The following is a 57,671-nucleotide window of genomic DNA, read 5'->3' on the forward strand; positions in this document are numbered from 1 at the left end:
CGTCCGCGTGCAGCCCGCCGTGATCGCACCCACGTGAATCGCTTCCTCGTCCCCTTCGGCCGCCGGATCGGACCCGACCCGGCGTCGATCGACAGCTGCAGGATGGGAGGCCGCCAGGGTCCTCGAGCGCGAGCCCCCGCACGTGGCCGACGGCCTGCGTCGCCTGCGTGCCGAGGTCCTGGCCGTGATGAAGCGGCTGAAGGAGATCTTCGATCCCGACGGTGTGCTCAACCCCGGCATCGTGCTGAACGACGATCCGAACTGCCACCTCCACCACCTCAAGCACCCGCCGTCGGCCGTCCCCGACGTCGATGCCTGCGTCGAAGCGGCGAGCCACGACGTGGTCGTGCCCGAGAACCTCGCCTGTTGTGGCACGGCCGGCGATCGGGGTCTGATCTTCCCCGAGCTCTCGGCCAGCGCGTTGCGCAAGGAGAAGGCCGACCTCGAGGCCGCCGACGCCGGACGGTTCGTGAGTTCGAACCTCACGTGCGAGACCGGTCCGGGCGCGCAGACGGGGCGTTCGTTCGAGTCGTTCCTGTATCTGCTGGAGGAGGCGTCGCGGGGTTGAGGATGACACGATCGGCCGCCCCGTCCGACGGCCCGCGTCCGTGTCCCCTCAACGACCCTCTTCGGGCCCCGACGGCTCCTCGATCACGAACTCCAGCGACCGCTCGAGGGTGACGTCGCGTACCTGGTCGACGACGGTCACCACGAGCTCGTGCGCACCCGGCTCGAGCTCCCGCAGGTCGAGCCCCGTGCCCTTGACCACCACACCGTCCGGCGAGATGCCCGTCCGCTCCTCGACGAACTCGTCGATGCTGGGCGTGCCCTTCGTGCTGCCGATCGGGGTCGTACGGTAGGAGATCGAGAACCGGGTCCGATCGTCGGCCGCGAGACCCAGATCGTACACCTCGAAGTACACGAACAGCCGGTCCTGCGCGCGCGGGATCACGCGCTCGGGCAGGGGAAGGACGACGTTCGCGTAGCGCACGAACTCCGTGGGCACGTCGGTGTCGACGGCGTAGTCGTCGAAGCTGACACCGAGCATCAGAGCGCTCATGGTCGGTGACGCGTCGTCGGGACGACCACTGACGACGAAGCGCAGGTCGATCCAGCGACGGGCACCGGTGAGCCTGTCCTCGCCCTCGAGTGCGAGACGGTAGCGCCCGGGTTCCACGTCGAGACCGACGCGTGCGGTGCGTGCCGGTCGGAGCCCGTGGGCGCGGCGTTCGGGATCGAACGCCGCGAGGAGGGACTCCCGATCCCGCGACGTGTCGGCGAGAATCGTCCCCTGGTCGAGCCGGTTCTCCGCGGTGTCGAACAGCGCCCACTGCAATTCGACGTCGCCGAGATCCTCGACGCTCCTGTCCGTGGATTCGTCGGACGCGACGACCGCCATCGAAAGGATCGCCGAGGCCCGCTCGCGCGTGCTCGCGAGCACCGCCATCTCGAGCGCGAGGTCGAAGGGCGAGGACCGGCCTCCGCGAGAGAACTGGAGCGGTTTGTCGCTGCGCAGGGCTTCGAACCGCGGCCTGGACTCCGGCGCGACGGCCCAGTCCCGCAGGTAGTTCTGGTCCACGAAGTTCAGACTGAACGTCGACGGACCGCGGACCCAGGTCCAGACCCAGGTCCGGTAGTTCCCTCGCGTCCACCGGCGGTTCAGCGAGGGCGGCCTGAAATCGTCGCGGACGGCGACGATGGGCCGGATGTCGGGCGTGAACTCCGACGTCACGGTCGGCCGTCCCCAACGGACCCAGGCGTCACCGGTCTCGGTGTCCCAGCCCGGGGTCCCGGACTCGGCGTCACCCCACAGGGCGTCGGCCTGCAGGAGCCGGCGCCAGAACTCGAGACGATGCCCGTTGCTGCGACGCACGGGATCCGGATCGATCCGATCCCAGTAGCGCGCCACCGTGGCCACGTCGCCCTCGCGGACACCGGGCAGCCAGCCACCTCCGTGCTCGAAGACACTCGCGAGTTCGTCGGGCACCGCCGCGAGTGCCTGACCGAACAGGTTCTCCGACAATTCCTGCGTCGAAGCTTCGTAGGACAACAGCCCCGCCCTGAGCAGGAGGAGCGGAAGAGCGACCGCGCGACCCTCCTCGAGCGGAGGCAGATGGTCGAGGGCTGTGTCGGGCCGATCCGCAACGAGGCACACCGACGCCAATGCCGCCGAGTGATCCGCCGAGCCGGGGGCGAGTTCGGTGGCACGTTTCAGATGATGGATCGCCGCGCCCACGGGCTCGGGCTTCAGGTGGCGGCGGGCATCGAACCAGTACGCGAAGCCCAGCGCGTAGTGGTACGCCGCCTGCTCCTCGAAGTGCTCGCGCGCTGCTTCCAGCGCGGCGATCGCCCCCGCCCCGTCGCGTGCCCGATGGTGGGCACGCATCGTCCACAACAGCACGTCGAGTCGATCCGGAGCGCGCTGCGCCAGGCCCTCCAGGATGTCAACCGCGATCGACCGATCCTCGGAACGTCCCGTACAGAGGTTCAGAACGGCGAACTCGAAGTCCTCGTGGACGGTCCGGAAACCCTGTGAATGAAGTCGAGCGGAAAGCGCGTCGATGCGTGCCAAGACGTCGTCGCGCGGAAGGTCTTCGGCCGGGTGCCAGATCCGGGGCGGACGCGGGCTGATTCCCAGGACCGATGCGCCCGCGGAAACCGCGGACAAAAGGACCAGGACCGCCACGACGATCCGTACCGTGCACTGCATGTCTCGTCCCTTTGGAGCGAGGAGGCCAGGCATCGAGGGGCCTCGCGCGCAAGCTACCGATCGCGGCCCCCTGCGCGCAAGCGGCGGTCGCGGGGGGACAGCATCGCCACGACGATCTATATTCGGGGCATCGTCGTCGAGTCCGGCGTGTGCACCATGCCCCGTTCCCCGAGGCCTCCCGTGTCCGAGATCCCTCCCGCCCGCCAGTTGCTGCCCAGCACGGCCATGCTGCTCGCCTTCGACGCGGCCGTGCGCACGGGCAGCTTCACGGGTGCCGCGCGCGAGCTGAATCTGACCCAGGGCGCGGTGAGCAAGCAGATCATCGCGCTCGAGGAGCAGCTCGGTGTCGACCTCTTCGACCGCTCCGGACATCGCGTGGAGCTCACCCAGGCCGGACGGGTGTACGCCCGCGACGTGCGCGCCGCCCTCGACCTGATCCTCACCGCGTCGATGCGCGTGATGAGCGATCCGCAGGGTGGCGCGCTCAACCTGGCCGTGTTGCCCACCTTCGGCACGCGGTGGCTCATGCCGCGCCTGCCCGGCTTCCTGGCCGAACACCCCGGCGTGACCGTGCACTTCCACACCAAGCTGTCGCCCTTCGACTTCCGGCTCGAGCACCTCGACGCCGCCATCCACTTCGGCACGTCGACCTGGCCCGACGCCGAGAGCACCTACCTCATGGGCGAGGTGATCCTCCCCTTCGCCTCGCCGCAGTTCGTCGCCCAGCATCGGATCGAGTCACCGGAGGACCTGACGCGGGTGCGCCTGCTGCACATCTCGACGCGGCGGAGCGCGTGGGAGGACTGGTTCCGCGCGCAGGACGTCGCCGCGCCGAGCACCGAGGGACTGTACTTCGAGCAGTTCCTCACCGCGGCGCAGGCCGCGGCCGCGGGGCTGGGTGCCGTGCTGCTGCCACGCTTCCTGGTGGGCGGCGAGGTGGAGCGCGGCGAGCTCGTGCCGATCCTCGATCGGCCGTTGCGCAGCGAGAAGGGATACTACCTGGTGGTCCCCCACGACCGCGCGGGGTGGGCACCGGTGGTCGCGTTCAAGGAATGGCTGCTGCGGACGGTGGACGAGGACCGGCGCTCGCGGGGAGGCGCTCCTCGAGCCACCACCGAGGACTGAGCCGCGCCCCTCACCGCGGAGCGTCGATCACCATCATCGTCGCCGACGCGCGGGCCACGACGCGATCGTCGTCCTCCGCACGCACCCATCCCTCGACGTAGGCCGTGCGGCGTGTGCGATGCACGACCGTGCCACGAGCGACCAGCCGTTCGCCGCGGGCCTTGCCGAGGAAGTTGACCTTCATCTCGAGCGTGGCGGCCGACAGGCTCTCGCCGCCGTCGGCCATGAAGAAGGAACGGGCCATGGCCGTGTCCAGCAGACTGCACAGCACGCCGCCGTGCACGATGCCGCCGATGTTCAGGTGCCGCGGCTGCACGTCGAGCTCGACCACGTAGTCGTCGCCGTCGAAGCCCCGTGGGTCGAGGCCGAGATCGACGATGTGGTGGACTTCGCTCACCGCGCCTCCACCGTCTCGATCACCATCGAAATACCCTGGCCCACGCCGATGCACATGGTGCACAGCGCGCGCCGTCCCCCACCGCGGCGGAGCTGGTGCAGGGCGGTGGTGACCAGCCGCGCTCCGCTCATGCCCAGCGGATGGCCCAGCGCGATGGCCCCGCCGAGGGGATTGATGCGCGGATCGTCGTCGGCCAGGCCGAGTTCCCGCGTGCAGGTCAGCGCCTGTGCGGCGAAGGCCTCGTTGAACTCGAGCACGTCCATGGCGTCGAGGTCGAGTTGCAGACGCGCGAGCAGCTTGCGCGTGGCGGGCACCGGGCCCAGGCCCATGATCCGCGGCGGGACACCGGCCGCCGCCGCCCCGACCACCCGGGCCCGCGGGGTCAGTCCGTACTTCTCGACCGCCTCGGCCGACGCCACCACCAGCGCCGCGGCACCGTCGTTCACGCCCGAGGCGTTGCCCGCGGTCACGGTGCCCGGATCACGGAAGAGTGGACGCAACGACGCGAGCTTCTCGAGCGAGCTCTGCCGCGGATGCTCGTCGCGATCGACGACCAGAGGATCGGCCTTGCGCCGGGGCACCGTGACCGGCGTGATCTCTTCGGCCAGACTGCCGTCGGCCTGGGCCGCGGCTGCCTTCTCCTGACTCCACAGGGCAAAGCGGTCCTGGTCCTCGCGCGCGACCCCGAACTCCGCGGCCAGGTTCTCGGCGGTGTCCGGCATCGACGCGGTGCCGTACTGCTCGTCCAGACGCGGGTTGACGAAGCGCCAGCCGATGGTGGTGTCGTACATCTGCGCGTCGCGGGCGAAGGCCGCCGTCGACTTGCCCACCACGAAGGGCGCGCGCGACATGCTCTCGACCCCGCCGGCCAGGACGAGGTCGGCCTCGCCGGTGGCGATCGTGCGCGCGGCCTGCGCCACGGCCTCCATGCCCGACCCGCACAGACGGTTCACGGTGCAGCCGGACACCGAGTCGGGCAGACCCGCCAGCAGCAGCGACATGCGCGCGACGTTGCGGTTGTCCTCGCCGGCCTGGTTCGCGCAGCCCAGCAGGACGTCGTCGACGCCCGCCGGATCGATCCCGGGATTGCGCTCGAGCAGCACCCGCAGCGGGATCGCCGCCAGGTCGTCGGGACGCACCGACGCCAACGCGCCCCCGTACCGGCCCACGGGGGTACGGATCGCATCGCAGAGGTAGGCTGGCCTCGTCGTCATCGTCGTCCTCCCGTACGGCCGAAGGCGTCAACCCACCTTGGTCAGGGGCTGGTACGCCGAACGGGCCAGCTCGCTCGTCCGGGCGTCCCGGACCTTGCACAGTCCACCCAACAGGGTGTCGGCGAACTCGTCGATCTCGGCCCTGGTCATCGCCGTCGACAGCATGCCCGAGGCGGTGTTGATCATCATGATGCCGTTGTGGAACAGGTGGTCCAGCAGGATCTCCAGTCGCTCCGATCCCATGGGCCCCACGTAGTTGGTCCGGTAGTCCTCAGGCGGCTTCGGCTTGAGGTGGATCCGGAACATCGATCCGGTCCCGGTGACGCAGGCCGGAATGTCGGCGATCTCCATGACCTCGCGGATCGTTCGCCGCGTGTACTCGCCCAGGACGTTCAGCCGCTCCACCGCGTAGCAGTCCAGTAGCTTCATGGTGGTCAGCCCGGCCGTCATCGAGATCGGGTTGGCCGAGAAGGTTCCCGAGTGCGGGAACAGCAGCTCGGGCGCACTCGGATCCATGACGTCCATGATCTCCTTCTTGCCGGCCAACGCACCGATCGGGAATCCGCCACCGATCATCTTGCCGAGCGCCGTGAGGTCCACGTCGACCGGATAGCGGTCTTGGGCTCCCCCGACGGCGACACGGAAGGTGATCACCTCGTCGAAGACGAGCAACGCTCCGTTCTCGCGCGTCCAGTCCCGCAGGGTGTTCACGAAGTCCGTCGTGGCCGGGATCATACCGATGCGGTGCGGGACGGGGTCGATGAGCACGCAGGCGATCTCGCCAGCGTGCTGATCCAGGATCGCCTTCGCGCGCAGCGGATCGTTGAAGGGGATGATGATCACGTCCCCGAGAGCGCTCGCGGGGGTGCCGCGCGCGACCGGCGTGCTCACCGGGTGGTCCAGGGTCCCCCAGTTGGAAGGGTTCGAAGTCTGGCTCACCTCGGCGTAGTCGTAGAGGCCGTGGTAGGCGCCCTCGCACTTGGCGATCTTCGGGCGGCCGGTGTAGGCACGGGCGGCCTTCAGGCAGCTCATGACGGCCTCGGTGCCCGAGTTGACGAAGCGGATCTTCTCGAAGCCAGCCGCACGATCGACCATGAACTCCGCGAACAACAGCTCCTGCTCGGTCGCCATCGTGAACGCGGTGCCCCGCCGGAGTTGCTCGGACACCGCGTCGACCACTGCCGGATGGGCGTGGCCGTGCACCAGACTGGCCATGTTGTTCGCGAAGTCGATCCGGCAGTTGCCGTCGGCGTCCCACACCCGGCAACCCTCGCCGCGGACGGCGTACTGCGGGTGTGGCTTACGGAGCACGGTGTTGCGGCTGACGCCGCCGGGGAGGACTCTCTTGGCGCGTTCGAAGAGCTGCGCGCTACGCGGGTTGTCGTCGCCTTTGTCCTTGTCCATCACGTCACCAGCCGGTAGGGCCGGTCCAGGATCGGACGTCGACCGCGACACCGTGCCGCGGCCGTGCCCGGTCACGTCCGGGACAGCTCGTCTCCCTCGATCAGTGGAGCTCCGGTGCGTTCCCGGACCTCCTCCATGGTCACCCCCGGAGCCAGCTCTGTGACGACGAGCCCGTCCCTGGTCACGTCGATCACGGCGAGGTCGGTGGTGATCCGGTCCACCACGCGCTTGCCGGTCAGGGGATAGGTGCACTCGGTGACGATCTTCGGCTCGCCGGTCTTCGTCGTGTGCCTGGTGATCACGTGGATGGTCTTCACGCCGGCGACGAGGTCCATCGCTCCGCCGACGGCAGGGATGGCGTCGGCCGCTCCGGTCGACCAGTTCGCCAGGTCACCGTTCTGTGCGACCTGCATCGCGCCGAGCACGCAGACGTCGATGTGGCCACCGCGGATCATGGTGAAGCTGTCGGCGTGGTGGAAGTAGGCCGCCCCCCGGATCGCGGTGACCGGCTTCTTGCCGGCGTTGATCAGTTCCGGGTCCTCCTCGCCGGGCTCCGGGTCGCGGCCCATGCCCAGCAGGCCGTTCTCGACGTGGTAGACCACCTCGCGGCCCTCGGGGATGAAGGCCGCCACCAGCTCGGGCATTCCGATGCCCAGGTTCACGTAGCTGCCGTCGGGAATGTCCTGCGCCACGCGTCGGGCCATCTCCTCGCGGGTCCAGCCGACGACTCCCTGTTCCTCGGTCGCGCTCATGGGTAGCGCACCCCCTCCCGCACCAGTGCAGACTCCTGCAAGGGCTCGGCCACCCGGACGACGCGGTCGACGAAGATCCCGGGCGTGACCACGCACTCCGGATCGATCTCGCCGGCCTCGACGATCTGTTCGGTCTGGACGATCGTCGTCCCGGCCGCGGTGCACATGATCGGCGCGAAGTTCCGCGCCGTTTTGTTGTACAGCAGATTGCCGTAGCGGTCGGCCACGCGTGCCTTGACCAGGGCGAAGTCGGCCCGCAGACCCCGCTCCATGAGGTAGGTCCGGCCGTCGAACTCGCGGGTCTCCTTGCCCTCCTCGAGCACCGTCCCCACGCCGGTGGCCGTGTAGAAGGCGGGGATCCCCGCGCCGCCGGCACGGATGCGCTCGGCGAGCGTGCCCTGGGGCACCAGCTCGAGTTCGACCTTGCCGGCCCGGTACTGCTCGGGGAAGACCTTCGAGTTCGCCGTGCGCGGATACGAGCAGATCATCTTCGCCACGCGCTCGTTGTCGATCAGCGCGGCCAGACCGACGTGGCCACTGCCCGTGTTGTTGTTGACCACGGTGAGGCCGCGCGCTCCCTGGTCGATCAGGGCGTGGATCAGCTCGATCGGACTTCCGGCCTCGCCGAATCCACCGATCATCACCGTCGCCCCGTCCGGAATGTCGGCCACGGCCTCGGCCACCGAGTTCCATCGCTTGTCGATCATCTCGCCTTTCCGATCCTCGGGACGGCCGGGGCCGCTCCCCCGGCCGGAGTGCCGTCAGACGTCGAGCGATTCGCGCGCCGACGCCAGCGCGCGCGCCAGCTCCGCCTCGATCTCGCGCAGTTCCTCACGGAAGAAGAACTCGTCGCCCTCGAAGGGCGGCAGCAGGTCCACCGTATTCTGCTCCTCGTCGTACTGCGCGAGGAAGACCCTGTCCATCCATTCCATGTTCCGGCCCTCGGTGAACTTCAGCGCGAAGGCCTGCTTGCCGTTCACCTCGCAGGTGCCGAGGATCGAGATCTTGCCCGCCGACGAGGTCATCGAGATGTAGCGCGTGGGTCGGTAGATCGACGCCAGGTTGCGATGGATCCGGCTGGCGACCTCGTTCACCTCGGCCAGCGGCGTGGTGAAGTAGTGGTGCTCACCGGTCGGACGCGCGCAGTACATCGAGTGGAAGCCGATGTGCATGGTCCCGAGCAGGTTGGCCAGGTCGATCCAGTTCTGTGCGCTGCGCTCGACGTCGGTGCGGCCGTCCGGGCCTTCGAACAGGCTCACGTGCCGCATGATCGGGCTCTGGCTGCGCAGCACCACGCCGTGGCGCTGCAGGCGGCGGATCGCCGCGATGGTGCTGGGATTGAGGATCTCGCGCGGCGTGCTGAAGTGCGCCATCCAGGCCAGCTGGATGCCGGCGGCGTGCAGCTCGTCGAACAGGGCGAGCATCTCGTCGTACTCCGGCGAGAGCACACGCTCGGGGCTGTAGCTGAGCAGGCGCGTGCCCAGGCGGATCGCACGCACGTGCAGGAAGTCGGGGTCACCCTCGAGCAGCGGCCGGGCGTACTCGCGCAGACGGCTCGCCGGCATGTAGCCCGCGTCGCCGCCGGTGATCAACATGTCGGTGATCTCGGGGTGCGTGCGCACGTAGCGGTGGACCTGCTCGATCTCCTTCTGCAGGAACATGTCCTCGTCGCCGCGCACCTGCGCGTGGCGGAAGCAATAGGTGCAGAAGGCGAAGCAGTTCTGCGTCGAGGTGTCGAAGATCAGCGCGCACTGCGGGTACTTGTGCTGGCTGCCCTCGAGGAATTCCATCTCGCCTTCGGCGTTCGTGAACAGCGGCTTGTTGAGCTGCTGGTTGCCGTCGTGCGGGTTGGTCGACTCCATGTAGTCGTCGAGGACCTGCTGGCGTTCCTCTTCGGTCGCCGCCGCCCGGGAGCGCTCGACCAGCTCCCGGCGCAGCATCCCCGGTTGCGGGAAGGTGAGCTGGAACAGCGAATCCGTGGCGAAGTGGTCCCAGTCGATGCTGTTGAGCACGTGGCGCGTGACCATGAAGCGGTAGACGCGCACGAAGAGTTCGCGCTCCTCGACGTGACCGATGTGGATGCCGGCGTCCTCGAGGACGGTCACCACCTCGCGCAGGCCCTCGAGGCCGCGGTACTGTTCCTTGTCGCGGAACAGGAAGGGACGCGTCTCGAGCAGGCCCGACGACTCCGGGTACTGGGCGTGCACCCGGCTCAGCAGACCCTGCGGCAGCAGGTCCTCGCGCTCGATGATCGCCCGGACCTCGTCGGAGTACCGGTAGCGATCGAGCATCCGGTCGATGTCCTCACGGGTGACGGCGGCCGTGGTCGGGGCCATGGTCTCGGGTGCACTCACGGTGGTTCCCCCAGGGTCGGGTTCTCGATGGGCGCACGCCGCGCTGCCCCTCCGACCCGGGAACGGTGTGGGGCACGTCGAGCCGCGGCGCCCGATACGGGTTCCATCCAGATCTTCGACACCGCGCCCGCCCGGTGCCACCGAAGATCGGTCATCGAAGCATCACCGGGAGGAATGAACAGGATCTCGTCCGGCCGCTCGACCCCGAAACGGCCTCCAGGGCGCTCCATACGACTCTCGGCCCGCGGACGGCAGATCCCGGAGGACCGCCTGGAGGTCGGAGAGATCACAACTTCGATTCCGTCAGCGCATCGAGAGGCCCCGTTCGACAGGACGCCGCGTCCGCCGAGCGCCGGTCACCCACGTTCGCCCAGTCGGCGGGCGATCCACACGGTGCGAAACACTGCCGTACCCGTCGTGCCCACGGCGAGGACGGCCAGAACGCCGACGGTGAGCGCTCCCGTGTCCCGACCGAGGAGGAGGTGCGACAGCGTGGGATCGAGCACGGGACCGAGCCCGAGCAGCAACATGCGCTCGGCTCGCTGCAGGACGCCGAGCTTGCACAGCACCCCCAGGCTCTCTCCGCGCGCGCGGGCGTAGCTGACCATGAGCGAACCACCCAACGCGATCACCGCGAGGACCACACCGGGACCCGACCCGTAGAAGACCACCAGGCCGACGAACACGGCCAACTCCGCGAACCGATCGAGGGTGGAGTCGATGAAGGCGCCCGCGTCCGACACCAATCCACGGCGGCGGGCCACGTCCCCGTCGAGGACGTCGGCGATCCCACTCAGCAGGATCAGCGCCCCTCCGACCGGCAGATGGCCGAGGCCGAATGCCACGCCCGACGCGATACCACCCGCAAGACCGAGAAGGTTGAAGACGAATGGGCTCGCCCCGGAAGCGAATGCCGCCCATCGCACCGGGCGCAGCGCCCAGTAGAACCAGTCGCGCACGAAGAAGCCGAGTACGAACGACCCGCCACGTCCCGTGGCGTCCCTCCCCCGGGCTCGGCCCGCAGCGCTGAAACGGTACGCCGCCATGCTCAACAGCGAGAGTCCGACCAGGCTCGTCACGACCACGATCTCGGGTCTCATCTCTCGTCTCCGGGCGACATGGACTCGCGGCGCGCGCGGCGCAACGCGCGGAGCACGCGAAAGAGCTTCGGCCACAACAACACCAGCGGCCAGCGGCGTTCGGCCGGTCGGATCTCGAGTTCGAGACCGGTCCGTCGCCGCAGCTTCCGCACGATGTAGTCGAGCCAGTCGTCGTAGGTGAAGAGATATTTCGACCACCGCAACGTGGCACGGATTCGCGAGCGCCGGAAATACCACGCCCAGCGCAGGCGTGCCACCCGTGATACGGCGCGGGTCCGCACGAAGTGATCACCGGCGACGACCACCCCGTGTTCGGGTCCATGACGGCTGATCAGATCGCGATAGAGCGGCACGAGCTGGTGCTCCTGGGCGGAGAAGACCTCTCGGACCCGCTCCCCTCGTTCCGGCCGGATCTCGCCCGCGTACGAGACTCGCAGCATGTGCTCGCAGTAGGTGCGGGCGTCGAACTCCCGGGGTAGGTCGAGCGGAACCCAGCACAGCGTCTCCACCCGCGCACGCGTCACGGCGGTCATGAGCGATCGCAGCACGGCGGACTCACGGACGAAGACGAACTCGACCCGCTGGGACAAGCGGCCCTTGCAGAAATGATCCGCTGACCGGCTCGAGAGTGCCCTCTCCAGGCCTTCCCGGGTGACCACGAAGCACTTCGCTCCGGCCCCCTCCACCGCTGGAGGTCGCACCGAGATCACGTTCGGTGTCAACCAGCGGTTCAGCACGGATAGCGTGAAGGCCGATCGCTGGACCATCCCCCGCTCACGAAGCCTTCCGTAGAACGACCGCGTGCTGTCGACGACCACGAAGAGGTCGGTCGCACTGTGTGGATCCGGCGATGTGCCGAGCAAGCGCGACCCGAAGAGGATCACGGCCGCGAGCGTCGGCCCCGATGCACGTGACAGGTACTCGACCTGGGCGGCGACTTCGTCCGTCGGAACGAAGAGCTCGGGCCGAGCTCGGGAACCGGGATCCATTCGACCGTCTCTCGTCAGGCAACCCGGCGAGTCATCGAGACCCGCCGGGTGCTTCGGAATCCGCCGACCCTCGCAGTCCGGCGAGACCCTCGACCATCTCCACGTGCATTCGATCGGAGAACTCCGAGGCCGTCTCCACGGTCGGGTCGAACCGGAACGGACCCAGACGGAGCGCCCGGCCCCGGACCCCGCCGATGTTCGACACGTAGTCGGCGAGCCGGCCGCAGCGCCAGAATCCGTCGACCACCAGTACGTGGGTCTCCCAGGTCCGCTGCTCGAGGATCGCCTCGAGCCCACCTCTCTTGAACGGTCGAATCCCGCCGTCCCGAGTGCGGTGTCCCTCGGGGAACAGCACCATGGGCCGCTCGGCGGAGCGGGCCACTTCGGCGAGACGGTCGACCTGTTCCCTCGTTCGCGATCCCGGCTCCACCAACGGCATGTCGTACAGCCGCAACATGTGGGAAACCAAGGGAATCCCCCGAGCGTAGCGTCGTCTGGTCACGATCAGGGGCGAGCGATCCCGCACCGCGAGAATGCCGAGGGGTATGTCCAGCAGGGACTGATGATTCATGAGGATGAGCGTCCCGGTGGTACCTCGCACCGGCGCGGGCACCTCGATCCGGGCCCCGGCGACCACTCCGACCACACCTCGCAGGATCAGCGCGGCCACCCCGCGCATCCAGACATACAGGATCCGGTCACGGGCGCCCGGCCGAATCCGTATCCATCCAGTCACGATGATCCGTTGAATCAAGTCGGTGACAAGAAATATGATGGCCGCCGTGAAGAGTGAGAAGGCTCCGCGCAGTCGCAATGGTTCGATCCTGCTCCGAGCTCCGGAACTCGACGTCGAATCAGGCCCTCTCCGGCACCGGTGATCGTCCTCGAGCGCCTCGTGCTTCCCACGAGAGAAGGATATTTGGGCAGCCATGAAACCGTCAAGGATCCCCTCCCGATACGAGCCGCCCGATTCGGCGGTCGAGTCCAACGCATCCGCCCCCGGCGCGGCCGGCCAGGACGCCGTACCGACGCCCGACGACGAGGATCGCGCGCGCCGGTTCCAGGACTACGACTACAGCAACTTCTACTCGGGCACAGGGAACGATCCCTTCGACATGCTCGAGCCCTTCGACGCGTGGTGGCAATGGGCGCGGCCGGCGGGGTACTACCAGTTCGGCCTCCCGATGCGCACGGCACCCGGAACGAGGGTGGACGTCGACGAGACCAAGAATCACACCACCCTGAAGGGTCTCGTGAACCTGGCCAGCTACAACTACCTGGGTCTCTCCTACCGCCCGGAGGTGATCGAAGCCTCGGTCGACGCCGTACGCAGGTACGGCCTCGGCGCGTCCGGGTCTCCGATCCTGAGCGGCAACCTCGATCTGCACGAACGGCTGCGTGAGAACCTCGCCCGCTTCAAGGCGAAGGAGGAGGTCCTGCTGTTCCCGTCGGGTTATGCTGCGAATCTGGGACTCATCGCCGGCCTGATGCGCGCGGGAGACCTGGTGGTGGCCGACCAGTACTCGCACACGAGCATCATCGATGGAATCATCCTCTCACGCGCCAAGGCTCGATTCTTCCGCCACAACGACGCCGACGACCTGGACCGCAAACTCGGTCGCGCCGATGGCAAGAAGCTCGTGGTGGTCGAGGGCGTCTACTCGATGGACGGCGATCTCGCTCGGCTGCCCGAGATCGTGGAGGTCGCTCGCAAGCACGGTGCGCGCATCCTCATCGACGAGGCGCACTCCGGCTTCCTCTTCGGAGAGAACGGCCGTGGGGTCGCGGAGCACTTCGGCCTCGACGACGAGGTCGACATCCATCTCGGAACCTTTTCCAAGAGCCTCGGGGGCATGGGTGGCTTCGTTGCGGGCTCGACCCAGCTCATCAATTATCTTCGGGGGTTCGCGCGTTCGCGTGTGTTCTCCTGTGCGATCGCCCCCGGCGTCGTGGCCGGACTCGACCGGGCACTCGACATCGCTCGCGCCGAGCCCGAGCTCCGGTTCGTGCTCCACGACAACGCCGACTTCCTCCGCAATCGTCTGAGAGACGCCGGGGTCGACGTGGGCCTGTCGGAGTCGCAGGTGATTCCGATTCTGATCCGCGACGACGAGCGGATCTTCTCGATCGTCGAGGACCTTCTCCACGAGGGCGTGTACCTGAATCCGGTTCGCTATCCCGCCGTGGGAAAACACCGATCGCGGGTGCGGATCTCCGTCTCGGCGGCTCACACGCGCGCCGAGCTGGCCGAAGCGGCCGATGTCATCACTCACGTGCTGCGCAGGTACGGGCTATGCAATTGACGAAGTACAGGTTCTCGAACGCAATCAATGCCTTCTTCGAGATGCCGACCGAGACCGCGGCCGAGCTGTTGCCCGACCATCTCCAACCACTCGAGCTACGCCACCAGTCCTCGATCCTCGCGGTGACGGCGTTCCACTTCACCGAGAGCATGGTCGGCGACTACCACGAGGTCGTTCTCGCAGTGATCGTGCCCCCGATGGTCAAAGCCGCCGATGTCTTTCCGAAGTCGGCCTACTATCCCTTCGTCGTGGGGACCAGTACGTCGGCCTCTCGCGAGCATGCCATCGAACGGTGGCACCTCCCCCACTACATGGCCGACGTCCATGTCGACCTCGTAGAGAAGGATGGTACCGTCGACGTCCGTGTCCGTGACGAAGACAGTCCGATCCTCGACTTCCGGATCACGGCACACAAGTGGTCGATCGTCGACCAGCTGTACCAGTGCTTCATGACCGACGACTCGAATCGCTATCGGGTCGACATGCATCTGCACGGTCGCTTCACCGAACACGAAGACGAGCAAGGCCGACTCACGCTCCACGAGCATCCGATGACCGAGCTGATCTTCGACCAGGACGTCGCGACACACCCGTTCCGCGAGATGTGGATGAAGGACGGGATGCAGGTCTTCGAAGAGCTGGAAACGATCTAGATGATCGTGAGTACCGAGTCCGTCGCCTGATGTCGGTCTTCGTGATCGTCAACCCTGCCGCCGGCCGCGGACGGCGCGAGGGCCGGATCGCCAGTCTTCGAGCGCTCCTGGAGCGCGCGTTGCCCGACCGACGAGAGGTCTTCACCACGGGCCCCGGCCAGGAAGCCGACCTCGTGGATCACGCACTCACCGAGGGCTACGACACGATCGTGGCGATCGGCGGAGACGGCACGTGGAGCCTGGTCGCGGACCGCATTCTGAGATCGGGGCAGCGAGACGTGCGTCTCGGGCTGTTGCCCGCGGGCACGGGGAACGACTTCGGGAAGTCGCTGGGCATCACGTCCGATCGAAGCGAGCACGTGGTCCGGGCGATCGTCGAACGCCGAACGCGTCGGGTCGACGTAGGGCGCGCCGGAGGGCGATACTTCCTGAACGTGGTGGGAGCCGGCTTCGACATCGCCGTGATCGACGATGCGGCCGGTCTGCCTTTCCTGCATGGTGACGCCCTGTACCGAGCCTCCGCGTTGCGTCAACTCTTCCGCTTTTCGGGTCTCCCGCTGGAGATCCACGCGAACTCCTGCCGGCCACTCGTACTCGATCATCTCATGCTGGTGGTCGCCAACGCGAACTACTTCGGCGGATCGTTCCACATCGCGCCGCGTGCCCGACTCGACGACGGCCGTCTCGACGCCGTGAGCATCGCCAATGGGGGTGCATTCGAGCGAGCCCGCCTCTTCTCACTCGTCGGCCGAGGGCGACACGAGGGACATCCCAAAGTGATCATCCAACAGGCCTCTCGCCTCGAGGTGCGGTCCGAGCCGGGTTGGCGCTACGAGATGGACGGCGAAGTCTACACGTGCGAGGGTGGGCGGCTCGAGATCGAGTCGGTTCCCGCCGCGCTCGAGATCTTCGTACCCGAGTTCTGACTCGGGCCCGAGGGGGCGTGGCGCACGACACAGTGGAGGACGGAACGACGTGAGAGCCGTGACCTTCGACGGAGCGATTCCACGATACCTGACCACGCGGGCAACTGGTCGGATCGCGTCGCGCTGGCTCTCCGGTCCCGGCCGCTGCACACGCCTGCAGGAGGTCCCGCTGCCCGCACTGCCGGCCGACGACTGGGTCCGGGTTCGCACTCGACTCGGAGGAATCTGCGGGAGCGACCTCGATCTGGTGCGGCTCGACGTCTCCCCTTCGACCTCACCCTTCTCTTCGTTCCCCTTCGTCGTCGGACACGAGAACGTGGGCGTGATCCAGGAGGTCGGTCCGGCCGTGACCGGTCTCCGACCGGGAGAACGCGTGGTGGTGAATCCGCTGCTCTCGTGCGTGCCGCGCGGAATCGAACCGCCGTGCCGTCATTGCGTGGGCGGGCACCCCGCGCGCTGCCAGAACTTCACCGAAGGCAGGCTCCCGGCCGGAATGCTCCTCGGCACGACGCGATCACTCGGGGGGAGTTGGGGCGACGCCTACGTCGCCCACGTCAGCCAGGTGGTCCGAGTGCCCGAACAGGTCGGTGATCGAAGCGCGGTCCTGCTCGAGCCGCTCGCAACGGTGTTGTCGCCCGTCCTCGACCACCCTCCCGCCGCCGGTGAGCAGGTACTGGTGATCGGGGGCGGCTCCATCGGTCTGCTCGCAACAGCCGCTCTCCGCACGGTCGCCCCCGAAGCCCGGGTCACCGTGCTCGCCCGGCACCGTTTCCAGGCCGAACACGCCGAACGCATGGGGGCCCATCACATCGTGGTGCCCCGCGACGCGGACGACTACTTCCGCTCGCTCTCGGACCTCTCGGGTGGTCGCCTGTTGCACCCCATCCTCGGCCCACGCGTCCACGTGGGTGGATTCGACCACAGCTACGTTTGCGTCGGGAACTCCGGGGCGGTCGACGACGCGCTCCGGTTCACGCAGGCGGGCGGACACGTGGTCCTACTGGGCAACGTCTCGCGACTCCCGAAGGTCGACTGGACACCGCTGTGGATGAAGGAGCTCACGATCCGCGGCAGCCTCTGCTACGGTCACCATCCCCACGGCGGCACGACCCGGCACGCTTTCGACACCGCAATGCATCTGCTCACCGAGGGACTCCGCGACACGATCGATCCACTCGTCACCCACGTATTCCCCCTCCGTCACTTCCGGGAAGCACTCGCGTACTCGATGTCCAGATCGCGGCATCGAAGTATCAAGGTGGCCTTCGACCTCACCGAGCAATGAACGCACTTCGCCGGGCTCTCTTCTCTCGGTTCGTCTGGATGCTCGTGGGCCTGTTCGCCCTGACGATTCTCGCGGACCTCTGGCTCGATGCGGAAGGCGGCGCTTCGGTCGTGGTGGAGAGATGGGGAGTCTGGGCACCCATCGCCGCATTCCTGCTGAAGACACTCACCACGATGACACCGATCGGTGCCGTGGCGCTGGCCGTGTTCACCGGAGTGATCTTCCCCCTGTGGCTGGCGATCCTGATCAATCTCGCCAGTGGGATCGTCGGGGGCATCGGGATGTACTACGTGTGGCGGCAAGGGAACCACGAGTTCGACCTACAGGCTCGTCTCGAGACCCTTCCCGGGTGGATGCGGCGCTACGCTGCCGACAACCTTCTGTTCCTGATCCTCTTGCGCTTCCTGCCGTGGGCAGGCGGCGGCCTCGCCGACATGCTGGCCGGCGCGCATCGCATCCCCCTGCGGACACAGGTCTGGAGCCTCGTCCTCGGGTACCTTCCCGGTTCGGTGATCTACGCGCTCATGGGCACCGGACTCCTCCGTCTGACCTGATCTGACCGGACCGGAGACGTAAGGTATCCTGCCATTCATCTTCGACTTCCGGCAAGCGGGGTGTGTCGTCGGGAAGGATCGAGCTGTCGGACCCAGAAGTCCCACGACCCCATCGGCTCGCCACGGCCGAGGAGAGCGGCACCGACGATGACGGCGTCTCGAAATCGCGACCGCGGGGGGCGCTGGCAGACCATCGCCCTGCCGAACGAACACGGAGGCTGGAGCTTCGTCGGTGAGCCGATCCTGCTGGGTCTGCTGCTCGCGCCGACCTGGGGCGGGGTGGCACTCGCGACGGCCGCCGTCGCCGCGTTCCTGCTGCGGCATCCGCTGCGGATCGTGCTGCGGGCGAGGGAGGTTTCGCCCCGTGTGCGCGCGGCCCGGCGATTCGTCGTCGCGTACGGCGTTCTCCTGGCCGCCGCGGCGGTCGTCGCTGCTGTTCTCGCGCCGTCGCTGGGCGTGCTGATCCCCATCGGCCTGTCCGCTCCGCTGCTGCTCGTCCAACTGGGGTACGACGCGCGCGGGCGCAGCCGCGACGCCATGGCCGAACTCGCCGGGGCCGCGGCGACCGGGGCCTTCGCTGCCGGCATGGTCCTCTTCGCCGGCTGGTCGCTCGCACTCGCCCTCGGCGTGTGGTCGGCGCTGGCCATGAAGGGTCTCGCGACCGTGCTGTACGTGCGGGCGCGGCTGCGGCTCCAGCGCGACGCACCGGTGTCGCGCTCGCTCCCGGTGATCGCGCACGTCGTCGGCGCCCTCGTGCTGTGGGTCGAAACGATCGGCGGGGTGACACCGTGGACGGCGCCGGTGGGCATGGGTCTGCTGACGCTCCGCGCGATGGCGGGTCTGTCCCGCACGAGCGGTCGAAGGCCGGCGAAGGTCGTCGGTCTGCAGGAATTGGCGTTCGGTGTGGGCTACGTGCTGCTGGTGGCGCTCGGTTACCGGGTCGGCTGAACCGCACGCCCGCGGGGTCGTCGCCAGGCGGCGTGCGATTCCATTCGAAAATGCAGTGGTTCCAGGGTGTCAGCTTGTGACCGCTGACGACGCGCAATGTCAGCCGCTGGAGGCTGACATTGGCAATTGTCATCCGATATCGGCTGACGAGGCGAGAACCGGGTCATGGACGAAGTATTTCATCGGGCCACGACGCTGGAGGAATCGGCGTCCGGCTTCGATGGGCACGCGTCTGCCTTCCGTCAGGTCGCGTCCGGGGTGAGCGCGGTCGCATCCTCTCACAGAACGGAACGGGCGGGAATTCCGGGGATTCGGCCGGCCTACACCAGCCGCACCGCCCGCCGACGGTGCCGTCGCAGACCCTGATCGTGGACGGCGAGCGTGATCCAGTCGCGCAGGGCGTTCTCGATCGCCCGGAGTTCGTCGTCCTGCGCCCGGTCCAGCGCGCGGTGGACGACCTGCCGCGAACATCCGAGCACGTGGTGCAGTCCCGCGCGGCCGTGCTGCCTCCGGCGCGCGAGAACGATCTCGTGCTGCCGGGGTGTCCACGAGCGCGTCACGCGGACGTGGGCGCGGGCCAGGCGCTCGGCCACTCTCTGGTAGGGCTCGAGATGACGGGCGACGAGGGACAGCTGGAGCGGAAGCCCTTCCTCGACCGCATCGGCCGTCGCGTCGCGGAGTGCATCGACCGGAAGCGTCTCCATCTCGGCCCGCGCGCGCTGGCTCGACGGAAGATCGACGGCTCCGTGCAGTCGGAAGTGGAAGGCCGCCGGCCAGCACACGAGGTGCAGGGCCGCCACGATGTCGAAGGCGCGTTCGGGCGCGGTCATCCACCCCACGAACAGGTCGTGCTCGGCGACCATGCGGAAGCGCCCGTGCCACCACTGGGGATGCCGCTCGCCGATCCGCGCGAGCAGGGCACCGGCCCCGGCACGTCGGGTGGGATCGAGGGGCTGGGCGGCGGCTCCGACGAGAAGATGCGTCAGCGCGTCCATGGATCGCGGAGGCTGTCCGTCGGGTGGCGTCGGGCGACAGTATCGCACGTCCGGCGGGGCGGTGACCAGCCGGCGGGCCGGCGACCGGGCGGCGCGCGATGACACTCGGAAAAGCGGGGTCGCGGGATGTCAGCCTCGTGGGACTGACAAAGCGAAATGTCAGCCCCTGGAGGCTGACATTCGCAGTTGTCAGCCGATCCCGGCTGACAATCCGAAAACAGGGTTCTCGAAGAATGGTTTCACCAGCCGACAACGCGCGCCGACAACGCGCGGCGACACCACGCAACGATGCCACCGCACGATACCGACGCACGATACCGACACACGCGGCTAACCGATCGCCGCCCCGCTCTCCTCGTCCACGTGCTTCTTCGCGTGGTACGAGGACCGCACGAAGGGTCCGCTCTCGACGTGCGCGAAGCCCATCGACAGCGCCTTCGACCGCAACTCGGCGAATTCCTCGGGCGTGTAGTACTTCTCGATCGGCAGCTGCCCGCGCGTGGGCTGCAGGTACTGACCGATCGTCACCACGTCGACGTCGACGAAGCGGAGCATGCCGAGCAGCTCGACCACCTCGTCCATCGACTCGCCCAGACCGACCATCAATCCACTCTTCGTACGCTGGATCCGATCGGGGCGCGCCTCGCCCGCGCGACGCAGCACGTCGAGCGATCGCTGCAGGTCGCTGCCGTAGCGCGCACGACGGTACAGCCGCGGCACGGTCTCGACGTTGTGGTTGAAGACCTCGGGCCGGGCCTCGAACACGACCTCGAGCGCCTCGGGATCGCCGGCGAAGTCGGGGACGAGCACCTCGATCTTGCACGAGGGGTTGCGCCGCCGCACGGCCTCGAGCGTGCGCGCGAAGTGGCCCGCGCCGTAGTCGGGCAGGTCGTCGCGGTCGACCGAGGTGATCACGACGTGATCGAGATCCAGACGCTCGGCCGCCTCGGCCACGTTCTCCGGCTCGTTCGGGTCGAGCGCGCCGGGTCGGCCCTTGCCCACCGAGCAGAAGCCGCAGTGCCGCGTGCAGATCTCGCCCATCAGCATGAAGGTCGCCGTCTTGTCGGCCCAGCACTCGAACAGGTTCGGACAGCGGGCCTCCTCACAGACGGTGGTCAGGCGCAGCTCGCGCATCATGCCGGTGACCTCGTCCACGGTGCCCTGGTCATGGAGCCGGACCTTGAGCCAGTCGGGGCGTTCGGCGCTGAGCTCGAGATGGGACTTCTTCTTGCCGGCCATCACACGACCGCCTTTCCGGGGGTGGGGGCGCCGTCGACGAGGACGCGCCCGAAGACGCGGGGGAAGTGCTCGACCACACGATCGGCCACGCTGTCGAGGCCGACGTCGCGTCCGAGCACTCGTTGCATCGAGGTCACGCCGAGGTCGCGGATCCCGCACGGGACGATGACGTCGAAGTCATCGAGATCCACGTTCACGTTCAGCGCGAAGCCGTGGCTGCTCACCCACTTCGACAGGCGCACGCCGATGGCCGCGATCTTTCGTTCCACGCCTTCGTCGCGCACCCACACGCCGGTGTGCGGTGGGTGGCGGAACCCCTCGATGCCGAAGTCGGCGAGGGTGTCGATCAGCACCTGCTCGATGCGGCGCAGGTGGCCGTGGGCGTCGCGCTCGTCGCCGTCGAGGCGCAGGATCGGGTAGCCGACCAGCTGTCCCGGTCCGTGGTAGGTGACGTCGCCGCCGCGGCCGACCTCGAAGACCTCGAAGCCGCGCGCGCGGAGCTGCGCCTCGTCCAGGAGGACGTTCTCGGCGTGGGAATTGCGGCCCAGGGTGAGCACGCGGGGGTGTTCGAGCAGGACGAGGGTGTCACGGCCCTCGCCCTGCTGCCGTGCGACGACGAGTTCGTCCTGCAGACGCAATCCTTCGGCGTAGGCGACCCGTCCGGGCCGCCGGACGTCGAGCAGGTTCTGCCCGTGCGCCTCGGCCATGACTGCGCCCACCCCGTCGGCCCTACAGGGCCGTCTCGTCGAAGTTCTCCAGCGTCTCCTTGATGCCGCTCAGGAAACGCTCCGCCGTGGCACCGTCGATCAGACGGTGGTCGTAGCCCAGGGTCACGTACATGCGCGGCCGGATCGCGATGGCGCCGTCGACGGCCACCACGCGGTCCTCGACCTTGCCCATGCCCAGGATCGCCACGTTCGGCTGGTTGATGACCGGATCGCCCATGAGGCTTCCGAAGCTGCCCGGGTTGGTGATCGTGAAGGTCGAACCCGACAGCTCGTCGGGACCGAGCTTGCGGTCGCGGGCCCGGGTCGCCTTGTCGGTGATCGCCTTGGCCAGCCCGACCATCGACAGGTCCTGCGCGTCGTCGATCACCGGGACCAGCAGGCCCCAGTCGAGGGCGACCGCCATGCCCAGGTTCACGTAGTCGTGATAGATGATGTCGGTGCCGTTGATCGACGCGTTGATCACCGGGTGCTTGGCCAGCTGGTCGATCACGGCCTTGGCCATGAACACCGTGTAGGTGAGCTTGGCCCCGCCGGTCCGCTGCAGGAAGGCTTCCTTGTTCTTCTTCCGCAGCTCGTCGACGCGCTTCATGTCGATCTCGTAGTAGGTGTGCACGTGCGGGCTCGTCTGCACGCTGTGCACCATGCGCTCGCTGATCACCTGGCGCATGCGCGACATCGGCTCGACGCGGTCGCGCTCGCCGGCCTCGGCGGTCGGACCCGACGCGGCGGGCTGCGGCGCGGCTTGCTGCCGCTGGGCCTGCTGCGGCTGGGCGGCCGGCTGCTGCGGGGCTGCCTGCGGGGCCGGCTGTTCGGCCGGGGCCTGCTCCGTCGCGGTGCCACCGCGCTCGATGTAGGCCATGATGTCGTCCTTGGTCACCCGGCCGTGCACGCCGCTGCCCTGCACCTGCGTGATGTCCACGCCGTGCTCGGCCGCGATCTTGCGCACCAGGGGCGAGCTCTTGGTCTGCACGCGCTCCTCGCGGGTGGCCGCCGGGCCGCCGTTGCCGCCGGTCGACGCCGCGGGCTGCGGCTGGGGCGCGGGCTCGGACGGAGCGGGCTTCTTCGCGGGCTCCTCGGTCTTCGCGGGCTCCTCGGCCTTCGCGGGCTCCTGTGCCGGTTCCTGAGCGGGCTGGGCCTCCTGCTTCGACTCCTCTTCCTTCGCGGGAGCCTCGGACGGCGCCTCGCCGCCGCCACCGTCGGCCTCGTCCCCCTCGCCGATCTTGGCGACGACGGTCTTCACCTCGACCGTCTCGCCCTCGTTGACGACGATCTCGGCCAGGGTGCCCGAAGCGGGCGACGGGATCTCGGCGTCGACCTTGTCGGTGGAGATCTCGAACAGCGGCTCGTCACGCTCGACGGGGTCGCCGACCTTCTTCAGCCACTTGGTGATCGTGCCCTCGGCGATGCTCTCGCCCATCTGGGGCATCGTCACATCGGTTGCCATCGTTCCTCCTGCGCAGACCGGGGTTCCGGAGACCGGGTTTCGGGTTCGGCTCGACGATCAGAACGCGATCGGGTGACCCGCCGCGGCGTGACTCGCCTCGAGCATGCCCTCTCCCAGCGTGGGATGGGCGTGGACGATGCGCGAGAGCTCGTCGTTCGTGCACTCGAGGTGCAGCAGCGCGGCGGCCTCGCTGATCAGGTCGGTGGCCGCCGGCCCGATGATGTGGATCCCGAGGATCTCGTCGTACTTCTTGTCGCGGACGATCTTGACGAAGCCCGCGGTCTCGTGGCGGATGCGGGCCTTGCCGCTGGCCGCCCACGGGAACTTGCCCACCTCGACGTCGTAGCCCTCCTCGCGCGCCTGGGCCTCGGTCTTGCCCACGCTCGCGACCTCGGGACGGCAGTACGTCGCATTCGGGACCGTCTCGTACTTGACCGGGAAGGTCTCGTGGCCGGCGATGTGCTCGGCGGCCACGATCGACTCGGCCGAGGCGCAGTGGGCCAGGGCCGGCGTCGGCACGATGTCACCGATCGCGTACACGCCCTCGACGCTGGTCCGCATGTATTCGTCGGTCAGCACGTAGCCGCGCTCGTGCATCCGCACGCCGACCTCCTCGAGGCCGCAGTCGGCGGTCAGCGGCGAGCGCCCCACGGCCACCAGCAGCATGTCGGCCTTCAGGGTCTCGGTCTCGCCGTCCTTGTCGAGCGTCAGGTCGACGCTGCGGGCCTTCGCCTCGGCGTTGGCCAGCTTGGTCCCGGTACGGATCTCGATACCGTCCTTCTTCAACGCGCGTTCGAGGTCCTTGCTGCAGTCCTCGTCCTCGATCGGCAGGATCCGCGGGAGCATCTCCACGAGCACCGTCTCCACGCCGAAGCGGGCGAAGATCGACGCGAACTCGGTCCCCACGGCGCCCGCGCCGAGCACGACGAGCTTCTTCGGCAGCTTCTCGAGCTCGAGGATGTGGTCGCTGGTGATGATCCGCTTGCCGTCGACGGGAAAGGCGCCGATCTCGGTGGGCTTGCTGCCCATGGCCAGGAGCACGCCCCTCTTCGCGGTGAGCGTACGGGTCTCGCCGTCCTGGGTGACCTCGACCGTCTTCGGACCGGTGAGGCGTCCGCGGCCCCGCTCGGTGGTGATCTTGTTCTTCTTGAAGAGGTACTCGACGCCCTTGGCGTTCTTGTCCACCGTCTGGGACTTGTTCTTCATCACCTGGGAGAAATCGAGCTTCCAGTCGGGGATGTCCAGACCCATGGTCTTGGCGTGGGCCATCTCGCTGACCAGGTCGGCCGAGTGCAGCATGGCCTTGGTCGGAATGCACCCGCGCAGCAGACAGGTGCCACCCAGTCGGGAATCCATCTCGACGACGGCGGTGTTCAAGCCCAGCTGCGCCGCCCGGATCGCTCCGGTGTAGCCGCCGGGTCCGGCGCCGATCACGATCACGTCGTAGTCCGTGTTCGCCACGCTGCTCCCTTTCCCTGCTCGGGGCCCGGCCACGGGCCGGTGCCACGGGTCTTGTGGACGCACGCCAGGACCGGCGTTCGCCGTCGTGTCTCACAGTTTCGATAACCGTAGAAGACTAGCATGTCCGATCGATTCGACCAGGGGGCGCCCCCGGGTCGCGAGCGGGGATGATCAAGATGTTGCTGGAGTCGTGCGGCGGCCGGGGGGCGATTCCTCCGTCGCACACCCTTCTGGCATCCGCCATGCAGCGGCGAGAGGCGCACCTCTTCGGAAGGAACCCACCGTGGATCGCAATCTCCGGCCCGTTCGCGCCTTCGACGTCCACTGGCGGGCACTGGACGGGGGTGGTGTCCTCGTCCGACTCGCCGACCAACGCCGTTTCACCCTCGACGAGATCGGACTGGTACTCTGGGATCGCTGCGACGGCGAATGGAGCGTGGGGGACCTCGTCGACGAGCTCGTGCGTCTGTTCGACGCCGAGCCCGACCAGGCCGCCGACGACGTCGAGGCCTTCCTGCTCGATCTCGAGAGAACGGAACTGGTCCGGCTCTTCGCCGTGCCCGACCCATCCCTGGCCGGACCGGCGCGCGTGGGCCCCACCACGGTCGTGGTCTAAAAGTCCGTACATGGACCTTGACCGGATCAGAAATAGCTGGCAGCCGCGAAGGCTGCGTAGCCCGCGAGCAGCAGAGCCCCCTCGGCCCGCCCCACTCTTCCGCCGGTGGCCATCATCGGGATCAGGGCCACGGTGAACACCAGCGTGATCGGAACGATCACCTGGCGCACCTGATCGGAGGCCTCCACGTCCCCGAACATGCACACGCCGCCGAGCACGAACAGCAGGTTCATCTGATTGCTGCCGATGATGTTGCCGATGCCGATCTCGTGGTGACCGCGGACGACGGCGACCACGCTCGCCGCCAGTTCGGGCAACGACGTCCCGACCGCCACCATGGTGGCACCGATGACCTCCTCGGAGATCCCGAACTGCAAGGCCACCGCCTCGGCCGCGCTCACCAGCAGGTGCGCACCGCCCACCAGCAGCAGGAGCCCGAGCGCCGACTGCGCGATGGGCCAGAGCAGACCCGGGCGCGGGACGTCGGGGATCTCGGCCTCGAGCGCGGTGTCGCCGCCGGGCGCGTGCCCCCCGCGTATGTAATAGAAGAGCGACAGCGCGAGCATGCCCAGCATGACCGCACCCGCCGGACGGTCGAGGTGGCCCGTCATGGCGAAGGCCGCGGCCACGAAGGTGGCCAGCACCATGAACGACGCGTCGAGCCGCACCTCGCGCCACAGCACGCGCACGGGGTGCAGCAGACACACCGTCCCGAGGATCAGACCCACGTTGGCGATATTGCTGCCGAAGACGTTGCCGACCGCGATGCCGGCGGAATCCTTGGCCGCGGCCACCAGGCTGACCACGGCCTCGGGACTCGAGGTGCCGAAGGCCACCACCGTGAGGCCGACCACCATGGGCCGGATCCCGAGGGTCAATGCGATATGCGCAGAGCCTCGCACCAGGAGTTCCGCGCCGAACCAGGTGCCGACGACCCCGCCGGCCAGCCAGAGAAAGGTGATGGGCTCCATGGGTAGGGATCCGTGCCGAGAACGGGTGAGGGCGCAGGAGTGATTTCGGGTGCGGCGCGAGCCGCGCATGCTAGCACAGCCGCCGAGCCGCGTTGACCCCACAGTTGCGGGGCCCTAGACTCGACGGGTCCGTGTCCGGAGGTCGCGCTCGGCGACCCCTTCGATTCCAGGAGCAACACCGTGCGCGTTCTGATCACCGGCTTCACCGGCTTCGTCGGGAGCCACCTCGCCGACCATCTGCTCGAGCGTGGCGACTGCGAGATCTACGGCCTCTACCGCTGGCGCAGCCGGATGGAGAACGTGAACCATCTGCTCGGTCGCGTCCATCTGATCGAGGGCGACATCGCCGACGCCTCGGGCATGCGTCGCGCGCTCGAGATCAGCCGGCCGGACTGGGTCTTCCATCTGGCGGCCCAGTCCTTCGTGCCCACCAGCTGGACCAGCCCGAACGAGACGCTCGACGTGAACGTCCGCGGTCAGATCAACCTCTTCGAAGGTCTGCGTCAGCTCTCGTTGAACCCGCGGATCCAGATCGCCTGCAGCAGCGAGGAATACGGTCTGGTCCACGCCGACGAGCTGCCGATCCGCGAAGAGAACCCCCTGCGGCCGCTGTCGCCCTACGCGGTGAGCAAGGTGACCCAGGACGTCCTGGCCTACCAGTACCACCAGAGCTACGGAATCGACACGGTGCGCACCCGCGGCTTCAACCACACGGGTCCGCGGCGTGGCCACGTCTTCGTGTGCAGCAACTTCGCCCATCAGGTGGCGAGCATCGAGGCCGGCCTCCAGGACGCGGTGATCCGCGTGGGCAACCTGGATGCACGGCGTGACTTCACCGACGTCCGCGACATGGCCCGCGGCTACGTCCTGGCCCTCGAGAAGGGCGAGCCCGGCGGGTGCTACAACATCTGCCAGGGCAAGGCCCACCGGATCGGCGACGTCCTGGACATGCTGCTCGACATGGCCCGTCTCGAGGTCAGCGTCGAAGAGGATCCCGAGCGCATGCGCCCGAGCGACGTCCCGGTGCTCCTGGGTTCGGCCGACCGCTTCCGCGAGCGCACCGGGTGGGAGCCTCGCATTCCCTTCGAACAGACGCTGCGCGACCTGCTCGACTACTGGCGCGACCGGCTGGCCCGACGCACCACCTCGACCCTGTAGCGAACGAACGGCGATCCTCCGACCCCACCGGGTGCACCCGGCCTCCACGTGCAACGAGTCTGGATCACAGGCGGACACGGCTTCGTCGGACGGACGCTCGCCCGCGAGCTGACCGGACGCGCTCTCGCGGTGTGGACCGTCGAGCGCGGTCCCGCTCGTCCCGATGACGACGACCAGACCCTGCGCATCCCGCTGGCCGAGGACGGCGTCGTCGCCCGCGCACTGACCGACATCCGCCCCGACGCGATCGTGCACCTGGCCGCGCAGAGCAGCGGCGGCGCGAGCTTCCGTATTCCGCGCGAGACCCTGCGCAACAACGTCGAGAGTACGCTCGGCCTGCTCGAGGCGATCCTCTCGCTGCCCGCCGGGGAGCGTCCCCGCCTGCTGTCGGTGGGGAGCTGCGAGGAGTACGGTGCGCCGAACGGCGACGGCGAACTCCCGCTGACGGAGGACCAGCCGCTGCGCCCTGGCAACCCCTACGCGGTGAGCAAGACCGCCCAGACCCTGTTGTGCCAGCAGTTCCGCCGTGCCCACGGTCTCGACGTCCTGGCCGTCCGCAGCTTCACGCACACCGGTCCCGGCCAGTCCGATCGCTTCGTCTTCGGCAGCTGGGCCCGGCAGATCGCCGAGCTGGAACGCGCCGGGGGCGGAGTGCTGGCCGTGGGCAACCTCGACGTCAGCCGGGACGTCTCGCACGTCGGTGACGTCGCCCGCGCCTACGCCGACCTGTTGACCGTCGACTGGCCGCACGACGTGGTCAATCTCTGCCGCGGCGAGGCCACCGCACTGCGAACCGTCCTCGACCACCTCTGCTCCGTCGCCCTCGCCCCGGTCGACTGGCAGGTCGACCCGGCCCGGCTGAGACCCGGCGACGTACCGCTCTTCGTGGGCGACCCGTCGCGCTTGCGTTCGATGATCGGATGGGTACCCTCGACCCCCGTCGAGACGGCTCTGAACGAACTCCTGCAATGGTGGCGCGAACGGATCGGCGACTCCCCGTCGTCGCCCACCACTTCCCGCTGAACGAACACGCGCTCACGCGCGAGGAGGAAACGTGGCCAGGATCTGCATGGTGGGAACCGGATACGTCGGACTGGTGTCCGGCGCGTGCTTCGCCGACTTCGGACACGAAGTCTGGTGCGTGGACATCAACGCCGACCGCATCGCCCGGCTCGAACGCGGCGAGATCCCCTTCTACGAACCGGGCCTCGACATCCTCGTCGAGAAGAACCACGGCAACGGGCGCCTGCACTTCACCACCGACCTGGCCACCGGCGTCGCCCCCGCCGAGGTGGTGATGATCGCCGTGCAGACCCCGCCCATGGAGAACGGCGAGGCCGACATGCAGTACGTGATGAAAGTCGGCCAGGACGTCGCCCGCCTGCTCGAGCCCGGGGAATACAAGGTGATCTGCACGAAGAGCACCGTTCCCGTGGGCACCGCACGCGAGCTGACGAAGATGATCGACTCCACCGCGAAGGAAGGCGTCGACTACGACGTCGCCAGCAACCCCGAGTTCCTGCGCGAGGGCAGCTCGATCGAGGACTTCATGCGCCCCGACCGCGTGGTGATCGGCACGAAGACCGAGCGCGCCGCCGAGCTCATGCAGTCGCTCTACCGCCCGCTCTACCTGCTCGACACCCCGATCGTCTCGACCGACCTCGAGACCAGCGAGCTGATCAAGTACGCCAGCAACGCCTACCTGGCGGTGAAGATCAGCTACATCAACGAGATGGCCGACCTGTGCGAGAAGCTCGGCGCTCGAGTCGACGTCCTCGCCAAGGCCATGGGCCTGGACGGACGCATCGGGAAGAAGTTCCTGCACGCCGGTCTGGGCTTCGGCGGAAGTTGCCTGCCGAAGGACACCAAGGCGATCGTGCAGATGGGCCGGGCCAACGAAACGCCCCTGCGCCTGATCGAGGGCGCGATGGGCGTGAACGACGAGCGCGCCCCGCGTGCGGTGGAGAAGCTCGAGGCCCTGGCGGGTTCGCTGCACGGCAAACGCGTCGCCCTCCTGGGCCTGGCCTTCAAGCCGAACACCGACGACGTGCGCGAGGCGCCGAGCCTCGGCCTGGTCGCGGCCCTGCGCGAACGCGGCGCCCACGTGGTGGCCTGTGATCCCGAGGCGGTCGAGACCTTCCTCATGCACGTGCCCGATCTCGAGATCGCCGACGGACCGTACGCCTGCATCGAGGGCGCCGACGCCGCTCTGCTGGTGACCGAGTGGAACCCCTACCGTGAACTGGACATGGAGAGGATCCGCGACGCGATGAAGGCGCCCGTCTTCATCGACTGCCGCAACGTCTACCCGCGCGATCGCATGGAGTCCCTGGGCTTCGCCTACGACAGCTTCGGACGATGAGCAGCCCCGCGGCGCGCGGAGGCCTGGCGACCAACGTGGTGACGGCGGCGTTGCCGCTGGTCGGCAGCTTCCTCGTGTCGCTCCTGCTCGCACCCTACGTGGGCGACGCGGGATTCGGCGTCTACTCGCTGGTCATGTCGGCGGCCACGCTGCTGCTGGTGGCCGCCAAGTTCGGTCTGCACACCGCGACCTCGCGTCTGGTCAGCGAGAACGACGACACCCCCGGTCCGTGGATCCGGGCCGGGCTCGCGTTGCGCCTGCCGCTCACCCTGGGGACGGCGATCGTCGCCGTGGTGGCCTCGCCGTGGATCGCACGGGGCCTGACCGGCACCGACGAGACGACGGTGGCCTTCGCCCTGGCCGGCGCGGTGATCGTCGGGGCCAGTCTGTTCGAGTTCGCGGGCGAGGTCCAGGTCGGCCTGCGGGCCTTCCGGCCGCAGATGTGGCTGCGCGTGGTCGCCCTCGTGCTACGCCTGGCCGCACTGGGACTCGTCCGGTGGTTCGGGGTGGGCGTCGAGTGGTTCCTGGCCGGCCACGCGCTGTCGCAGGCCCTGCCCTCGACGGTCGTGCTCGGGCGGCTGGTCCACTCGACGCGCGCACAGACCGTGGCCGGGGTCCGGACCCTGCGCCGCACCTGGGACCTGGCCCTGCCACTGGCCTTCTCTTCGGCCAGCTTCCTGATCTACGCCCACACCGACCGGCTGATGCTCGGTGCCTTCGACAGCGAGGCCGTGGTGGGGCAGTTCGCGGTGGCCCGCAACGTGATCGACGCGGCGATGTTCCCGGTCGTGGCCCTGACCTGGTCGTTGCGTCCGGCCTTCGTGCGGTCCCTGCGCCCCGGCGCCACCGAGTCGGTGGGTGCGGTCCTCGCCGAGGGACTGCGTCTGTCGGTCGTCTACGTCTGCGCCGGCGCGGCGTTGATGGCGGTGCTCGGCCCCGGCCTGTTGCGCGGACTCTACGGCGCGGAGTTCTCCGAGGCCGGCGCACTGCTGCTGTGGATGGTCCCGCTGTTGGCGCTGCGGGGTCTCGGCACGGTGATCTTCCCCCTGCTCGTGGCCGCGGACTCCCAGCGCGCCTACGCACGCCTCATGGGCTGGACGGCCGGCGTGAACGTTGCGGCGAACCTGGTGCTGATCCCGATCTTCGGGGCGATCGGGGCGGTGGCGAGCACCTTCCTGGCCCTCTTGCTGCTGACCGTGGGCGGGTTCCGCGAGGTCCGACGCGCGGCGGGATCGCTGCCGTGGGGCGAACGGGCGGGCTCGCACACCCGGGCCGTGGTCTCGAGCGGGCTGGCCGCAACGGCCGTCCTGCTTTGGGATCCCGAAGGACGCGGATTGGCGGTGACCACCGCCGCTGCCGTGATCGGCGTCGTCGTCCTCGCCCTGGTGAATCTCGGCCGCCCGCGGCGTCCCTTCCGCGGCGTCCGTCGACCCTGATGCGGACTTGACCGGCGGCGGCGGCGGGCGTACACATTTTCGATCGTCATACGCGCGGCGGACACCCGGTCTCGCCGCCACCTCCGGGCTTCGCTCGGTCGAAGCTCGCCCCGCGCGCGGAGCCAGGACGGTCCAGCCTTGCCGATCTCGACCACGGTCTTCGCGTTCAGCGTGGCCTGTCTGAGCGCCCTGTTGATCACGCCGGTCGTCCGGCGCGTCGCGGTGCGTCTGCGCTGGCGGGACCGGCCCGAGGGCGCCGCCCACAAGGAGCGCGAGTCGGCCCGGACCCACGCCGGCGGCATGGCCGTCCTGGCGGCCACCGGGATCGGTCTCTGGAGCATCCACGCCGCGTTCGAGGGCATCGGGGGCCGGCTCGAGCCGGTACTGCTGACCGTCGTCCCCGGAACCCTCCTCGTGGCCGGAGTCGGTCTCGTCGACGATCTGCGTGGCTGCCGTCCGATCGAGAAGCTCCTCGTGCAGATCGCCGCCGTGTCCGTGCTGGTGTCGAGCCAGGCCGTGCTGGGCCTGTCGGGGATCGTGGCCTGGACCATGCTCCCGGCCGCCGCGGCCGTGATCGCCCTGGGCCTGTGGATGGTCACCACCACCAATGCCGTCAACCTGGTCGACGGGATCGACGGGCTGGCCCCGGGCCTGGTCGCGCTGGGTGGATTCGGACTGGTGGTCCTGGCCGTGCGGGCCGGTGATCTGGGAACTGCCGCCATCGCCGGATCCTTCGCCGGAGCCGCGCTCGGTTTCCTGCGCAGCAACCGCTATCCGGCCAAGATCTACCTGGGTGACAGCGGCAGCATGATGTTCGGGTATCTCGTCGCGTCGGTGGGCGCGATCCTGATCGGCAGGGACCCGTCGCTGCGCACACTGCTCGCGGTGGCCCTCTGCGCCTGGGTCCCGTTGCTCGACACGCTGCTGGCCGTCCTGCGACGGGTCCGGAGCCGCGTGAGCCCCTTCCGCGCCGATCGGGACCACGTCCACCACCGTCTGGTGGCGGCGGGCTTGTCGATCCGGGCCGCTGCGGCGATCCTGTGGACCATCGGGTTCGTCGGCGTGGCCGCCGGGCTCGCGATCGCGTGGGGAGCGCCCCTGCTCCCGGCCCTCGGGGTCGTGGTGGTGGTCACCGCGCCATTGGCGCGTGTCGTGCTTCCTCTGCGCGTGACCGTGCGCCTCGACGATCCGCGTCGGGAACGGCTCGAGAGCGACACCCCCAGCGGTGTGGTCCCCGCGCCGCAGAACCGCGCCGCCTGATCGGATCCTCCTCGTCTGTCCATGAGCCACCAAGACTCCGATGACCGACCGCTGATCCTGGGCGTCGCTCCCCGCGGGCTGGCCCGGACCCAGGCGGAATCGCTGGCACGCTCGCTGGTCGAGCGGAAGTCGACCTTTCCCATCCACCTCGAGATCATCGGCGAGGACGACCCCGACGACACCGTTCTGCACGACGACCACATCGCCGAGAACCGCTCCGAGATCCGCCGACTGCACCGCCGACTGCGCGAAGGTGCCATCGACACGGTGATCCATCGCGGCTTCGACCTCCGCGGCGACGTGCCCGACGATCTCCGGATCCTGGCCGTGCTCGAGCGCGGCAAGCCCTACGAGGTCCTGGTGAGTCCGCACGGCGAGACGCTGGACCTGCTGGAGGACGACGCCCGTGTGGGCGTGGTCCACCTCCGCACACGCGCCCAGGTCATGGAGTACCGCCCCGAGCTCGCCACGGAACTGATCCGCGGCGACGCCGGCGACTGGCTCACGTCGCTGATCGACGGAACGGTCGACGCCCTGGTGGCGCCGGGGGCAGCGATCGAGCAGCTGGGCCTGCACGAACAGGTCAGCGAGATCTTCCCGCCCGAGATGCTGGTCCCGGCGGCCGGAGCCGGAGTGCTGCTGTGTCTCGGGCGTCGCGACGACGACCTCACCGCTGCGCGTCTGCAGGCGCTGCACGATGCGACGACCGCCGCCGAGTACGCGGCCGAATGCTCGTTGCTCGAAGCGCTGGGCGGACCGTGGGAGATGCCGATCGGAGCGCTGGCCCGATCGGGCGGTGACCGTCTCGTCGTGTACGCTGTGGTCGCGTCCCCCGACGGCGAACACGTCCTGCGCGAGGAACACGTCTCGGCACCGGACGACCCCTGTTCCTCGGGCATGGAGGCCGCAGCCCTGCTGCTCGCCCGCGGTGCCCAGGACGTGCTCGGGGGGACCTTCGAGGACGACGACGACACCGAACCGTGCACGATCGCGGGAAGCCTGCCGTCCTACGACGCCGAGTGGGAGATCGACGACGAAGACCCCGACGGCGGCCCCGAGACCGACCCCTGCTGATCGGTCTCGGCCACCCGGTCTCAGCCGACCGGACGGAGGGCCGGGAGCCGACGCGATCGCAGATCCACCGGCCGTTCCACGTCCATCGCCGCGAGACGCTCGGCCAGGCGCCGTTCGAAGACGTTGGCCAGATCGGGCCGTGCGAAGAGCGACGTGCCCACCTGCACCGCCGTCGCACCCGCCACGAAGAAGCGCAACACGTCGTCGAGCGACGAGATCCCGCCGATGCCGACGATGGGAATGCCGACCGCGTGGGCGACTTCCCAGACCTTGGCCAACGCCACGGGCAGGATCGCCGGCCCGCTGTAGCCGGCCGTGCCGCGCGGGAACACGGGCTCGCGCCGGTCGAGGTCGATCTCCATGCCGACGAGGGTGTTGATGCAGCTGATCGCATGGGCGCCGCCGGTCTCGGCCGCGCGGGCCAGATCCCCGATCGCCGTCACGTTCGGGGTGAGTTTCACCCACAGGGCACGATCGGCCGGGAGCGCACGTCGGGCATCGGCGGTGATCCGCTCGACCCGCGCCGGATCCCGCCCGAAGTCCAGGCCGCCCCGCGCGACGTTCGGGCAGCTCAGGTTGAGCTCGACCGCACTCCACCCCGGGTGTGCGGCGAGCTCGTCGATCATGGTCGTGAACTCGACCTCGTCGCGGGCGGCCAGCGACACCACCGTCGGCACGCGGTGTTCCCGCAGCACGGGGAGCTTCTGGCCGACGAAGGCGGCCAGCCCCACGTTCTCCAGACCGATCGAGTTGAGCATGCCGTGGCGCAGCTCGCACACCCGCGGCTGCGGATTGCCCGCTCGCGGCTCGACGGTGACGGTCTTCGTGACGATGCCGCCGAGGTCCGACGGGTCGCACAGGTCGAAGTACTCGATCCCGTAGCCCCAGGTGCCCGACGCGGTGAACACGGGGTTCCTCCACGTGACCGGTCCGGTGGTGACGCGCAGGTCGATGCTCATGCCGAGCACGCTCCGGGCTCGGCACGGTCGGTGTGGTCCTCGGGCAGGAAGCGGATCTGGTCGACGTCGAAGACCGGACCCTCCTTGCACACCGTGCGCATGCGCGGCTGGTCGGCGTGCTCGATCACACAGGCCCGACAGACGCCGGCGCCGCAGCCCATCTGCTCCTCGAGGCACACTCGGAGCGGGACACCGCGATCGCGGCACATCCGGGCCACGGCGTGCATCATCGGCGTGGGTCCGCAGGTGGCGACGATCGCGTCGGGCGTCGCGTCGAGCGCTTCCTCCAGGCCGAGCGTCACGAGTCCCAGACGCTGTCCTTCCAGGGGCTGCTCCTCGATCCACAACTGCCAGGGGCCGGCGGGCTCGTCGCCGAGCAGTTCCACGGGAAGGTCCGCCGGCGTGTGCGCGCCGAAGAGCGGGCGCGCTGCCGGCCCTCCCCGGCGTTTCAGTTCGCGCGCCAGACGGTAGAGGGGAACGATCCCCACGCCTCCGGCGACCAGGACCGACGGGCGACCCTCGAAATCGGCCAGGTCGAAGCCGTGGCCCAGAGGGCCGAAGATCCGCGCCGTCGCGCCCTCGCGGATCTGGGCCAGCTCCTTCGAGCCGCGGCCGGCGACCTTCACCAGCAGGTCCATGCGGTCGCCCACCACGTCGAGGATGCTGTAGGGCCGCGGCAGGACGTAGGCGTCGTCGTCGCCGGTGTGGACCATGGCGAACTGACCGGCCGTGACCGGTTCCTCGAGGTGGACCTCGAAACTCACGACGACGGTGTCCCGCGCGACCTCGCGGCGCGCGACGACCGGGCACTCGGCGAGGGTACGTGGCATCATCGGCCTCGTTCACGGGGGGTGAAGGCACCGGGACCGCCGTACTGCAGCGAACGCGTGGGCGCGAAGCGCGGATCGTCGGTCGCTCCCCCGCCGGGACCGGTCCCGGTCCCACCCGCTCCGATCTGACGCATGCGTGCCGCGACGAGGGCCTCCAGCTCCTCCTGCGTCCGCTCCTTGGCAGTGAGGAACTCCTCACCGGCCAGGCTGCGCGCCTGTGGCGACTCGGGGTAGTCCTCGCGCAGACGGGCGTACATCCGGTCGGCCCCTTCGGGATCGTCCATGTGCTCGGCCCGGATGTACCCGATGGCATAGGCCGCGGGCGGACCGAACTCGGTGTCGGCACCGAGCTCGAGGGCTCGCTCGTACCACGGAAGGGCATCGCCCGGGCGCTCGAACCCGAACAGGACGAGTTCACCCAGTTCGAAGGCCGCCTCGACGCGCTCGAGCGCCTCGGTGCTGTCGGCGGCGACGACTCCGCGCAGCTCCTCGTACTGCGCGAGCTGACTCTCGCGCACCTTCACGGGTGGTCCCCACTCCGCGCCGAGCCGCCGCGAGACCGCTGTCTCCAGCTTTTCGGCGAGTAGTTCGCTGTCGGGACCCCGTTCGCGGACCAGGTACTCGACGATCGTGTACCAGGCCTGGCCCTTGGCCTGCGACTGGCTGTCCTCCGCGCCGAGCACTTCGAGGGCCTCGATGCCCTCGTCGACGCGTCCCTGCTCGAGCAGGGTCCGCCCCTCGAGCAGGAAGGCCTCGTCGCGCTGGGACTGGTCCATCGCGAGATCCGAGAGCTCGACCACGAGTTCGGCGGCCTCCTCGGGACGACCCTCCTCGATCAGGGTCACCACGCGCAGGCGCTCCACCTCGAAGCGCTGCGCGTCGTTCAGGAGCTCGGGGTCGACGGCCGCCAGCTGTTCGAGCGCCTCGGGCCGCCGATCGAGCTCGAGCAGGATCCGCGCGAGCGACAGACGGGCCGACGACACCTCGGGACGATCGGGGTGTTGCTCCAGGAAGCGCCGGTAGTAGTCGATGGCCTGATCGTAGCGGCGGTCCTCGGCGTAGGCATCGCCGAGACGGTACAGGGCCTCGGCCGCGAAACGACCGTCGGGAAAGGATTCGCGCAGCCGCGCGAACCAGTCGAGACCGGCCTGCTCCTCGCCCCGGCCCAGATGGGCCAGGCTCTTGAGGTACATGGCCTCCTGGACGAACTCACTGTTCGGGAAGTTGGCGAGCAGGTTGTCGAGGTTCCGCAGGGCGTCCGACCACTCGTTCAGACGCAGGTAGGACTTGCCCATGAGGAAGAGCGCATCGTCGACGAGGTCGCTGTCGGGGTACTCGTCGAGCAGCATCTCCGACTTGCGGATGGCGCGCCGGTACTGGTTCCGCTGCTGTTGCGTCGGCCGGTCGCGTGGATCGACCTCCTCGCCCAGACGCTCGCCCTCCTCGAAGGCGGTCTCGGCATTGTAGAACAGGTTGAAGTAGGCGCAGCCCGCCGGGAACGACACCACGATCGCGATCAGTGCGACCGCGGCGAGCCATCCCTTCCGCTGCTTCGTCGATCTCAAGCCCTGGTGTCCACTCGTCTGGGGGGTCAGACCGCACCGCCCGCCGGCGTGGCCGTCTCCAGGTCGAAGGTCACGCGACCGGCCAGGAAGGTCGTGTGCACACGCCCGGTGAGCGCACGACCCAGCCACGGGCAGTTGCGTCCCTTGCTGCGAAGACCACCGGCGTGCGGGGTCCACGTGTCCTCGGGGTCGATCAGGGCGAAGTCGGCCGAACGGCCGGGTTCCAGGCTACCGCCCGGCTTCCCGAGGATACGGGCCGGGGCCGTCGACATCAACTCGACCAGACGCGGCAGGTCCAGCGGACCGCGCCGGACCAGCCGCTCGTGGGCGGCGGCGAAGGCGGTCTCCAGCCCGATGACGCCGAAGGGTGCGTGGGCGAAGGTGCGTTCCTTGTCGGTGCCCGTGTGCGGGGCGTGGTCGCTGGCGATCGCATCGATGGTGCCGTCGGCCAGGGCCTCGACCAGGGCCTCCTGGTCGGCGACGCTGCGCAGGGGCGGTTTCACCTTGAACGAGGTGTCGTAGTCGCGGCAGTCGGAGTCGGTGAAGAAGACGTGGTGCGGTGTGGTCTCGCAGGTGATCGCCAGGCCCTGCGCCCGGGCCCCGCGGATCAGCTCGACGCCGTCCCGCGTGCTGACGTGTGGAACGTGCAGCGGTGCGCCGGTCAGTCGCGCGAGTTCGATGTCACGGGCGATCGCGCTGACCTCGGCCGCCGACGGCAGGCCGACCAGCCCCAGACGGGTGCTCCAGGTCCCTTCGTGCATGGTGCCGTTGGGCGACAGCGAGGCGTCCTCGGGGTGACTGATCACCGGCACGCCCAGCGTTCGGATCGACTCCATGGCGTGGCGCATCAGCCCGCTGTCGCGCACCCACTGGACGTCGTCGGAGAAGGCCACCGCTCCGGCATCGAACAGGTCACCGTACTCGACCATCGACTCGCCCTTCATTCCCGCGGTCAGGGCCGCCACCGGATGCACGCGGCACCTGCCGGCCTCGGCACTGCGGACCAGCACGAGTTCGATGGCGCCCGGGGTGTCGGCGCACGGGTGTGTGTTCGGCATGGCCGTCGTGTCGGTGTACCCGCCCGCCGCGGCCGCCGCGCAACCGGTCGCGATGGTCTCGCGGTCCTCGTAGCCGGGCTCGCGCAGGTGGGCACGAAGGTCGAAGAATCCGGGGACGAGCGTCAGCCCCTCCCCGTTGCGCTGTTCGGCGCCTTCGACGGGCGCGAAGTCGGCGGGCAGATCGCCCAGGTCGCAGGCGACGATCTCGCCGTCGCGCGCCACCAGGTGACCGGTACCGTCGAGCTTCCGCGCCGGATCGATCAGGCGGGCCCCGGTGACGATGAGGGTTCGGTGGTCGCGGCGTTCCATTGTCTCGTGCCTCCGTCGTCGTCCGACGCTACAGATCCTGTCCGAGGCTCTCACGGACACCGCCGGAGAGCAGGTAGAGCACGGCCATGCGCACGGCCACGCCGTTGGTCACCTGTTCGAGGATCACCTGACGGTCGCCGTCGGCCACCGCACTGCTGATCTCGACATCGCGGTTCATGGGTCCGGGGTGCATGATGATGCACCCGGGCTTGGTGCGGGCGAGCATGCGGTCGTCGAGCCGGTAGGCGCGGGCGTACTCGCGGTTGCCCGGGAAGATCTGGTTCTCCTGCCGCTCCAGCTGGATCCGCAGGACGTTCACCGCATCGGCGTCTTCGATCGCCCGACCGAAGTCGTACTCGACGGTGCAGCCCAGACTCTCGATGTCGAGCGGCATCATCGGCGGCGGACCGCACACGGTGACACGGGCACCGAGCTTGTTCAGCCCCCACACGTTGCTGCGCGCCACGCGCGAGTGCGCGATGTCTCCGACGATGGTGACCTTCTTGCCCTCGAGCGAACCGAGCTTCTGCCGCATGGTCATCATGTCGAGCAGACCCTGCGTGGGGTGCTCGTGCATGCCGTCGCCGGCGTTGATCACGCTCGCCGGCACCCGCTCCGACAGGTAGCGCGCCGCGCCCGAGTCCGGGTGCCGCATGACGATCATGTCGACCTTCATGGCCAGGATGTTCTCAGCCGTGTCGCGCAGGGTCTCGCCCTTGGCCACCGAACTGCCGGAGGCACTGAAGTTCACCACGTCGGCACTGAGACGCTTCTCGGCCAGCTCGAAGCTGATCCGCGTGCGCGTGCTCGGCTCGAAGAACAGGTTGGTGATCGTCTTCGCCCGCAGGACCGGGACCTTGGGAATCGGGCGATCGAGGACCCGGCGGAAGCTCTCGGCCGTGTCGAGGATCTCGAGGATCTGCGCCGCGGTGTAGCTCTCGAGATCGAGCAGGTGCTTCTGCGCGAACATCAGGCCTTGTCTCCTTCGCCGGATTCGTCGTCGAGCAGCTCGCCGAGCACGACCTTCCGCGTCTCGTCGAAGTCCTCGACCATGACCTTGATCACCTCGCGCCGCGACGTGGGCACGTTCTTGCCCACGTAGTCGGCGCGGATGGGCAGCTCGCGGTGGCCGCGGTCGATCAGCACCGCCAGCTGGATCGCGCGCGCACGGCCGTAGTCCATGAGTTCGTTCATGGCCGCGCGCACGGTGCGGCCGGTGTAGAGCACGTCGTCGACCAGGACGACCGTCTTGTCGTTGATGTCGAAGGGCAGATCGGTCGACCCCACGCTCGGTGCGGGACCCATGGTCGACAGGTCGTCGCGGTAGAAGGTGATGTCGAGCGTTCCCAGCGGAACGTCGGTGCCCTCGATCCGCGTGATCGCGCGCTGGACGTCGCGGGCCAGGCTCACCCCCCGCCGCTGGATGCCGATGAGCACCACGTCGTCGGTCCCGTGGTTGCGCTCGATCACCTCGTGGGCGATGCGCGCCAGCGCGCGGTTCATGTCGGCGCTGTCGAGGAGCTGCGATTTCTCTCGGATCTGCATGGCGAACGTCCCGGACTGGATCCTCGGTGCGGGCTCAGGGGTCGGTACGGGGTCGGCCGTGGCGAGCGGGCAGAAAAAGACCCGCTACGCCTCGGAGGACGTGCGGGTGCGTGCGGCGATTCCGCGTTTCGGGCCGGTTCACGGCGCAACCCCTTCCGGACCTCACGGGATCCGTTTAAAGGTGTCGGATACGGGGCGCCGTCGGCGACGACGCTGGCGGGACCTTAGCCACTCCGGGGCGCTTCGGCAAGCCATGTCACGGAACCGGGCCTCAACGGCCCGGCCGGAGGGAGCGCAGGTGCTCCCGGGCCTCGTCGGCCAGGGCGCTGGTGGCGTCACGCTCGAGATAGGCCTCCCAGGCGGCCGCCGCCTCGTCGATCCGCCCGGCCCGCTCCAGGGCCAGCGCGTAGGTCCAGCGGGCGCGCAGGAACTCCGGATCGAAGGCCAGGGCGCGTTCGAGCGGACCGAGGGCGCGGGCGTCGTCGCCACCGTGCACGTAGGCGGCGGCGAGGCCGTAGAGGGCGTCGGGATCGTCGGGGCGTTCGTCCACCACGCGCCGCAGCTCCTCGGCGGCAGCCCGGGGTTCGCCCAGACGGATCAGGACCAGGCCCAGGTTGTAGCGCGCGTCGACGTAGTGCGGGGCGCGATCCAGGGCCCGCTCGAAGGCCTCGCGGGCTTCGACCCCGCGGCCGCGCTGCTGCATGGCCTCGACGCCGGCGTTGTACGAACCGCGCGCCGAGGCGACGGCGCGGACGAGTTCGAGGTCCTCGCTGCGCACGTCGATCCGCACCCGCTCGCCGGGCACCGGCGTCGAATCGGGCGCGCGGCCGTTGTCCCGCGCGATGCGCTCGGCGTAGCGGCCGTCCCCGTAGATCCGCGAGCTGATCGAGTCCCACGTGTCGCCGGCGCGGACCTCGAGCGCGGTGCTGCGGGCCACGGGTGGCTGCTCGTCGGCCGGATCGGTCGAGGGCAGACCCCGGGGGGGATCGGCGCAGCCCGCGACGAGGCCGAGCACCAGGGTGACGGCCACGAGGACGAGACGCGTCATGCCGCGCGTCTCCCCCGCAGCGGCTCGGGCCGGAACCCCGCGTTGCGCGTGCGGTAGGCCTCGAAGGCGGCCACCACCTCGTCGCGGTCGTTGGTCGCGAACACCCGCTTGCGCAGCTCGGCCACGCCCGGGCAGCCCTTGAGGTAGGCCGCGAAGTGGCGCTTCATGCGATTCATGCCCGTGCGCGGTCCCTTCAGCGCGATCTCGCGGTCCAGGTGGTCGACGAGCACCGTCACGACACGGTCGACATCGGGGTGCCGGTACTCCACACCACGGCGCACCGCGTCGATCTCCTCGAACACGAAGGGGTTGCCGATCGCAGCGCGAGCGATCATGACCGCGTCGCAATGGGTCTCGGACTTGATCCGGCGGTAGTCCTCGCCCGTCCACACGTCCCCGTTGCCGATCACGGGGACCTCGGCGACGTCCTTCATCCGGGCGATCGGGGTCCAATCGGCGACACCGGTGAACTTCTGGTCGCGCGTCCGGCCGTGCATGGTGATCGCGCAGGCCCCGGCCTCCTGCAGCATCTGCGTGGTCTCGAGGTAGTTCAGCGAGCCCTGGCTCCAGCCCAGGCGGGTCTTGGCCGTCACGGGCAACGCCGTGGCCTCCACCACCGCGCGGACGATGTCCTCCATGAGCGGCACGTTGCACAGCAGCGCCGAGCCGCCGTTCTTCTTCACGACCTTCTTCACCGGGCAGCCGAAGTTCAGGTCGATGATGTCGGGACCGAGTTTCTCGGCCTCGCGCGCGGCCTCGGCCATGCGCTCGGGATCGCTGCCGAAGAGCTGGATCCCCACGGGGTGCTCGTCCTCGGCCAGCTCGATGAGCTCGCGCGTGCTCTGGTTGCCGTGGACGACACCGTCGGCGCTGGCGAACTCGCAGAAGGTGACGTCGGCGCCGTGATCGCGGCAGACGGCGCGGAAGACGAGGTCGGTCACGCCGGCCATGGGCGAGAGCAGGACCTCGTCGTGCGCGTACAGCGCCCGCACTCGCGCGCGCTTCTCGGCGATGCGATTGCGCTGGAAGAAGTTCGCGTGGTCGACCATGGAGTCTCGGATCGGGGTCGGGGGGACCTGGGGCACGGGCCCGCGTGCGCGCCACAGCATATCCGAAACGCCCCGTCCCGCCGACCGGTTCCCGCCACCGGCTTCACGGGATCTTCACGAAAACCCCATCGAGAACTGCGGACAAGACCCGCCCGTGCGCTTTCGTGGCCTCGGGCCTCGTGCTAGCTTGCGCTGCCGACGAGTCCTGCCTCGACGCGCGGTCCGACCGGAGACCGTGGCCCGCAACGGTTCAGGGAGACACGCCTCCATGGTATCGGTCCTGCGGACGCTGCCGACCCTCGTGGTCGTGGCGACGGCCTGCGCGCTCGCTCTGCTGCCCGGTTGCAGCGAGGGCGAGCCCGACTGCGAGTGCTCGGTCGACCAGATCGACTTCCCCGTGGTCCAGTCGCGCGAGGACACCCTCACCGCCGAGTTCACCATCCGCAACACCGGCGACGGCGACAACCTGAGCTGGCGTCTGGAGAACCTGCCCGAGTTCGGCCTGCGCGTGCTCGAATCCCCTCTCTACTCGCTCGACGAGGGCGAAGAGGTCACCTACACGCTGCAGTTCGCGCCGCAGGACTCGATCGGCCCCACCGTGATCGACTACCGCGTGGGGATCGACGAGTGCGTGATCCGCGTGGGCGTCGAGGCCTTCGCGCCGCTGATCCCGGGCGCGTGCTGCACCGACAGCGGCTGCGTCGACGGCGTGCTGCCGCAGGAGTGCGAGGGCGAGCTGGGTGGGACCTTCCAGGGGCCGAACACCACCTGTGCCGACGTCACCTGCCCCCCGCCGATCTGCGCGGTGTCGACCGACTCGCTGGGGTGGGTGTCGACGATCGACGACCTGGTCGCCGGCAACACGGTCACCGAGACCGTCTGGGTGGCGAACGTGGGCGGCACGATCATGAACGGACGCTTCGCCCTGCCGGGCTGCAGCGGCCCGACCGTGCAACTACGCGGGCAGACTCCCTCGGACCCACTGGACTTCAGCGTGCTGCCGGGCGACACCGTCTACGCCGAGGTCGTCCTGACCGCGGGCACCTACGACTGCATCCTGTCGATCACGAGCGACGCTCCGGGCGATTCCTCCTGCAGTGACGTCCGGGTGACCGGGGTCCTCCAGTTCGAACCGAGCAACGGCCAGCGCCGCTGATCCCGAGCACGGATCACAGGTAGAGCGTGGAGTCGGCGGCGCCGATCAAGGCGATCGTCGTGGGCCAACCGATCACCTCGTCCACGATCGAGCCGTCGATCTCCGCCGGGTCCCGACCGATCAGCGCGAGGCTCGCACTGCAGGCGAGCACCCGTGCGCTTCCGCTCGAACGCGCGGCGCGCAGCAGTCGGGATGGCGCGCGCGTCCCCAGCTCCTCGGCCGTCTCCTCGAGCCGGCGGGCCTTCGACGTATCTCCGGAAGCGAGTTCGAAATCGTCGAGCCGGCCGTCGAGCAGCTTCTCGAGCGCGTCGAAGTAGAACACCAGATCCACGCGCCAGCCCGTCGACGCCGCCGTGGCGGCGGCGCTGGCCGCCTGGTAGAGGCGGTCCCAGCCACCGTCGTGACACAACAGCAACAGACGCTTCGGTTCGCCCACCGTCTACATCCGCGCGTAGTTCGGACCGCCCCCGCCCTCGGGCGTGATCCAGTCGATGATCTGGTAGGGGTCCATGATGTCGCAGGTCTTGCAGTGGACGCAGTTGCTGAAGTTGATCTGGAAGGTCTGCTGCCCCGGTTCCGACCCCGGTGTCCATTCGTAGACGTTCGCCGGGCAGAAGTGCTGGCACGGGTTGCCGTACTCGCGCGTGCAGCGGTCGTGGCAGATCGAGGTGTCGCGCACCACCAGGTGGCAGGGCTGGTTCTCCTCGTGTCCGGTGTCGGAGTGGTAGACCGAGGTGTTCTTGTCGAAACCCAGCTGGCCGTCGAACTCGCGTTCGGGGCGCGCGATGCCCTCGCCGTTCTCCGCTCCGACCGGACGGTACGACTTGCCGTAGTACTCCTCTACGGTCTTCATCCGTTCGTGGCCGGCTTCGGTGATCCAGGGATCCTTCAGGCCGCGGCCGCCGCTGACCATCTGCAGGCCGACGTGGGCCATGCCGCTGTAGAGACCGCCCTCGAAGGCCTGGTGGAAGTTGCGGGCGCCGAAGAGCTCTTCCTTCGCCCAACTGTTCTCGAACCGCTCGTGGTAGCCGCGGAGCACCGAGGCACTGGCGTCGCCGCGGACGAGGGCGTCGAAGGCCGTCTCGGCGGCGAGCATCCCGCTCTTCATGCCCAGGTGGATGCCCTTGAGGCGCATGCCGTTGAGGAAGCTGGCACTGTCGCCCACGACGAGCACGCCGTCGTGGTAGAGCTCGGGCATGGCGTAGTAGCCGCCCTCGGGGATGGTCGCCGCGCCGTACTTCAGCAGCTTGCCGCCCTCGAGCATCGACTTCACGCGCGGGTGCTGCTTCATCTCCTGCAGACGCGCGTGCGGATCGAGGAAGGGATCCTCGTAGTCGAGGCCGATCACCAGACCGGCGATCAGTTCGGTGGGACTCATCTGGTAGAAGAAGGCACCGCCGAACTCCTCGCTCTTCAGCGGCCAGCCCAGGGTGTGGATCACCGCGCCGGGCTTCATGCGACCCTCGGGGATCTCCCACAGCTCCTTGACGCCGATGGCGTAGACCTGCGGCTGACGGCCGTGCATGTCCAGATCCGCGAACATCTTCTTGCAGAGGCTGCCACGGGCGCCCTCGCCGACGATCGTGACCCTGGCCTTGATGTCGATGCCCGGTTCGTAGTTCGGGCGACGGTTGCCGTCGCGGTCGATCCCCTTGTCGCCGGTGCGCACGCCGACCACGCGCTGGGCGTCGTCGTAGAGCATCTCGGCACCGGGGAAGCCGGGAAAGATCTGCACGCCGAGCTCCATGACCTTCGGCGCGAGCCACTGGGTGACCTCGTTGAGACTGACCACGTACTTGCCCTGGTTCTTCAACGGAGGCGGAACGATGGGAGCGTCGAAGCCACCGCCCTCGGTCAGGTACCAGAGCGAGTCCTCGCTGACGGGGGTTCGGAAGGGCCCTCCCTCGTCGCGGAATCCCGGAATCAACTCGTCGAGCGCGCGCGGGTCCATGACGGCGCCGCTGAGAACGTGCTGGCCGATGTCCGCCGACTTCTCGATCATCACGATCATCGGCTCGATCGGAGTGTCGGCGCGCTCGTTGTGCTCCCGGATCATCGTGCCGAGGCGATACGCGGCCGCCAGGTTGGCGGGCCCCGCGCCGACGAAGAGGACGTCGACCTCGAGTGCTTCGCGGGCTTCTTCGTTCATGGTCCGCAGCTCTCGTCGATGGGGGCGCGGAAGAAGGTCATTGCGGGCAAGTCTAAGGCCCGGTTCGCACTACGGCAACCGAGGTACGGAGGAACGACGGCGTGGAGCATTCCGATCGATCGCTGCTGATCGCCGACGCGGTGCGCGTCTTCGGCGGCGCCGAGCGCTTCGTGCTCGACGCCGCGTGCGGTCTCGGCGAACTGGGCTGGCGGGTGACGGTCCTCGTCCATCCGGACACGCCCCTCGACCACCGCGCCCGCTCGCTCGGCCTCGAGGTGCACACCGCACGCACCCGCGCCAACGGGGCGCCGTGGACCGTGGCCCCCCTCGTGACATGGTTCCGCCGGCGTCGTTTCGACGCGGTGCTGAGCGTGTACGACAAGGACCTGCGCACGGCCGCCTGGGCCGCCCGTCTCGCGGGTCGCTCGACCGCGGTGATCCACAGTCGCGAGTGCGACACGCCGATCAAGGACCGTCCCTGGATCCGGGCCTTCCACCGTCGTGTCGCCGACCGCATCGTCGTCAACAGCGAAGCCACGCGCGCCACGACACTCACCTCCGCCCCCTGGCTCCCGGCCGAGCGCGTGGCCGTGGTTCCGAAGGGGATCGACGCCGACCGCTTCTCCGCCGCGTCCCGTGGAGCCGGCGATCGCGAAGCCGCCGTACTGGGCTTCGCCGGACAGCTCGTCGCGCGCAAGCGCGTCGACCTCCTGATCGACGCCGTCCGTGGACTGCCCGCCGGCACCCTGCTGAGGATCGCCGGCGACGGTCCGGAACGGTCCCGACTGCAGGAACGCGCGCGCGCCGCCGGCATCGACGCGCGCTTCGACGGGTTCGTCGAGGACCTGGCCGCCTGGTACCGCGAGGTCGACGTCTTCGTCCTGCCCTCGCGCGTGGAGGGATGGGGCTACGTGCTCGCCGAGGCCGCGGCGTCCGGCTGCGCGATCGTCGCCTTCGACAGCTCGAGCGTCCCCGAGGTCGTTCCCGCCGCATCGGGGGCATGCCTCGTCGAGTCCGACGACCACCTCGCCGCCGTGCTCCGCGACCTGCTCCGAGAGGGCCGGGACGGCTGGCGTACACGGGGCCTACGGCTCCGCGAACACGCGATCGAATGCCTGGGGCTCGACAGAATGCTCGGGAATCTGGAGAATGAGATCTTCGTCGCTGTTTCGAGTCGCCGCGGTGGACGCGCCGGGTGACCCCTTCGCGGAGTCGATGATGCGTGTTGCCGTGGTCCAGTTCTCCCCCCGCTTCGGTGAGGTCGACGCGAACCTCCGTCGGACCGAGGAACTGATCCAGGGACTCGACGCCGAGGTCGTCGTGTTGCCGGAGCTGTTCCAGACCGGATACCTGTTCACCCGTCGCGAAGAACTCCCTCGCCTGGCCGAACCGCTCGACGGTCCCACGCGGGATCTCGTGACGAGCTGGGCCCGCGATCTCGACGCGGCGATCGTCTACGGCTTCGCCGAGGCCACGCCGCAGGGCTGCTTCAACAGTGCCGCCCTGGTCGGCCCCGAGGGCTTGCTCTCGCACTACCGGAAGATCCACCTGTTCGATCGCGAGAAGCTCTGGTTCGAACCCGGCACCATGGGCTTCTCGGTGATCGAGTTCCGCGGTGTCCGCATGGGGATCATGGTCTGCTTCGACTGGCGCTTCCCCGAGGCCGCACGCAGTCTCGCCTTCCTGGGCGCCGATCTGATCGTCCACCCCAGCAACCTGGTCCTGCCTTGGTGTCCCGACGCCATGATCACCCGGGCCCTGGAGAACAACGTGTTCATCGCCACCAGCGACCGCTGGGGCGTCGAGGCCAAGGACGGCGTGGAGCTGCGCTTCATCGGACGCAGCCAGGTCGTGAGCCCGCGCGGGGAACGACTGGCCACGCTCGGCGAGGCGGAGGACGGCGTGATCGTCGTCGACATCGACCCGGCACTGGCCCGTGACAAGCAGGTGACCGAGCACAACCACCTGTACGGCGACCGTTCCCCGGCTCTGTACGTGGGCACGCCCCTGGAGCACTGAGAGCGGCCGTCCCTCGGCACGTCCGGCCTCGTTGAAAACGACCTTCGATGTCATCCGATGGTGCGGCTGCATCATTCGTGCTCGGGATCCGTGATCTCACTATTCCACAGTGTCGAGCCATGAAGAGAGCTCCCTATACTGCCCAGGCCAATGATGCAACCGCTCCACGACCTCGCCCGTGGAGCGAACCCGCCGACAGGAGGACGGGAATGTCCGGGCATCACGCCGGAACTCCAGTGCGTCGCCGACTCTGGACGCCGGCCTATCGCACCCTGACACTCGTAGGATTGATCGCCACGCTCATGGTCGCCGTTCGTTTCGGGACCGGTCTCGGACCCATGACGAACATGACCGACGTGTTCCCCTGGGGCACGTGGAAGGTCTTCAACGTGATCGTGCTGACCGCGTTGGGTTCGGGCGGCTACGCACTCGCTTTCGTGACCTACGTCATGAACCGCGGCCGCTACCATCCGCTGGTCCGGCACGGACTGTTGACCAGCGCCGTGGGATACACCATGGGCGCGATCTCGCTCGCCACCGACATCGGACGTCCCTGGAACATCTGGCGCGTCTTCGTCTACCCGCACGAGTGGAACCTCGACAGCGTGCTGCTCGAGGTCGCGATCTGCGTGACGCTGTACGTGGCCGTACTGTGGATCGAGCTGTCGCCCGCGATGTTCGAGGTGTGGCGGAACTCGGGCAAGAAGTGGCTGGCCGATCTGTCCGAGAAGGTCCTGCCCGTGCTCGAGAAGTCCATGCCCTGGGTGATCGGCCTCGGAATCCTCCTGCCGACCATGCATCAGAGCTCGCTCGGCTCGCTGTACCTGCTCGCCGGCCACAAGGTGCACCCGCTGTGGTACACGCCGATGATTCCGCTGCTGTTCCTCGTCAGCTGCTGGATCCTGGGCTACGCCATGGTGATCGGCACCTACATCCTCTTCAGCCGAAGGTACGGGCGTCCGACCTACGACGAGACGCTCACCAAGCTGGCGCACTTCATGGCCTACGTCATCCTGGCCTTCGGAGTGTTGCGCCTCGGTGATCTCTTCTGGCGCGATCAGTTCCTCCGCTTGTTCGACGGCAGCTGGCAGAGCTGGCTGGTGATCCTCGAGCTGGTGTTCGTGTTCGTGCCCGGACTGGCCATGCTCCTGGACAAGTCCCGGCGCGAACGGCCGTCGTGCATGTTCCGCATGTCCTTCTTCATCCTGGCCGGCGGCGCGCTCTACCGCATGAACGCCGGCTGGCTCGCCTTCGACGGCGGCATCGGTGCGGTGTACTTCCCGAGCGTCATGGAGCTCATCATGACCGTCGGGCTGATCGCCGTGCAGGGCACCATCTACCTCTTCATCGTGAAGGAGTTCCCGGTGCTCACCCGCCCACTCGAGAAGAAAGCGCAGGCCGAGGCCGCTGCGTAGGAATCTCCGCCCGGTGAACGCGCGGAAGGAGAAGAGGCGGTCCCGTGAGGGGCCGCCTCTTCGTTCGTGGGCCGGCGGGTCCGCCCGACCGGCCGCTCAGGAACGTCGGATCAGAAGCGAGCCTTCAGGGCACTGAAGCTCGAGGTGTCGCCGTCGACGGCCTCCTGGATCAGCATGGTGATGCTCGGGACCGTACCCCAGGCCCCCTCGGTGGGACCGGACACACAGGCGTCGTCACGGAACTCCGGGAAGCCCGCGGGGAAACTCTGGGTGTCGGTGCTGCCGATGGTGGCCGAGTTCGAGATCACGAACTCCATGATCCCGGGATGGTCGTCGAAGGTTCCGTTGAGCGTGACGTTCGAGACGATCGAGACCAGGGTCCCACCGACGAACTGATAGGTGGCCACGTTCACGAAACTCGTGACCGTCCCGATGTAGTCGACCGTGTTGTCGCCCCAGGGACCGTTGCGAGCGAGCCAGAAGGTCCCGCCGGTGTAGGCCGTGTTGTAGACGATCTCACCGGTCCCGGTGCCGTCGACCGTGTTGCTGACCTCGGTCGGTGACGCGCCGATCGAGGGGCACTCGACGCGCCACTGCGTGCCGAGGTTGATCGTGTCGTAGGACTGTGCGTGGATCGTGTTTCCGACCTGACCGGGACCGCCGCCCACGAAGGACTCGCTGAAGCGTCCGGTGAGCATGCTTCCCCCGATGTCGTTGGACCGGTAGGTACCGAAGGCGGGAGCTCCCGCCTCGGCGCTCGGGGGGATCAGGAGGAATCCGACCAGGAAGAGCGTGAACAAGGACCGCATGTGTCGCCTCCGCGATGGTTCGAGAGTCCGGCGCCGCGCGGAAGAACGCGGCGCACTCGCGGGAGCCGGGCCGTGGCCCGGGACCACGACACCCTTCGTCGGAGAAGGGCGCATGGAGTCTCCTCCTGCTCACCGGGCCCGCACAAGAGGCGCAACGGCATCAATCGCCCCCCGCGCGGCCCGCCGACGAAGGCGTGGTCCGGGGCGGAGGTCTGTGGCATGGTCGACGGGTCCACGCCCCCTTCCTCCGGAGCCGGATCCCGATGAGCGACCCCCATCGTCCCCTGAGCGACGACATCCAGTGGCTCGGCCGTCAGCTGGGCGAGGTGATCCGCACGCACGCGGGCCAACAGGTCTTCGACTGCATCGAAGCGGTGCGGTCGACCACCAAGACCCTGCGCGCCTCCGCGCGCACGCAGGACGCCAGCGAGGCCGATCCGGGGGGCGTGCAACAGATGCTCCGAGCGCTGTCGACCGAGGAAGCCCGTTCGGTCGCGCGTGGATTCGGCCTGTTCCTGTCGCTGGCGAACGTGGCCGAGCAACACCACCGCCTGCGACGACGACGCGCGCACGAGCAGCAGGGAGACGCGCCCCAGCGGGGCTCGGTCGAGGAGACCCTCGCCCGCCTGATCGACGACGAGGGCCACGATGCGGCGGCCATCGCCTCGACCCTGCGCGAGCAGCGGATCGAGCTCGTCCTGACCGCCCACCCCACCGAGATCACCCGGTCGGCCGTGATCCACAAGCTCATGCGGATCGCCGACCTGCTCGCCGAGAACGACCGGCCCGACCTGCTCCCCCGCGAACGGGCGACCATCGAGGAATCGCTGCGCGCCCAGATCACGGCCCTGTGGATGACCGACGAGATCCGCCGGAGCGGGCCGACACCGCTCGACGAGGCGCGCTCGGGGCTGTTCTGGTTCGAGCAGACCCTCTGGGACTCCACCGTCGGCTTCCTGCGCCGACTCGACCGCGCCATGCGCGACCGCCTGGGTGAGGGCCTGCCCTGGGACGCCGTCCCCATCCGCTTCGGCTCGTGGATGGGCGGCGACCGCGACGGCAACCCGAACGTGACGGCGGCGATCACGCGGCGCACCGTGTGCCTGGCGCGGGCCTTCGCGGCCACCCTCTACCGCCGCGAGATCGACCGGCTCGCCGACGAACTCTCCCTGGCCGCGGCCGGCCCCGGGCTGGACGCACCGCCGGACGCCGACGAGCCCTACCGTGCGGTTCTCAACGCGCTGAGCGAGGACCTGAAGCGCAGCCGTGAGCACTGGCTGGCCGGCTACCACGACGCGGAAGGGCATCCTCCACCCACCGATCGAGAGCCGATCGCCGCCGAGCATCTGCGCGACGTCCTGCTGCGCGTGCGCGACTCCCTGCACGCCACGGGCGCGGACGCGCTGGCCGATCACCGGGTGCTCGACCTGCTGCGCCGCGTGGCCATGTTCGGCGGCGTGCTCGCACGACTCGACCTGCGTCAGGACTCGGCCGTGCACTTCGAGATCGCCGACCGGCTCACGGGCGGGGGCTGGGCCGTGCTCGACGAGGCCGACCGTCTCGATCGACTCGCGCAGTGGACGACGACCGAGGGACCCGACCTGGACACCCTGCTGCGGAGTCTGGACCCCACGACCGAGGGCGAGTTGATCGAAACGGTGCGGTTGTTCCTCTCGATCGACACGATCGGGTCGGACGCCCTGGGGGCCTATGTGATCTCGATGGCCCGTCGCGCCTCCGACGTCCTGCTCGTCGAGGCCCTGCAGCGCCGGGCCGGGGTACGCCGTCACTGTCGCGTGGTGCCCCTGTTCGAGACGGTCGAGGACCTGCGCGCCGCACCGGACGTGCTGGAAGCCCTCTTCGCCCACCGCACCGCGCGCGGGGACGGGGTGGCCCACCAGGAGATCATGATCGGCTACTCGGACTCGGCCAAGACGGGCGGACGCTTCTCGTCGGCGTGGGCACTGTACGAGGCGCAGGAGCGCATGGTCGAGGTGGCACAACGGCACGGCGTCGAGCTCACCCTCTTCCACGGCCGCGGCGGCACCGTCGGGCGCGGGGGTGGCCCGACCTCGCTCGCGATCCAGTCCCAACCGCCCGGCACCATCGACGGCCGCCTGCGGGTGACCGAGCAGGGCGAGATGATCCAGACCAAGTTCGGCCTTCCCGGCATCGCCGAGCGCACCCTCGAGGTCTACACGACCGCGGTGCTCGAGGCCACGCTGCACGAGGACGCGCCGGCGCGGCCCGAGTGGCGCGAATCCATGCGCGCCATGAGCCGCGCCTCGCTCTACGCCTACCGCGATCTCGTGCAGAAGACCCCGGAGTTCGTGGAGTACTTCCGCGCATGCACGCCCGAACGCGAGCTGTCGCACCTGCGCATCGGCAGCCGGCCCAAGAGCCGGCCGGGTTCCGGGGGTGGGGTGGAGAGCCTGCGCGCGATCCCCTGGGTCTTCGCCTGGATGCAGACCCGGTGGCTCCTGCCGGCGTGGCTGGGCATGGATGCCGCCCTGGGCGCCGTCGACGCCGAGACCCTGCGGCACATGGCGCGAGCGTGGCCCTTCTTCCGCAGCATGCTCGACCTGCAGGAGATGGTCCTGGCCAAGGCCGAGATCCCGATCGCCCGCCGCTACGAGACGAACCTGGTCGACGAGCGCCTGCACCCGATCGGGGACGAGCTACGGGAGCGCTACGAGCGCACTCTGGCCGCCGTTCTGCGCGTGAGCGGCGAGGACGAACTGCTCACCCGCAATCCCGTGCTGGCCCGTTCCATCCGCGTGCGCAACCCCTACGTCGATCCGATCAACGTGCTGCAGATCGAAGCGCTGCGTCGCCACCGCTCCGACCCCGAGGACTCCGACGCCCTCGACCTGCTGCTGCGCACCATGAACGGCATCGCGGCCGGCATGCGGAACACGGGCTGAGCCCCTGCGCCGCACCGGCGCGCGGGATCAGGTCGTGTACTCGGCATTGATCCGGACGTACTCGTAGGACAGGTCGGTCCCCCAGCTCACGGCCCGGCCCGATCCTTCGTTCAGGCCGATCGTGACCTTGAGGAAGCTCTCCTTCATGCGCTTGGCCAGTGTCGATCGCCGGATCTTCACGGGCTGTCCGCCCTCGAGGATCTTCAGTGTCTCCCCGGCGGTGATCGACAGGTCGACCTTGTCGGGATCGAAGTCCACGCCGGCGCGTCCGGCCGCACCCATGATACGACCCCAGTTCGGGTCGTGGCCGAAGATCGCCGTCTTCACCAGCGTGGAGTCGCTGACCGTGCGGGCGATCTTGCGGGCGGCCTCGTCGTCGCGCGCGCCCTCGACCACGTACTCGACGAACTTCGTGGCGCCCTCGCCGTCGGAGACGATCAGACGCGCCAACTGCTCGCAGATCTGGTCGAGCGCCCGGCGGAAGCTCTGGTAGGCCCGATCCTTCCGACGGATCATGGGGTGGTCGGCCTTCCCACTGCACATGATCGCCACCATGTCGTTGGTCGAGGTGTCCCCGTCGACGGTGATCATGTTGAAGGTGCGGCCCACCGATTCCCGCAGGGCCTCGTCCAGCAGGTTCTTGGTGATCTTCACGTCGGACACGATGAAGGCCAGCATGGTGGCCATGTTCGGGTGGATCATGCCCGAACCCTTGGCGATGCCCGAGATCCCGACCTTGGTGCCGTCGATCTCGAACTGCTCACCCGCCTCCTTGGCGAAGGTGTCGGTGGTGAGAATGGCGTTCGCGCACAGCGTACTCGCCACTCCCCGCCGCGTGAGCTTGATCACGTTGTCGTGGATGCCCTGGACGACCTTCTTCGTGGGAAAGGGCTCGCCGATGAGACCGGTCGACGAGACGATCACCAGCTTCTTGTCGATCCCCAGCGCCTCGGCCGCGGCCTCGGCCATGGCCACGGCGCCCTTCTCTCCGTCCTTGCCGGTGCAGGCGTTGGCGTTGCCCGAGTTCACGACGAAGGCCTGGGCCTTGCCGTCCTTGATGTGGCGGCGCGACAGCTTCACCGGCTCGGCCACGACCACGTTCTGCGTGAACACGGCGGCTGCCGTGGCCGGTTCGTCGCACACGATCATGGCCAGGTCGCGGCGCTTGGACTTGATGCCGATGTGTGCGCCCCAACAGCGGAAACCCGGGATGTCGGTGATGGCGAGTTGCATGGTCGCGATTCCTTCGCTCGATGTCAGGGGGACAGCGGGGCCTGGCCCAGACCACTGTGTTCGAGGAGTCCGAACATGATGTTCATGTTCTGGATCGCCTGGCCAGCGGCGCCCTTGACGAGGTTGTCGATCGCCGAGATGGCGATCACGCGTCCCGTGCGCGGGTCGTGGACCACGTGCAGGTCGCAGAAGTTCGATCCACGAACCGCCTTCACGCTCGGCGGACGGTCGAGGACGCGCACGAAGTGCTCCTTGCGGTACACCGAGTCGTAGGCGTCCCGCAGATCCGATCCGTTGATCTTCGGTCGACGGAGGTGTGCGTAGGCCGTGGTCAGGATCCCGCGGTCGACCGGAAGCAGATGCGGCGTGAAGAGCAGCTGCACCGGGGCCGCGCAGTAGAGTTCGAGGGCCGACTCGATCTCGGGCGTGTGCCGGTGCTTCAGGAGACCGTAGGCCGAGAAGTTCCCGAACACGTCGGGGAAGTGCGTGGTCGACGAGGGCTTGACCCCGGCGCCCGTCACGCCCGACTTCGAGTCGACGACGATACCCTCGATGTCGATCAGGTCCTGCTTCAGGAGCGGCGCCAGGGCGAGGATCGCCGAGGTCGGGTAGCAACCCGGATTCGCCACCAGCCGGGCCTTGCGCAGATCGTTGCGGAAGAGTTCGGGGAGGCCGAACACCGCCTCGTCGATCCGTCCCGGAGCGCGGTGGGTCTTGCGGTACCACTTGCGGTAGAGCTCGGCGCTCGGCAGACGGAAGTCCCCCGACAGGTCGACGATCCGGAAGCGTTCGGTGCCGAAACTCGCCACGAAGTCCATGGACGCGCCGTGCGGCAACGCCAGGAAGACCACGTCGAGATCGGTGTGCTCGACGTCTTCGAGCGACTGCAGCTCTTCGTCGAACAGACCCACGAACTGTGGATGGACGTCGGAGAAGCGCCGGCCCACGTGGCTCTGCGAGGTCACCAGCTCGATGCTGGTGCTCGAGTGCTGCAGGAGCAGGCGAACCAGCTCCGATCCCGTGTAGCCGGTCGCCCCGATCACGCCCACGCGAACGTCACGCATGGTCGATCACCTCCGTGAGCGACTGGAAGAAGACGTCGAGGACCCGGTCCAGATCGGACTCCTCGATGGTCAGGGGTGGAAGGAGACGGATCACGCTGCCCGCGGTGCAGTTGGCCAGGACGCCGTGCGCGCGCATGCGGCCGACGACGGCCTGTCCGTCGGCGTCGTCGCGGAGCTCGACGCCGATCATCAGTCCGCGACCGCGGACCTCGAGCACCTGCGCGTGATCGTGCGCGAAGTCGTCGAGGCGCCGGTGGGCGTGCTCGCCCAGCCGTCCGGCCCGCGCGGCCAGATCCTCGGCCTCGATCGTATCGAGCGTGGCCTGCGCCGCGGCGCAGGCGAGCGGATTGCCGCCGAAGGTCGTGCCGTGGTCCCCGGGGTGCAACACCTCGGCCACCGCCGTGTCGGCCAGGAACGCGCCGATGGGAACACCGCCCCCCAGCCCCTTGGCCGTGACCAGCACGTCGGGCCGTACCTCGTGTGCCTGCCAGGCGAAGAGATGCCCGGTACGGCCCATGCCGCACTGGATCTCGTCGAAGACCATGAGCACACCGCGCTCGGTGCACAGCGACCGTGCCTCGCACAGGAAGCCCGGATCGATCTCGTGGATGCCGCCCTCGCCCTGGATCGGCTCGACCACGAAGGCGGCGGTGTCGTCGCCGAGCGCGCGGTCGAGGGCTCCGAGGTCGTCGCGGGGAATGCGTGTGAAGCCCTCCGGGGCGGGGCCGAAACCCTTCATGTACTTGTCGGCACCGAGGGCCAGCGTGGCGAGGGTGCGTCCGTGGAAGCACCCCTCGACGCCGACGACCTTCGGGCCGTGTCCGTGCTCCGAGGCGTGGCGGCGCACCAGCTTGAGCGCACCCTCCATGGCCTCGGCGCCGCTGTTGGCCAGGAAGGCCCGCTCGAAGCCCGCCATGCGGGTGAGCGTCTCGACCAGCGCCGACTGCACTTCGGTGTAGTACAGGTTCGAGACGTGGATCAGTCGACCGGCCTGCTCCTGCAGGGCCCTCGTCACGGCCGGGTGGCAGTGCCCGAGCACGTTCACGGCGATCCCCGCGAGGGCGTCGAGGTACTCGCGCCCGTCGAGGTCCCACACCCGAGTACCCTCGCCGCGGTCGAGCACCAGGGGCTGGCGGCCGTAGGTCTGGAAGTGATGCGCCTGCTCGCGATCGATCGCGAGTCGGCGGCGATCGGTGTTCATGGGGTGATCTCCGTTCCACGGTCCGTTGTGCGTTCCAGTGCCTCGCGCAGCGCGCCCTCGCGCGTGCCGTCGACGATCCGGGCGCGCGGGACACCGCCGGTGACGGCGATCGCGCAGGCCTCGACCTTCGGGATCATCCCGCCCTGGATCGACGTGCCCATGAGCGCGTCGATCTCACCCAGCGGCAGGTGATGGATCACGGTCGAGGGGTCGTCGGGAACACGACGTAGACCGTCGACGTCGGTCATGGCGACGAAGAGTTCGACGCCGAGTGCCGCGGCCAGGTGCGCGGCGAACATGTCGGCGTTCACGTTGTAGACCTCGTCGTCGTGGCCCAGCGCCAGGGGTGCGACGACGGGCAGGTAGTGGCTCGCGAGCAGCAGGTCGAGCAGCTCCGTGTCGACGGTGTCGACGTCGCCCACGAAGCCCAGGTCGACGCGCTGGGCCTCCGCACCCTCCACCGGGTGTTCGTGGTACCGGCGGCGGGCGCGGACCATGGCGGCGTCCTTGCCCGACAGACCCACCGCGGGTTGCCCGACCGCGCAGAGCCGGCGGACGAGGTCGCCGTTCACGCGCCCCCGCAGCGCCATCTGCACGTAGCCGATGGTCCGCGCGTCGGTGCGGCGATGGCCGCCCACGAACTCGGTCTCGAGGCCCACCTCGGCCAGGATCTCGGCGATGGCGGGGCCACCCCCGTGCACGAGCACCAGCCGCGCGCCGGAGTCGTGCAGGTCTCCGATCTCGGCCAGCACACGGTCGCGCACGGCGGCGTCCGTCATGGCGTTGCCGCCGTACTTGACGAGGATCGAGGGGCAGTCGTCGGGATCGGTCATGGTTCCGGCTCGTGGTCACGGGTTCGGGTGGGCGCGATCAGCCAAGCCCAGCGCGCCGCTCGCGTCAAGCGTCGGCCTGCATCGCGGTGGCGGCGGCCCAGACCTGTCCGGCGGCGAGCCCGCCGTCGGTGGGCGGCAGCTGGGCGTGGGCACGGAGATCGAGTCCGCGCTCGGCTCCACGGGTCAGCAGGGACTCGCTCAGACGGCGGTTGCAGAACACACCGCCGGTGAGCAGGACCGGCCGCTCGCGCCACGGCGCGAGCTGGGACAGCGCGGCCTCGACCAACGCGGCGTGGAACCCGGCCGCGGCATCCTCGGCCTCGAGGGTCCCCTCGACCGTTCGCTCGACGATCGTCCGCACGGCCGGCCGCCAGTCGATCCGCACCAGGCCGTCGAACTCGACCAGGGGCATGGACAGATCGACGGGCCGGGTGGCGCGCCACGACGCCCACTCGAGCATCTGCGGGCCCTGCGCCTGGTGGGTGTTCTCGGTGCACAGGCCGAGCAAGGCGCTCACGCCGTCGAAGAGACGGCCCATGCTGGTGGTGGTGACGGCCGCGTCGCCCCGTGCGAGCAGACGACGCAGGTTCGCCACCAGGTTCGGATCGACATCGCCGAAGAGGGGCGGGGGGTCGCCGTCGAAGGCGACGTGCGCCAGCGACAGCGCGGTCCTCCAGGTCTGGCGGACGGACCGCTCGCCCCCCACCAGTCCGAAGGGAACGATCGACCCCACGCGCTCGCTCCGTGCGGGGGTCCCGTGCAGGAGTTCGCCCCCCCACACGGTGCCGTCCCCACCGTCGCCGGTGCCGTCCCAGGTCAACGCGACGACCTCGCCGTCGATCTCGTGCTCCAGGGCGGCGGCGGCCAGGTGGGCGTGGTGGTGCTGCACCGCGGTCCGCGCAACGCCCCATCGCTCGGACAACTCTTCGGCCAGATGGGTGGTGAAGTAGTCGGGGTGCAGGTCGTGGACCACCCCTTCCGGTGCTACGTCGAGCAGGCGCAGCAGGTCGTCGAGAGTGCGTCGGTAGGCCGCGCGGCCCTCGGCCG

General features: G+C 68.9%; 51 protein-coding genes and 1 pseudogene (1 of these 52 running past the window's edge). 20 read left to right on the forward strand and 32 right to left on the reverse strand.

Features of this window, described 5'->3' with window-relative positions:
• Positions 1 to 142: 142 nt before the first annotated feature.
• The gene (locus VKA86_16215) at positions 143 to 568 is read left to right on the forward strand and encodes an FAD-linked oxidase C-terminal domain-containing protein (GenBank protein HKK72752.1); all 426 of its coding nucleotides are present in this window, start codon (positions 143 to 145) and stop codon (positions 566 to 568) included.
• A gap of 48 nt (positions 569 to 616) precedes the next feature.
• On the opposite strand, the gene VKA86_16220 is transcribed toward VKA86_16215, so the two are convergent.
• On the reverse strand, positions 617 to 2,710 hold the full coding sequence (locus VKA86_16220) for a GWxTD domain-containing protein (protein ID HKK72753.1): 2,094 nt from the start codon (positions 2,708 to 2,710) through the stop codon (positions 617 to 619).
• 189 nt (positions 2,711 to 2,899) lie between these two features.
• On the opposite strand from VKA86_16220, the gene VKA86_16225 reads away from it, so the two are divergent.
• On the forward strand, positions 2,900 to 3,835 hold the full coding sequence (locus VKA86_16225) for a LysR family transcriptional regulator (GenBank protein ID HKK72754.1): 936 nt from the start codon (positions 2,900 to 2,902) through the stop codon (positions 3,833 to 3,835).
• A 10-nt stretch (positions 3,836 to 3,845) separates the two neighbouring features.
• Here the strand turns inward: VKA86_16225 and VKA86_16230 are convergent, their stop codons facing one another.
• From VKA86_16230 to VKA86_16270, 9 genes are all read right to left on the reverse strand, one after another.
• Complete coding sequence (locus VKA86_16230; GenBank protein ID HKK72755.1) at positions 3,846 to 4,232, reverse strand: PaaI family thioesterase; 387 nt, start codon at positions 4,230 to 4,232, stop codon at positions 3,846 to 3,848.
• Entirely contained in the window at positions 4,229 to 5,446 is a 1,218-nt protein-coding gene (pcaF, locus tag VKA86_16235) for a 3-oxoadipyl-CoA thiolase (GenBank protein HKK72756.1), read from the reverse strand. Before pcaF ends, VKA86_16230 begins: the two co-directional genes overlap by 4 nt.
• 27 nt (positions 5,447 to 5,473) lie before the next feature.
• Positions 5,474 to 6,850, reverse strand: a complete 1,377-nt coding sequence (locus tag VKA86_16240; GenBank protein ID HKK72757.1) for an aspartate aminotransferase family protein — start codon at positions 6,848 to 6,850, stop codon at positions 5,474 to 5,476.
• 71 nt (positions 6,851 to 6,921) lie between these two features.
• Complete coding sequence (locus VKA86_16245) at positions 6,922 to 7,602, reverse strand: 3-oxoacid CoA-transferase subunit B (GenBank protein HKK72758.1); 681 nt, start codon at positions 7,600 to 7,602, stop codon at positions 6,922 to 6,924.
• A complete protein-coding gene (locus tag VKA86_16250) occupies positions 7,599 to 8,309 on the reverse strand; it encodes a 3-oxoacid CoA-transferase subunit A (GenBank protein HKK72759.1) in 711 nt (236 codons plus the stop codon). The genes VKA86_16245 and VKA86_16250 overlap by 4 nt, the downstream gene beginning before the upstream one ends.
• Positions 8,310 to 8,363: 54 nt before the next feature.
• Positions 8,364 to 9,956 carry a hypothetical protein gene (locus VKA86_16255; protein ID HKK72760.1) on the reverse strand — a complete coding sequence of 531 codons (1,593 nt, stop codon included), beginning with the start codon at positions 9,954 to 9,956 and terminating at the stop codon, positions 8,364 to 8,366.
• A 356-nt stretch (positions 9,957 to 10,312) separates the two neighbouring features.
• Positions 10,313 to 11,056 carry a CDP-alcohol phosphatidyltransferase family protein gene (locus tag VKA86_16260; GenBank protein HKK72761.1) on the reverse strand — a complete coding sequence of 248 codons (744 nt, stop codon included), beginning with the start codon at positions 11,054 to 11,056 and terminating at the stop codon, positions 10,313 to 10,315.
• Positions 11,053 to 12,045 carry a hypothetical protein gene (locus VKA86_16265; GenBank protein ID HKK72762.1) on the reverse strand — a complete coding sequence of 331 codons (993 nt, stop codon included), beginning with the start codon at positions 12,043 to 12,045 and terminating at the stop codon, positions 11,053 to 11,055. Before VKA86_16265 ends, VKA86_16260 begins: the two co-directional genes overlap by 4 nt.
• A gap of 31 nt (positions 12,046 to 12,076) precedes the next feature.
• Positions 12,077 to 12,715, reverse strand: a complete 639-nt coding sequence (locus VKA86_16270) for a lysophospholipid acyltransferase family protein (protein ID HKK72763.1) — start codon at positions 12,713 to 12,715, stop codon at positions 12,077 to 12,079.
• Positions 12,716 to 12,974: 259 nt separating this feature from the next.
• Here VKA86_16270 and VKA86_16275 point away from each other — a divergent pair, with 259 nt between their 5' ends.
• The 6 genes from VKA86_16275 to VKA86_16300 all read left to right on the forward strand — a co-directional run bounded on the left by VKA86_16275 (position 12,975) and on the right by VKA86_16300 (position 18,714).
• Positions 12,975 to 14,348, forward strand: a complete 1,374-nt coding sequence (locus tag VKA86_16275) for an aminotransferase class I/II-fold pyridoxal phosphate-dependent enzyme (GenBank protein ID HKK72764.1) — start codon at positions 12,975 to 12,977, stop codon at positions 14,346 to 14,348.
• Complete coding sequence (locus VKA86_16280) at positions 14,339 to 15,001, forward strand: acetoacetate decarboxylase family protein (GenBank protein ID HKK72765.1); 663 nt, start codon at positions 14,339 to 14,341, stop codon at positions 14,999 to 15,001. The genes VKA86_16275 and VKA86_16280 overlap by 10 nt, the downstream gene beginning before the upstream one ends.
• Positions 15,002 to 15,030: 29 nt before the next feature.
• Positions 15,031 to 15,927 (forward strand): diacylglycerol kinase family protein, encoded by an 897-nt coding sequence (locus VKA86_16285; protein HKK72766.1) that lies wholly within the window; start codon positions 15,031 to 15,033, stop codon positions 15,925 to 15,927.
• 49 nt (positions 15,928 to 15,976) lie between these two features.
• Positions 15,977 to 17,212 (forward strand): zinc-binding dehydrogenase, encoded by a 1,236-nt coding sequence (locus tag VKA86_16290; GenBank protein ID HKK72767.1) that lies wholly within the window; start codon positions 15,977 to 15,979, stop codon positions 17,210 to 17,212.
• Positions 17,209 to 17,766: a VTT domain-containing protein gene (locus VKA86_16295; protein HKK72768.1), complete on the forward strand. Its 558-nt coding sequence runs from the start codon at positions 17,209 to 17,211 to the stop codon at positions 17,764 to 17,766. The genes VKA86_16290 and VKA86_16295 overlap by 4 nt, the downstream gene beginning before the upstream one ends.
• A gap of 147 nt (positions 17,767 to 17,913) precedes the next feature.
• Positions 17,914 to 18,714, forward strand: a complete 801-nt coding sequence (locus VKA86_16300) for a YwiC-like family protein (protein HKK72769.1) — start codon at positions 17,914 to 17,916, stop codon at positions 18,712 to 18,714.
• 320 nt (positions 18,715 to 19,034) lie between these two features.
• On the opposite strand, the gene VKA86_16305 is transcribed toward VKA86_16300, so the two are convergent.
• The 5 genes and pseudogenes from VKA86_16305 to lpdA all read right to left on the reverse strand — a co-directional run bounded on the left by VKA86_16305 (position 19,035) and on the right by lpdA (position 24,581).
• Positions 19,035 to 19,709 carry a hypothetical protein gene (locus tag VKA86_16305; protein ID HKK72770.1) on the reverse strand — a complete coding sequence of 225 codons (675 nt, stop codon included), beginning with the start codon at positions 19,707 to 19,709 and terminating at the stop codon, positions 19,035 to 19,037.
• Between the two features lie 330 nt (positions 19,710 to 20,039).
• Complete coding sequence (lipA, locus tag VKA86_16310; protein ID HKK72771.1) at positions 20,040 to 20,948, reverse strand: lipoyl synthase; 909 nt, start codon at positions 20,946 to 20,948, stop codon at positions 20,040 to 20,042.
• Positions 20,948 to 21,655 (reverse strand): lipoyl(octanoyl) transferase LipB, encoded by a 708-nt coding sequence (lipB, locus tag VKA86_16315; protein HKK72772.1) that lies wholly within the window; start codon positions 21,653 to 21,655, stop codon positions 20,948 to 20,950. Before lipB ends, lipA begins: the two co-directional genes overlap by 1 nt.
• Positions 21,656 to 21,677: 22 nt before the next feature.
• A pseudogene (gene sucB / locus VKA86_16320) lies at positions 21,678 to 23,150 on the reverse strand (2-oxoglutarate dehydrogenase, E2 component, dihydrolipoamide succinyltransferase).
• A gap of 27 nt (positions 23,151 to 23,177) precedes the next feature.
• Complete coding sequence (gene lpdA, locus VKA86_16325) at positions 23,178 to 24,581, reverse strand: dihydrolipoyl dehydrogenase (GenBank protein ID HKK72773.1); 1,404 nt, start codon at positions 24,579 to 24,581, stop codon at positions 23,178 to 23,180.
• A 283-nt stretch (positions 24,582 to 24,864) separates the two neighbouring features.
• On the opposite strand from lpdA, the gene VKA86_16330 reads away from it, so the two are divergent.
• Positions 24,865 to 25,197, forward strand: a complete 333-nt coding sequence (locus VKA86_16330; GenBank protein ID HKK72774.1) for a PqqD family protein — start codon at positions 24,865 to 24,867, stop codon at positions 25,195 to 25,197.
• A 26-nt stretch (positions 25,198 to 25,223) separates the two neighbouring features.
• Here the strand turns inward: VKA86_16330 and VKA86_16335 are convergent, their stop codons facing one another.
• The gene (locus VKA86_16335) at positions 25,224 to 26,168 is read right to left on the reverse strand and encodes a calcium/sodium antiporter (GenBank protein ID HKK72775.1); all 945 of its coding nucleotides are present in this window, start codon (positions 26,166 to 26,168) and stop codon (positions 25,224 to 25,226) included.
• A gap of 180 nt (positions 26,169 to 26,348) precedes the next feature.
• Between VKA86_16335 and VKA86_16340 the strand changes: the two genes are divergently transcribed.
• The 6 genes from VKA86_16340 to VKA86_16365 all read left to right on the forward strand — a co-directional run bounded on the left by VKA86_16340 (position 26,349) and on the right by VKA86_16365 (position 33,458).
• The gene (locus tag VKA86_16340; GenBank protein ID HKK72776.1) at positions 26,349 to 27,326 is read left to right on the forward strand and encodes a GDP-mannose 4,6-dehydratase; all 978 of its coding nucleotides are present in this window, start codon (positions 26,349 to 26,351) and stop codon (positions 27,324 to 27,326) included.
• A 48-nt stretch (positions 27,327 to 27,374) separates the two neighbouring features.
• Positions 27,375 to 28,349 carry a GDP-mannose 4,6-dehydratase gene (locus VKA86_16345; protein ID HKK72777.1) on the forward strand — a complete coding sequence of 325 codons (975 nt, stop codon included), beginning with the start codon at positions 27,375 to 27,377 and terminating at the stop codon, positions 28,347 to 28,349.
• A 31-nt stretch (positions 28,350 to 28,380) separates the two neighbouring features.
• Positions 28,381 to 29,688 (forward strand): UDP-glucose/GDP-mannose dehydrogenase family protein, encoded by a 1,308-nt coding sequence (locus VKA86_16350; GenBank protein ID HKK72778.1) that lies wholly within the window; start codon positions 28,381 to 28,383, stop codon positions 29,686 to 29,688.
• Positions 29,685 to 31,124, forward strand: coding sequence for a flippase (locus VKA86_16355; GenBank protein ID HKK72779.1), 1,440 nt, complete (start codon positions 29,685 to 29,687; stop codon positions 31,122 to 31,124). Before VKA86_16350 ends, VKA86_16355 begins: the two co-directional genes overlap by 4 nt.
• 138 nt (positions 31,125 to 31,262) lie before the next feature.
• On the forward strand, positions 31,263 to 32,384 hold the full coding sequence (locus VKA86_16360) for an MraY family glycosyltransferase (GenBank protein HKK72780.1): 1,122 nt from the start codon (positions 31,263 to 31,265) through the stop codon (positions 32,382 to 32,384).
• A 21-nt stretch (positions 32,385 to 32,405) separates the two neighbouring features.
• Entirely contained in the window at positions 32,406 to 33,458 is a 1,053-nt protein-coding gene (locus VKA86_16365) for a hypothetical protein (GenBank protein ID HKK72781.1), read from the forward strand.
• 20 nt (positions 33,459 to 33,478) lie between these two features.
• Here the strand turns inward: VKA86_16365 and VKA86_16370 are convergent, their stop codons facing one another.
• From VKA86_16370 to dusB, 8 genes are all read right to left on the reverse strand, one after another.
• The gene (locus VKA86_16370) at positions 33,479 to 34,417 is read right to left on the reverse strand and encodes a dihydroorotate dehydrogenase (GenBank protein ID HKK72782.1); all 939 of its coding nucleotides are present in this window, start codon (positions 34,415 to 34,417) and stop codon (positions 33,479 to 33,481) included.
• Positions 34,414 to 35,250 (reverse strand): FAD-binding oxidoreductase, encoded by an 837-nt coding sequence (locus VKA86_16375; protein HKK72783.1) that lies wholly within the window; start codon positions 35,248 to 35,250, stop codon positions 34,414 to 34,416. Before VKA86_16375 ends, VKA86_16370 begins: the two co-directional genes overlap by 4 nt.
• A complete protein-coding gene (locus VKA86_16380) occupies positions 35,247 to 36,812 on the reverse strand; it encodes a tetratricopeptide repeat protein (protein ID HKK72784.1) in 1,566 nt (521 codons plus the stop codon). The genes VKA86_16375 and VKA86_16380 overlap by 4 nt, the downstream gene beginning before the upstream one ends.
• Before the next feature lie 26 nt (positions 36,813 to 36,838).
• Positions 36,839 to 38,179, reverse strand: coding sequence for a dihydroorotase (locus tag VKA86_16385; protein HKK72785.1), 1,341 nt, complete (start codon positions 38,177 to 38,179; stop codon positions 36,839 to 36,841).
• 28 nt (positions 38,180 to 38,207) lie between these two features.
• Positions 38,208 to 39,152, reverse strand: coding sequence for an aspartate carbamoyltransferase catalytic subunit (locus VKA86_16390; protein ID HKK72786.1), 945 nt, complete (start codon positions 39,150 to 39,152; stop codon positions 38,208 to 38,210).
• On the reverse strand, positions 39,149 to 39,718 hold the full coding sequence (gene pyrR / locus VKA86_16395) for a bifunctional pyr operon transcriptional regulator/uracil phosphoribosyltransferase PyrR (protein ID HKK72787.1): 570 nt from the start codon (positions 39,716 to 39,718) through the stop codon (positions 39,149 to 39,151). The genes VKA86_16390 and pyrR overlap by 4 nt, the downstream gene beginning before the upstream one ends.
• Before the next feature lie 277 nt (positions 39,719 to 39,995).
• Positions 39,996 to 40,772, reverse strand: coding sequence for a tetratricopeptide repeat protein (locus VKA86_16400; GenBank protein ID HKK72788.1), 777 nt, complete (start codon positions 40,770 to 40,772; stop codon positions 39,996 to 39,998).
• The gene (gene dusB, locus VKA86_16405; protein HKK72789.1) at positions 40,769 to 41,821 is read right to left on the reverse strand and encodes a tRNA dihydrouridine synthase DusB; all 1,053 of its coding nucleotides are present in this window, start codon (positions 41,819 to 41,821) and stop codon (positions 40,769 to 40,771) included. Before dusB ends, VKA86_16400 begins: the two co-directional genes overlap by 4 nt.
• Positions 41,822 to 42,089: 268 nt before the next feature.
• Between dusB and VKA86_16410 the strand changes: the two genes are divergently transcribed.
• Entirely contained in the window at positions 42,090 to 42,977 is an 888-nt protein-coding gene (locus tag VKA86_16410; protein ID HKK72790.1) for a hypothetical protein, read from the forward strand.
• Between the two features lie 13 nt (positions 42,978 to 42,990).
• Here VKA86_16410 and VKA86_16415 read toward each other — a convergent pair whose 3' ends face one another.
• Both VKA86_16415 and VKA86_16420 read right to left on the reverse strand, forming a co-directional pair.
• The gene (locus VKA86_16415; GenBank protein ID HKK72791.1) at positions 42,991 to 43,413 is read right to left on the reverse strand and encodes a hypothetical protein; all 423 of its coding nucleotides are present in this window, start codon (positions 43,411 to 43,413) and stop codon (positions 42,991 to 42,993) included.
• A 3-nt stretch (positions 43,414 to 43,416) separates the two neighbouring features.
• On the reverse strand, positions 43,417 to 45,126 hold the full coding sequence (locus VKA86_16420; GenBank protein HKK72792.1) for an electron transfer flavoprotein-ubiquinone oxidoreductase: 1,710 nt from the start codon (positions 45,124 to 45,126) through the stop codon (positions 43,417 to 43,419).
• A gap of 101 nt (positions 45,127 to 45,227) precedes the next feature.
• Here VKA86_16420 and VKA86_16425 point away from each other — a divergent pair, with 101 nt between their 5' ends.
• From VKA86_16425 to hybB, 3 genes are all read left to right on the forward strand, one after another.
• Positions 45,228 to 46,325 carry a glycosyltransferase family 4 protein gene (locus tag VKA86_16425; GenBank protein HKK72793.1) on the forward strand — a complete coding sequence of 366 codons (1,098 nt, stop codon included), beginning with the start codon at positions 45,228 to 45,230 and terminating at the stop codon, positions 46,323 to 46,325.
• Between the two features lie 16 nt (positions 46,326 to 46,341).
• Positions 46,342 to 47,145 (forward strand): nitrilase-related carbon-nitrogen hydrolase, encoded by an 804-nt coding sequence (locus tag VKA86_16430; protein HKK72794.1) that lies wholly within the window; start codon positions 46,342 to 46,344, stop codon positions 47,143 to 47,145.
• A 209-nt stretch (positions 47,146 to 47,354) separates the two neighbouring features.
• Positions 47,355 to 48,560, forward strand: a complete 1,206-nt coding sequence (gene hybB, locus VKA86_16435; GenBank protein HKK72795.1) for a Ni/Fe-hydrogenase cytochrome b subunit — start codon at positions 47,355 to 47,357, stop codon at positions 48,558 to 48,560.
• A gap of 110 nt (positions 48,561 to 48,670) precedes the next feature.
• Here the strand turns inward: hybB and VKA86_16440 are convergent, their stop codons facing one another.
• Positions 48,671 to 49,369 (reverse strand): hypothetical protein, encoded by a 699-nt coding sequence (locus tag VKA86_16440; GenBank protein HKK72796.1) that lies wholly within the window; start codon positions 49,367 to 49,369, stop codon positions 48,671 to 48,673.
• A 263-nt stretch (positions 49,370 to 49,632) separates the two neighbouring features.
• On the opposite strand from VKA86_16440, the gene ppc reads away from it, so the two are divergent.
• Positions 49,633 to 52,293, forward strand: coding sequence for a phosphoenolpyruvate carboxylase (ppc, locus tag VKA86_16445; GenBank protein ID HKK72797.1), 2,661 nt, complete (start codon positions 49,633 to 49,635; stop codon positions 52,291 to 52,293).
• 27 nt (positions 52,294 to 52,320) lie between these two features.
• Here ppc and argJ read toward each other — a convergent pair whose 3' ends face one another.
• The 5 genes from argJ to hypF all read right to left on the reverse strand — a co-directional run.
• Entirely contained in the window at positions 52,321 to 53,526 is a 1,206-nt protein-coding gene (gene argJ, locus VKA86_16450) for a bifunctional glutamate N-acetyltransferase/amino-acid acetyltransferase ArgJ (protein HKK72798.1), read from the reverse strand.
• A gap of 23 nt (positions 53,527 to 53,549) precedes the next feature.
• Positions 53,550 to 54,590 carry an N-acetyl-gamma-glutamyl-phosphate reductase gene (gene argC, locus VKA86_16455; GenBank protein ID HKK72799.1) on the reverse strand — a complete coding sequence of 347 codons (1,041 nt, stop codon included), beginning with the start codon at positions 54,588 to 54,590 and terminating at the stop codon, positions 53,550 to 53,552.
• On the reverse strand, positions 54,583 to 55,791 hold the full coding sequence (locus VKA86_16460; GenBank protein HKK72800.1) for an aspartate aminotransferase family protein: 1,209 nt from the start codon (positions 55,789 to 55,791) through the stop codon (positions 54,583 to 54,585). The genes argC and VKA86_16460 overlap by 8 nt, the downstream gene beginning before the upstream one ends.
• Positions 55,788 to 56,624, reverse strand: coding sequence for an acetylglutamate kinase (argB, locus tag VKA86_16465; protein HKK72801.1), 837 nt, complete (start codon positions 56,622 to 56,624; stop codon positions 55,788 to 55,790). The genes VKA86_16460 and argB overlap by 4 nt, the downstream gene beginning before the upstream one ends.
• 64 nt (positions 56,625 to 56,688) lie before the next feature.
• A protein-coding gene (gene hypF / locus VKA86_16470; GenBank protein ID HKK72802.1) for a carbamoyltransferase HypF crosses the window boundary here: on the reverse strand, positions 56,689 to 57,671 show its end. It continues 1,315 nt past the right edge of the window; the window shows 983 of its 2,298 coding nt (coding positions 1,316–2,298); its start codon lies beyond the right edge, outside the window; the stop codon is at positions 56,689 to 56,691.

Source organism: Candidatus Krumholzibacteriia bacterium (genome assembly GCA_035268685.1).
Taxonomy (GTDB): domain Bacteria; phylum Krumholzibacteriota; class Krumholzibacteriia; order JAJRXK01; family JAJRXK01; genus JAJRXK01.

Bases quoted from the DNA above. Each gene is read 5' to 3' on its own strand.
- VKA86_16220 (HKK72753.1), bottom strand. From the start codon at position 2,710: ATGCAGTGCACGGTACGGATCGTCGTGGCGGTCCTGGTCCTTTTGTCC.
- pcaF (HKK72756.1), bottom strand. From the start codon at position 5,446: ATGACGACGAGGCCAGCCTACCTCTGCGATGCGATCCGTACCCCCGTG.
- VKA86_16240 (HKK72757.1), bottom strand. From the start codon at position 6,850: ATGGACAAGGACAAAGGCGACGACAACCCGCGTAGCGCGCAGCTCTTC.
- VKA86_16245 (HKK72758.1), bottom strand. From the start codon at position 7,602: ATGAGCGCGACCGAGGAACAGGGAGTCGTCGGCTGGACCCGCGAGGAG.
- VKA86_16250 (HKK72759.1), bottom strand. From the start codon at position 8,309: ATGATCGACAAGCGATGGAACTCGGTGGCCGAGGCCGTGGCCGACATT.
- VKA86_16260 (HKK72761.1), bottom strand. From the start codon at position 11,056: ATGAGACCCGAGATCGTGGTCGTGACGAGCCTGGTCGGACTCTCGCTG.
- VKA86_16265 (HKK72762.1), bottom strand. From the start codon at position 12,045: ATGGATCCCGGTTCCCGAGCTCGGCCCGAGCTCTTCGTTCCGACGGAC.
- VKA86_16275 (HKK72764.1), top strand. From the start codon at position 12,975: ATGAAACCGTCAAGGATCCCCTCCCGATACGAGCCGCCCGATTCGGCG.
- VKA86_16280 (HKK72765.1), top strand. From the start codon at position 14,339: ATGCAATTGACGAAGTACAGGTTCTCGAACGCAATCAATGCCTTCTTC.
- VKA86_16285 (HKK72766.1), top strand. From the start codon at position 15,031: ATGTCGGTCTTCGTGATCGTCAACCCTGCCGCCGGCCGCGGACGGCGC.
- VKA86_16295 (HKK72768.1), top strand. From the start codon at position 17,209: ATGAACGCACTTCGCCGGGCTCTCTTCTCTCGGTTCGTCTGGATGCTC.
- VKA86_16300 (HKK72769.1), top strand. From the start codon at position 17,914: ATGACGGCGTCTCGAAATCGCGACCGCGGGGGGCGCTGGCAGACCATC.
- VKA86_16305 (HKK72770.1), bottom strand. From the start codon at position 19,709: ATGGACGCGCTGACGCATCTTCTCGTCGGAGCCGCCGCCCAGCCCCTC.
- lipA (HKK72771.1), bottom strand. From the start codon at position 20,948: ATGGCCGGCAAGAAGAAGTCCCATCTCGAGCTCAGCGCCGAACGCCCC.
- lipB (HKK72772.1), bottom strand. From the start codon at position 21,655: ATGGCCGAGGCGCACGGGCAGAACCTGCTCGACGTCCGGCGGCCCGGA.
- VKA86_16335 (HKK72775.1), bottom strand. From the start codon at position 26,168: ATGGAGCCCATCACCTTTCTCTGGCTGGCCGGCGGGGTCGTCGGCACC.
- VKA86_16355 (HKK72779.1), top strand. From the start codon at position 29,685: ATGAGCAGCCCCGCGGCGCGCGGAGGCCTGGCGACCAACGTGGTGACG.
- VKA86_16365 (HKK72781.1), top strand. From the start codon at position 32,406: ATGAGCCACCAAGACTCCGATGACCGACCGCTGATCCTGGGCGTCGCT.
- VKA86_16370 (HKK72782.1), bottom strand. From the start codon at position 34,417: ATGAGCATCGACCTGCGCGTCACCACCGGACCGGTCACGTGGAGGAAC.
- VKA86_16375 (HKK72783.1), bottom strand. From the start codon at position 35,250: ATGATGCCACGTACCCTCGCCGAGTGCCCGGTCGTCGCGCGCCGCGAG.
- VKA86_16385 (HKK72785.1), bottom strand. From the start codon at position 38,179: ATGGAACGCCGCGACCACCGAACCCTCATCGTCACCGGGGCCCGCCTG.
- VKA86_16400 (HKK72788.1), bottom strand. From the start codon at position 40,772: ATGACGCGTCTCGTCCTCGTGGCCGTCACCCTGGTGCTCGGCCTCGTC.
- dusB (HKK72789.1), bottom strand. From the start codon at position 41,821: ATGGTCGACCACGCGAACTTCTTCCAGCGCAATCGCATCGCCGAGAAG.
- VKA86_16410 (HKK72790.1), top strand. From the start codon at position 42,090: ATGGTATCGGTCCTGCGGACGCTGCCGACCCTCGTGGTCGTGGCGACG.
- VKA86_16420 (HKK72792.1), bottom strand. From the start codon at position 45,126: ATGAACGAAGAAGCCCGCGAAGCACTCGAGGTCGACGTCCTCTTCGTC.
- VKA86_16430 (HKK72794.1), top strand. From the start codon at position 46,342: ATGATGCGTGTTGCCGTGGTCCAGTTCTCCCCCCGCTTCGGTGAGGTC.
- hybB (HKK72795.1), top strand. From the start codon at position 47,355: ATGTCCGGGCATCACGCCGGAACTCCAGTGCGTCGCCGACTCTGGACG.
- VKA86_16440 (HKK72796.1), bottom strand. From the start codon at position 49,369: ATGCGGTCCTTGTTCACGCTCTTCCTGGTCGGATTCCTCCTGATCCCC.
- ppc (HKK72797.1), top strand. From the start codon at position 49,633: ATGAGCGACCCCCATCGTCCCCTGAGCGACGACATCCAGTGGCTCGGC.
- argJ (HKK72798.1), bottom strand. From the start codon at position 53,526: ATGCAACTCGCCATCACCGACATCCCGGGTTTCCGCTGTTGGGGCGCA.
- argC (HKK72799.1), bottom strand. From the start codon at position 54,590: ATGCGTGACGTTCGCGTGGGCGTGATCGGGGCGACCGGCTACACGGGA.
- VKA86_16460 (HKK72800.1), bottom strand. From the start codon at position 55,791: ATGAACACCGATCGCCGCCGACTCGCGATCGATCGCGAGCAGGCGCAT.
- argB (HKK72801.1), bottom strand. From the start codon at position 56,624: ATGACCGATCCCGACGACTGCCCCTCGATCCTCGTCAAGTACGGCGGC.